Origin of the sequence: Enterobacter sp. RHBSTW-01064 (genome assembly GCF_014103035.1) — a bacterium.
Taxonomy (GTDB): Bacteria; Pseudomonadota; Gammaproteobacteria; order Enterobacterales; family Enterobacteriaceae; genus Enterobacter; species Enterobacter mori.
On the sequence record NZ_JABXOU010000001.1, the window covers coordinates 1 to 57,671 of the forward strand.

Consider the following 57,671-nt stretch of genomic DNA (forward strand, 5'->3'; position numbering starts at 1 on the left):
GAATATTATGGTCACATACCCACTCTGCATAATCGAGCCTGGCGCAAGCTAATCATCCAGACTCGTGAAGCTCACACACCTCGCTAACCATTTCCCCTAAAAACCCCGCCATAAACTGGCGGGATTTATACTCATTATCCCAGGCGCGATATCCTTGACCTCGCCTCGTCAAGATGTGCGCGTAACGCCGTCAAACAAGGTGCAAAGCTGGCAGAGAAACGGTCGCAATCGCGGGCTAAAGCATAAAATCGCTCCGCCAGTTCCAGCGCTTCACGCCAGGTTTCCCCACCGATCGCATCAAGTAGCGTTGCCGGACGAAGTGTATTCACTATTTCGCCACCTGACTTAGGCGCAAACCCCATAGGCAGAATGTCGTAGGCTGGCGCAAGATGATACGGACGACCATGAGCACTGATGAACGACAGATTGCCGTGATGCATGTCGGTATTGCCGATTAGCATCCCAAACGCCCAAAGTCGTGCCGTGCCGGTCGCCGCGTCAGGGTGAACACATCCCTGCTTCACCAGTTCATTAACCAGAACAGGCCAGGCTTCTCTCGCGCGGCCTACAAATTCCGCCTCCAGAGCCCGCAAAGAAAAAAGACCTTTACGGCCAAGTTGGCCAATACGGTCAAAGCGAGGGATCTCAAGGAAGCGCTGCCCTGCGAAATCAAACACCTCGGTTTCGACACCAAGCACGCTTAGCGCAAGATGTTCAGCCAGTAGCAAATCTCGCCAGCGTTCACTGATGGGGTTATCGTCTGCAGCCGTGAATTTCACGATGACGTGACCGCGTTCGGTATAGGTGCAAAATTTGGGTTGCTCACCTCCAGCGGACGAACCCGGTGCCTCTCCGGAACTCACGGCCAGAGCCAACGACGGGTAAGCCATCGCCCGATCCACCGCAACAGGCAGTGGCATCTCTACAAAATGATTCCTCGCCTGTTCACCGATTAATAGGTTCCCCACCGCATCGTGCCCATGAGCCAGCAAGGCCCTGATCACATCTGAGTCGGCCCAGTTTTCTGGATTTGCCGGCAGGCCAAGCTCGGATGAATACCGGGAAGCATACGCGCGTCCCAGATACCCCTGAGGTCGCATGTCAAATAACCACCAGGGAAGTCCATCGCTATGAAGGCACACATTGTCCGTTTGTTCCATCACAAATCCGTCTGGATAAACCGGAATGAGCCTACCCAGCGGTTTGACCTGTCCCTCTTCTGTTATGCGGTAAATGGGGGCCGAACTGAACCCCCGAAACGCATCGCGTAGCACATAGTGAATAGATGGACCGGTGCCAATTCGAACAACCTCATCACCAAGCGCTTTCATCGCTCGCGAGATGGTTGGCTGACTAATTCCCATAATATCAGTAAGTTGCCTTACTGATGTAGGGCCTTGCCTCAGCAGCTGTCGTATCGTTTCAGAACGGTCTGTCATTATTGTGAATCGCTGTGTGAATAGGTTATTGAATAGCTAATTTATCAGGTGTTGTGCTCCCTGTCATCTTCAGCAAATGCTGTCGCCGTTTTATGCCTGCGCAACCAGATCAGCTTGTACGCCGCAGGTATAATAAACAGCGATAGCAGCGGCGCCGTGATCATCCCGCCAATCATCGGTGCCGCTATCCGGCTCATGACCTCTGACCCGGCACCGGTACCCCACAGAATGGGCAGCAGACCGGCAATGATCACCGCAACGGTCATCGCCTTTGGCCGCACGCGCAGCACGGCGCCATGATAAAGGGCGTCATCAAGCCCTTGCTCGGTGAACGTTTCACGACGAGACAACTCCGGGTGCGCTTCAATGGCCTGACGCAGATACATCAGCATGACTACCCCAAACTCAGCCGCGACGCCAGCCAGCGCGATAAACCCGGTTCCGGTTGCGACAGACATATGGAAGCCCTGCCAGTACAGGAACCATATTCCTCCAACCAGTGCGAACGGCAGGCTCATCAGAATCAGCAAGGCTTCGTCCACGCGACGGAAGGCCAGATATAACAGAATGAAAATGATCATCACCGTCATCGGCACCATCAGCTTCAGTTTTTTATTGGCATGCTCGAGTAGCTCAAACTGTCCAGAGAATGACACGCTGGTTCCCGGCCTCAGTTTTACCTTCTGGCTGATGGCTGTCTTAATGTCGTTTACCACCGACACCATGTCCCTGCCCCGCGCATCAATGTAAATCCAGCTGGCGGGACGGGCATTTTCCGTTTTCAACATGGTTGGACCGGAAACGACGTTAATCTCTGCCACATCGCCAAGGGTGATTTGCTGCTTCATCGGCGTCAGGATCGGCATCTCCTTCAGCGCCTGCGGGCTGTTCCGGTAATCCTGCGGATAGCGGATATTGATCGGATACCGGGCCACGCCTTCTACCGTTTCCCCTACCGTCGCGCCGCCGATGGCTGAGGAGACGAACAGTTGCACATCGCCCACCGTCATGCCGTAGCGGGAGGCTTTTTCACGGTTGATATCCACATCAACGTAGCGTCCCCCTTCCAGACGTTCAGCCAGTGCCGAGACCACGCCCGGCACGGTTTTGGCTACCGCCTCAATGCTCTGCGCCGTTGCGTCGATATCCGACAAAACGGTACCCGACACCTTGATCCCTATCGGACTTTTGATCCCGGTTGAGAGCATATCAATGCGGTTACGGATGGGCGGCACCCAGAGATTGGCAAGCCCCGGCAAACGAACCGTCTGATCCAGTTCATCGATAATCTTGTCAATCGTCATGCCCGGCCGCCACTGGTCTTCCGGCTTGAGCTGAATGGTCGTTTCAACCATTTCAAGCGGCGCGGAATCTGTTGCGGTTTCAGCCTTACCCGTCTTACCAAACACGGAAGCCACTTCCGGGACGGTTTTGATTAACTTGTCCGTGGTCTGTAATAGCGCCGCCGCTTCTGCCGGAGAGACCCCCGGCAAGGTCGACGGCATATACAGCAGATCGCCCTCATTGATCTTCGGCAGAAACTCACCGCCCACCTGACTCAAAGGCCAGATAACCGTGAAGATGGATAACGCCGCAACCAGCAGGGTAGTTTTAGGCCAGTGGAGCACCCTGAGCAGTAACGGGTGATAGGCCTTGATCAGCAGCCGGTTAAGGGGATTGCGGGTTTCCGCAGGGATTTTCCCGCGGATCCAGAACCCCATCAGAATAGGAATAACAATGATGGCCAGCGCGGCTGCACCTGCCATGGAGTATGTTTTAGTAAAGGCCAGCGGGCCAAACAACCGCCCTTCCTGTCCTTCAAGGGTAAATATAGGAATGAAGGATAAGGTGATGATCAGCAGGCTGATAAACAGCGCGGGGCCAACCTCCACGGAGGCGTTGGTGATCACCTGCCAGCGGGTGGCGTTATCAATCTGCTCTCCGGGATGCTGATGATCCCACTCCTCGAGCCGTTTATGCGCATTTTCAATCATCACAATGGCGGCATCCACCATTGCGCCGACGGCGATGGCGATCCCACCCAGCGACATAATATTGGCGTTCAGCCCCTGGAAGTGCATGACGATAAAGGCAATGCACAGGCCGAGCGGCAAAGAAATGATGGCGACCAGCGCAGAGCGGACGTGCCAGAGGAACAGGGCGCAGACAATAGCCACCACGATAAACTCTTCAAGCAGCTTGGAACTCAGATTGTCGATTGCCCGGTCGATTAGCTGGCTGCGATCGTAGGTGGTCACAATCTCAACGCCTTCCGGCAGACTGGCTTTCAGCGTCTCCAGTTTATCTTTTACCGCAGTAATGACCTCACGCGCATTTTTGCCCGAACGCAGGATCACGACGCCCCCGGCGACTTCCCCCTGCCCGTTGAGTTCGGCAATACCGCGTCGCATTTCCGGCCCCGTCTGCACGCGAGCAACATCACGCAGATAAATGGGGACCCCGTTCTCCCCGGTTTTCAGGACGATATTATTGAAGTCATCAAGGGTCTGGAGATAACCGCTGGCGCGAACCATATACTCCGCTTCCGCGATTTCAATGGATGAGCCCCCTGCTTCCTGGTTGGACGATTCAAGGGCCTGCTTAACCTCAGGCAGGCTTACGCCGTACTGGGCCAGTTTTAACGGATCAACCTGAATCTGATACTGCTTCACCACGCCGCCGACAGACGCCACCTCGGCCACGTTTGGAATGGTTTTCAGTTCAAACTTGAGGAACCAGTCCTGAAGAGATCGCAGTTCCGCGAGATCGTGTTTTCCGCTGCGATCGACCAGCGCATACTCAAATATCCAGCCCACGCCCGTGGCATCAGGCCCGATTTCAGCGCTCACCCCGGCGGGCAGTCTACCCTGCACCTGATTCAGATACTCCAGCACGCGTGACCTGGCCCAGTAGAGATCTGTCCCATCTTCAAAAATGACATACACGTAGGAATCACCAAACTGGGAAAACCCGCGCACGGTCTTTGCGCCCGGCACCGACAGCATGGTGGTGGTGAGCGGATACGTCACCTGGTTTTCAACAATCTGCGGAGCCTGGCCGGGATAGCTGGTTTTAATAATGACCTGAACATCAGACAGATCGGGCAAGGCATCGACCGGCGTGTTGATGATGGTCCAGGTTCCCCAGACGCTGAGAAACAGCGCCCCCATCATCACCAGAAAACGATTGGCGACTGACCGCCGGATAATCCATTCAATCATCGTCGTCTCCTTAGTGGCCAGCATGCGCGTCGTCATGTTTTTCAGGATGCCGCATGCGTTCCAGCGCACCGGTAATATTGGCCTCAGAGTCAATCAGGAACAGGCCGCTGACCACCACCGACTCCCCTTCATTCAGGCCTGAACCAATACCTGACTGTTGCTGAGATTCGTGCAGCACGTGGATCGGTTTCGGCACAAAACGCCCCTCCGCATCGACCGTAATCACGCGCTGTTCTTTGCCGGTATCGATAACGGCCTGAGACGGGATCAGCAGCATGTCCTGGCTTTGGGTATTCAGCTTCAGATAGGCATTCATACCCGGTTTCAGACGTTCATCTTTATTGGAAACCTGCAGGCGCACCTGCAGCGTGCGAGTGGCCGGGTCCACGCTCGGCAGAAGGTTCCATTTTTCAACGGGGAAAGATGTGTCCGGATAAGCCGGTACGGAAACAGCAAACTGCGACGTGTCTTTCAGGAGATACGCGATGGACTCAGGGACGGCGGCGCTGATCCAGACGGGGTCCATCCCCTGAATCTGTGCCACCACTTTATCTTTTGAAATATTCATTCCGGTGCGCAGGTCAAACGCGGTGATCACCCCGTCGATGGGGGCTTTAATGGTAAATCGGGTCTGAATCGTTCGGCTGGCGCGCAGCCTTTGTATATCGTCGTCTGGCATGCCTGCCAGTCGCAGCCGCTCAAGCACCCCTTTAATCTGGGTAGGCGTTCCGCCGGTGCCGGATAACAGCAAAAACTCACTCTGCGCTTCGACCCAGTCCGGGATCGTGATATCAATCAGCGGCGTGCCTTTCTTCACATGGTCGCCCGTTGTCAGCGGGTACACCTTCTCAACGAAACCTTCAGCGCGTGCCTGCACAATGACAAACTGATAGTCGTTATAGCTGACGTTGGCTGGGATGGTCTGGGAATAATTCAGCTTCCCCCGCGTGACTTTTTGCGTTTTTAATCCCAGGTTCTGAACCTGTGTCGGATCAATACGAATACCGACGCTGCTTTTCTCGTCGTCTTCATCCGCATATTTTGGCACCAGGTCCATATCCATAAAGGGCGATTTACCGGGTTTATCAAATTTAACGTCTGGTTTCATCGGGTCATACCAGAAAAGTACCTTTCGCTCGGGTACGGTCTTTTCTGTTTTATCCACTGAATGCATCGCCTGCCAGGCCGTCACTGAAATCAGCCCGCCTGCTATAAGGCTGGAAATAATCATTGCAGCATATTTTATTTTAAAAGACGCCATGCCGTTTCTCGCTATTTAATGCTCTTCAGTAAAGAGATATTGCCCTGCTGCACAAACGAAAAATTAACCTGGCTACCCACTTTTAACGCCGTAATACTCTCGTCAGCCTGGGTAAAGGTGAAGCGCATGGTCATCGCGGGCCAACTCACCGCCGGGATAGCATCATGAGAAATGGTGATTTTCTTATTGGTGAGATCAATGTCCTTCACAATACCGGTTCCTTCAATCACCTGCTCTGAAGCGGCGTCGCTGGCAGCAGTCATTTCACCATGCTGATGAACTTCAGCCTGAAGGCCAGCAGAAAACATCACAGAGAGAGCACCAAATACAACGGCTTTAATGGAATTACGCATATTCATTGTCCTGTTAAATGATAAATAAGTTATTCAACCCAGCCGCCACCCAGTGCGGTGTAGAGATTAATTTCATTCACCTGTCTGGAATTGGTCAGGTCGAGTAGGGTTTGCTGTGTGGCGAAAAGAGAACGCTCTGCATCAAGCACTTCGATATAGCTCACCGCGCCGCTGGCATATAATCCTCTGGCGCGCTGAAGGGTAATTTGCAGTGAATCCAGATAACGCTGCTGCGCATCAATTTGATTGTTAATGCTGTCACGCAGAGCGAGCGCATCAGCAACGTCTTTAAATGCAGCCTGAATTTTTTGTTCGTAATTCACAACCGACTGCTGCTGGCGAATTTCAGCCAGCTTCAGGTTGGCGTTATTCCTTCCGGCATTGAAAATTGGAATGTCGATTTTAGGAATAAAATTCCACATTCCGCTCGCCGGTGTGAACAGGCTGGATAACGCCGTACTGCTTGTTGAAAGTCCACTTGTCAGCGAAATTGAAGGGAAAAAAGCGGCTCGCGCAGCGCCAATATTGGCATCAGCCGCTTTCAGCTGATACTCCGCCTCCATGATGTCCGGGCGCTGAAGCAGAATGTCTGATGACAGATTGGGCGGCAGCTTTACGGGTGTCAGAGCGCTATCGCTCGCACCGTTTTCTGATGGGAGCGCGCGATACGTGCCCAGCACGAGCTGCAGGGCATTATTGGCCTGCGCCAGCTCGCCCTCTCTTTTGGCAATCTCCGCGCGGGTGCTTTCGATTTGTCCACGGGCCTGTTCCAGCGCGAGGACGTTCGTGCTGCCCGTCACCAGCTGCTGCTCTACAAAAGCATAAGACTGTTGATAATTTTTCAGCGTCTCGCGCGCAATACGCAGCTGTTTGTAGGCCAGCTGCTGGCTGAAATAACTCTGCGACACGCTGGAGACAAGCAGAATATGTACCGCCCGGCGGGCTTCTTCGCTGGCAAAAAAGTTTTGTCTGTCTGCCTCACTCATGTTCCTGAGCTTGCCGAAAAAATCGAGTTCGTAGCTAAGCTCAAGGCCCGCGTCATACTCTTGTGATGTCGGCTTGTCACTTTTCAGCCCGCCGCTGTAGGTAATACCTGACGACGCATTCAACTGCGGATAGCGGTCTGCATCCGTGACGTTAAACTGCGCCCGGGCTTCTTCCACCTTCAGGGCCGCCTTGCGCAAATCGCGGTTATTGCTCAGGGCCTCGGCGATCAGCCTTGTCACCTGGGAATCGGCAAAAAAGTTGCGCCACCCACGGTCCTGATAATTCTGCGCTGCGGGCATCAGACCGTTGCGAGACAGTGAAAACTGCTGCGGGACCGGTGCCGCGGGGCGCTGGTATTCAGGTGCCAGGGAGACGCAGCCTGCAAGGAGGAAAATTGTGCTGATGCTAAGTCGTTTTAAGGTGAACATAACGCTTCTCGTCCAGGCAGACCTGGTAAATGATTCCAATGAAGTCCAGAGTGTTACCAGGGTTACTCTAACGAAATCATCCTGTTTGCCCGGTGACAGGATAATGACAATGTTGTCATTTTTAGGGTAAGCCGTTGATTACGGCCTTCGGCGCAATAGAATGTCGCTAGCAGCCAGTCAGGGGAGCAAGATGAAAATACTGATCGTTGAAGACGAGATTAAAACAGGCGAATACCTCAGCAAGGGGCTGACGGAGGCGGGCTTTGTGGTGGACTACGCTGACAATGGCCTGAACGGATATCATCTCGCCATGACCGCCGGGTATGATCTGCTGATTCTGGATATCATGCTGCCTGATGTGAACGGCTGGGATATCGTCCGCATGCTGCGTTCTGCCGGGAAAGGGATGCCGATACTGTTACTGACGGCCCTCGGCACGATTGAACACCGGGTTAAGGGGCTTGAGCTGGGCGCAGATGATTACCTGGTAAAACCTTTCGCGTTTGCTGAGCTTCTCGCTCGGGTGAGAACGCTGCTAAGGCGCGGTAATACGGCGATAGCCGAGAGCCAGTTCAACGTGGCGGACCTGACGATCGATCTCATCTCCCGGAAGGTCACCCGCGCCGGAAACCGTATTCTGTTAACCAGCAAAGAGTTCAGCCTGCTGGAGTTTTTCATCCGGCATCAGGGCGAAGTCCTGCCCCGCTCCCTGATTGCTTCGCAGGTGTGGGACATGAACTTTGACAGCGACACCAACGCCATCGACGTCGCGGTTAAGCGCCTGCGCGCCAAAATAGATAATGATTATGAGCCGAAACTGATCCAGACCGTCCGCGGCGTCGGCTATATGCTGGAGGCGCCGGATGCAAAATAAGCCCGCCAGGCGTCCATTCTCTCTTGCCCTGAGGCTGACGTTTTTTATCAGCCTCTCTACGATCCTCGCTTTTTTCGCTTTTACCTGGTTTATGCTGCATTCGGTTGAAAAGCATTTTGCCGAACAGGATATTAGCGATCTGCAGCAAATCAGTACCGCAATGCACCGCATACTGCAGTCACCGGCCGATCCCGATGAACGAAAGGTCAGTAAAATCAAAGAGTCGATTGCCAGTTACCGCAACGTCGCCGTGCTGCTTCTGGATCCTCAGGGGAAAGAACTGTTCAGTTCAGCGCAAGGCGCGGCATTACGCCCTGCGATAAATACGGCGGATTTTGGCACACACCGCCGCGCGCAGGATGTGTTTCTCTGGACGGTAGAAGACCCGTCCATGCCCGCGCACTCCGGTCCCGAAATGAAAATGGAAACCTACCGAATTATCGCCTCTTCTGGAACGGCTGCATTTCAGGGAAAAACGCAGAACTACGTCATGCTTATCGGGCTTTCCATCAATTTTCATCTTCACTACCTCGATGCGCTGAAAAAGAATCTGCTCGCGATTGCTGCTGTTATCAGCGTGCTGATTATTCTTGTCATCCGCATCGCGGTTCGCCAGGGACACCTGCCCCTGCGTAACGTTAGCACCGCTATCAAAAATATCACCTCTGAAAATCTGGATGTGCGGCTGGAGCCGTCCCGCGTGCCTGTTGAGCTGGAACAACTGGTGATCTCCTTCAACCATATGATTGAAAAAATTGAGGATGTCTTTACCCGTCAGGCCAATTTTTCTGCCGATATCGCGCACGAAATCAGAACCCCCATCACCAACCTGATGACGCAAAGCGAGATTGCCCTAAGCCAGAACCGGACGCAGAAAGAGCTTGAAGACGTGCTCTATTCCAGCCTTGAAGAGTACACCCGGATGACCCGCATGGTCAGCGACATGCTGTTTCTCGCCCAGGCGGATAATAACCAGCTGATCCCTGACCGGGTCATGTTTGATTTACGTGCAGAGGTGATGAAAGTTTTCGATTTCTTTGAAGCCTGGGCGGAAGAGCGCAACATCACGCTGAAATTCAACGGGATGCCCTGCCTGGTTGAAGGCGATCCCCAGATGTTCAGGCGAGCAATCAATAACCTGTTATCCAATGCCCTGCGCTATACGCCGGAAGGACAGGCTGTGACCGTCTCACTCACAGAACAAGATAGCTATTTTGTTCTGATGATGGAAAACCCCGGCACGCCCATCCCCGAAGCGCATTTGCCGAGACTGTTCGACCGCTTCTATCGTGTGGATCCGTCCAGGCAACGTAAAGGCGAAGGCAGCGGGATCGGGCTTGCCATCGTCAAATCCATTGTGGTTGCCCATCATGGAAAAGTGCGTGTGGAATCTGACGCTCGCTCGACGCGGTTTATCTTGTCTGTGCCAAAGGCGATATCGCGCTAAGGCTCACTGCGCATCCTGACAGACTTCGCGCACTTTCTCTCTCAACCAGCGGTGCCCCGGATCCTGCTCCATTCGCGGGTGCCACATCTGGGAAACCGTAATGGTCCGGGCTTTAAACGGCAGTTCGAAGACGTGCAAACTTTCCGTCATGGTTTGATTGCGCAGATACAGTGCGGGAACCATCGCAATGAGATCGGATGCCAGCGCCACGGATAACGCCGTCGGGAAGCCCGGCACCACGCTGGCCACTTTACGTTTCATACTCTGTTCCGCCAAAACATCATCGACAAAGCCGTGTAACGAACCGTCAGGCGAGGCGACCACATGGCCCCATGACACATAATCGTTGATGCTGATTGCCGACAGCGCGGCCAGCGGATGTCCTTTGCGTACCGCACCCACAAACCGGTCCTGAAATAACCGCTGCAAACGTATCTCCGGTCCCATGTTGCTCTGTACGCCAATTTCCAGGTCAACCAGCCCCTCACGCAGATACCGCGACGTTTTTTCAGGCTTCGGTGCGAAGCGTATACAGACCTCAGGGGCAGCCGCGGCAACGGCGGCAATCAGGGCAGGACCAAAGGCCACTACGAAGCCATCATTTGCCCGAATGGTGAAAAGTCGTGCCAGCGTTTGGACGTTAAGCGTCTCGGTGGAGGGCTGGAGCACCGCCCTCGCCTCGTGCACGGCGTTTCTGGCCCGGTCCCGGGTGGCTTCTGCCCAGGGCGTCAGCACCATGTGACGTCCGGCCCGAACCAGAATCGGATCGCCGGTCACTTCACGCAGCCTGCTCAGCGTTCGGCTCATGGCGGAGGTGCTCAGGTTTATACGCCGCGCCGCAGCGGCTACGCTGGCTTCAGCCAGCAAAACGTCGAGGGCAACCAGCAAATTGAAATCAGGGTCGGTCACGTTATCTCCTCATATAAGGCGTTATACGCAACGAATGAATGCACAGGCTGCGTCTTCCGCCTTGTATACCCCATGATTATAGTTTCGTCATCACTATTCTTTTCTGGAGTAAATATCATGACGCTGTTTTCAAACCAGCCCGGCGATGAGGGATTACCGGGACATGAACGTGCTCGGGTCATGGTCGCGCTGATGACCACCACGCTGATGGGCGTCTTTGATGGCACCATGATTAACGTAGCGCTGCCCTCCATGGCGAGCGCGATGCAGGTCTCTGCGAATGTCGCAGTATGGTTTGCCAACGGTTACCTGCTGTCGGCGGCGATGACGCTGGCTATCTTCGCGGCGCTGGCAGCGCGCATGGGCTATCGCCCGGTGTTTCTGGCGGGTCTTGCGACGTTCACGCTTACCTCCCTTGGCTGCGCGCTGGCGACGACGCCGGACATGCTGATCGGGATGCGTGTTTTGCAAGGCATAGGGGGTGCGGCCACGTTGAGTATCGCCCCGGCGATACTGCGCTCCGTTTTCCCTGGACGACTGCTTGGCCGCGTTCTGGGGCTGCACGCCCTGCTGATTGCCGCCAGCACGGCCATAGCGCCGGTGCTGGGCGGCACGATCCTGGAGGCGCTGCGCTGGGAATGGCTGTTTGCGATTAACATTATTCCGGGAAGTGTCGCACTGCTGCTGGCCTGGAAGGCGTTACCGCGCGGTTCGGCTTCCAGTAAAACGCCCTTTGACACCGCAGGTGCGGTGCTCTCGGCGATTCTGCTCGGTTCGACAATCATGACCGCGAACAGTTTCCAGCACGTCAGCCATGAGGCGGTGTTTTGGGCGGGTATTGCCCTGCTCAGCGCCACCGCCTTCATCTGGCATATTCGCCGCGTCCAAAGCCCCTTACTGCCCCCCGTTATCTTCCGCAACGGCCGCTTTACGCTCGCCGCACTCACCTCACTTGCGTCGTTTGTCAGCCAGGGCATCACCTTTATCGCGCTGCCGTTTATGTTTCAGAGCGTGTATGGCTACAGCCCGCTGGAATCGGCCCTTCTGTTCACGCCCTGGCCGATTGGCATCGTGTTGATTGCCCCTCACGCGGGCCGTTGGGCAGATACGATTTCCGCGCCGCTGATTTCCACCATCGGGCTGATGATTTTTGCCGTTGGGTTGATCCTGCTGGCGACGTTACCCGCAAGCCCTCCCACATGGGATATCTGCCTGCGCAGTCTGGTATGCGGTATTGGGTTTGGCTGCTTCCAGAGCCCTAATAATCGGGAAATGCTCGCTAACGTGGCGCGGGAGAATGCCAGCTATGCGTCCGGGGTATTGTCCATCGTCAGGACCTTCGGGCAGTGTCTGGGGGCGGCCGTGGTGGGTGTTTGGCTGGCTGCGACGACGGGCTCGGACCAGGCCGTTCACTTTGCGCTGTGGACTGCGGTGGTCGCCTCTGCCGGGTCGGTGTTGTTTAGCCTGAGCCGACTGCGCGCCGCCGTTCGGGCATCAGCCTGATTCGCCCGGCGGCGCTACGCTTACCTGGCCTACAATGTAGGCCAGGTAAGCGTAGCGCCACCCGGCAAAAAAGACGACGCGTTTATTTACTCCAGCGCCAGCAGCGCAAAGCTCGCCAGCCAGTGCCCGCCGCTGTAGTGGCTGCCCACCACGTGCTCGACGCTTGCCGTCAGGTGTTTCGCCACGGCATCACGCAGCGCCTGCTGTCCCGGATGGTTCTCCGGCAGCGCCTTTGCGATGTGCTTCATACACCAGGCGCGGCTGAGGTTTAACCCGTCCAGATGGGCAATTTTCGGGTCGGAACGGTCGCTCACCTCCGCCGGGTTCATCAGTGCCGCAACAGTCTCTACGTCAGGGAGGAATTTATCGAACCATGCCGGGAAGTTATCCGTTACCTTGCTCATCAGCAGCGCCTCGGTCAGCGCGCCGGAAATATACTCATCGCCGCCCGGTTCGTAGTGCGCCGGATAGCGCGTATCGGCGAAATAAAACCGCTCAGCCGCCGTCAGAATCGCCTGCTCCAGCCCGCTGTCCTGCACGGCACGGGCGTAATCCAGCCCCAGCGCGAGGGCAAACGCCGTGTTGTAGTGCGTTCCGACGCGGATCGGATAGGTAAGCTTGCTGAGATAATCCACCAGCCGGTTACGAATATCCTGGGTTAACGGCTCAAGCGTCTGGTACCAGACTGCGGCCTGCGGCAGCGACGACTGTTTCAGCTCCTGAGCCAGTGCCAGCAGCCAGCCGTAGCCATACGGACGTTCGAACGACGCGCGGAACGGCGCGGTGAAATAGGCCAGCTCTTTCGCCACGTTCTCGTCGGTCAGATGCTCGTCGATAAGCGCGACGATGTCATTCCGACACGGTAGCTCAGGATAGAGGCGCACGCAGCGCAGCAGCAGCCAGTAGCCGTGCACCGCCGAGTGCCAGTCAAAACAGCCGTAGAAAATGGGGTGCAGCTCGCGAGGCGGCAGAACATCGCCATCATCATTCAGCAGGTGCATGATGTGGTTCGGGTATTCCTGGCGCAAATAGGTCAAAGGCATGCGGGCAAACGCGTCTGCCTGATGTTGCGTTAATTCCATATCAGCTCCTTAGCGAAACACGAGGAAATACATTAAGAACACGTTCACCACCAGCAGGGTTAACGCGGTCGGGATCTGGATCTTGATCACCTGATATTTGTCTTTGAGTTCCAGCAGCGCGGCGGGAACGATATTGAAGTTCGCGGCCATCGGCGTCATCAGCGTGCCGCAGTAGCCCGCGTACATGCCAATCGCCAGCAGCGGTGCCGGGTTGCCGTGATGCACGTTAATCAGGAACGGTAAGGCGATACCGGCACTTAATACCGGGAAAGCGGCAAAGGCGTTACCCATGATCATGGTAAACAGCGCCATACCCACGCAGTAAATCACCACCAGCATGAAGCGGCTATCCGGGTTCACGAACAGGCTGACCACCTTCTGCACCGAATCGCCGGTATTGGCCGCCACGAACACGCCGCCGAGCATCGCCAGCATCTGCGGCAAGATCACCGCCCAGCCGATGGTGTCGACCAGACGACGAGACTGGCGGATAGCGTGCAGCGGTGTCCCCTTCGTTAGCCACCATCCGGTGAGGATCGCCGCGACGCAGGCCACGCACAGCGCCGCCAGGGTAAGCTGTTTCTGGTCGAGAAGATAAACGCCGCCAATCGACACGCCCTTCAGGAACAGCGTACCGATAACCGTCACCACCGGGATCATCAGCGCGGGCAGGAACAGCCAGTTTTTGAGCCGGTTCGATGAGGCAACGCGCTCCTCGTCGGAGGCCATTTTATAGTGCCCTTTCCCGACCAGACCAAAGCCCGCCAGCAGCGCGATAGCGATGACGCCGCCGCCAATGATCCGGTACGCCAGCGATTTCCCCAGCTCCTGTACCATCAGATCGCCAAACAGGAAGATCCCGCCGAATAAAAACCAGAACAGCGCGGTGGTAAAACGCTTCGGATTGGCGCGATCGCGCAGGGTCATAACGACCAGCAGCATCACGACAAAGCCGATGAGGTAGTACACGCGGTTAATGGTGATAAGCGTCATCATTGCGCCACCTCCTGTTTACCCTGCTCTGCACGCCAGGCCATGACGTCGCGACGAATGCTGGCATCCAGGCGCAGCAGGCGCGTCATATGAATAATTAATGCCGCAATGGCGGTGGGAATAGCCCACAGGCCGATATGCAGCGGTTCGATCCCCTGGATCCCGTTCTCTTTCAGGAAGGCGTCAATCAGCAGAACCGCACCGAAGGCGATAAAGATATCTTCGCCAAAAAAGACCGCGATATTGTCGCACGCGGCGGCATGGGCTTTGATTTTGTCGCGGATATGCTGCGGCAGTTCGCCATATTCGTTCAGCGCCGCCCCTTCGGCCATCGGGGCCAGCAGCGGGCGCACCGTCTGGGCATGGCCGCCAAGAGACATCAGACCCAGCGCCGCGGTTCCTTCACGCGCCACAAAATAGAGCATCAGAATACGCGCCGAGGTGGCGCTGGCGATCTTCGCCACCCAGGCCTGGGCGCGCTCTTTAAGCCCGTAGTATTCCAGAAGACCAATCACCGGCAGGATCAGGATGAAGGTGGCCAGCGATCGGCTATTCACAAACTTCTCGCCGAAGGTCTCCAGCAGCATCCCGAAATCCATCCCGACCAGCAGACCCGTCGCCAGCCCCGCCACCACGACCACCAGCAGCGGGTTGAAGCGCAGTGCAAAACCAATAACCACGATCGGTATCCCGATCAGCGGCAACAGCGTAGTACCGTCCATAAACGTTTACCCTATCCAAAGTGAGCGTTGCGCGCCGACGGCTATTTTTTTAATTTGCGGCGAGCGATGTTGTGTTTTGTTGGCAGGCTTCGCAAAACCTGCGCTAAAAAGCTATATCTGAACCTCAAAAACATGTAAACAATTTATCAATAAAATGTTCTTATTTTATCGATGAGTTTACATTTCTGGCTAAGGAACGTTATGACCTCAAAAAAGAGTGTTGCCTCAAACCACGACGATATTACGGATGGCCGCATCGTCTCCTCTCGCCACCTGGTGTCGGAACGCTGTGCGGAGCTATCGGAGCTGGAATACGCGCTGATCATGACCAGCAACGCGTTTAACAAATGGATGGTGCGCTGCATGACGGCTGCCGGCGAGCCGGATATGGGGGCATTTGACGTGTCGCTGCTGCATCATGTGAATCATCGCAACCGCAAGAAAAAATTGGCCGATATCTGCTTTGTCCTGAACGTGGAGGACACGCACGTGGTGACCTATGCGCTAAAGAAACTGGTGAAAGCGGGCTATGTGACGAGTGAGAAAGCGGGCAAGGAGCTCTTTTTCTCAACCACGGAGGAAGGCAAAGCCTTATGCATGAAGTACCGAGACGTGCGGGAAGCCTGCCTGATTAACATTCATGGAGAGAGCGGTATTTCAGGAGCGTCTATCGGGGAAACCGCGCAACTGCTGCGTACGATCTCCTCCCTGTATGATACCGCCGCACGGGCGGCGGCATCGCTGTGAGTTAAGGACGTCTGAAAAGCGAGATACTGCGTCCGGCCAGTTCGTAATCTACGGCCTGGGTGATAACCGTTCCGGCGGCAGTATCTTCAGCCGTAGACAGTTCAAGCACCCATCCACCTTCCCCAAACTGCGGGATCTGGAACGGAACCGGGCCTTCAAACGGGTTAAACAACATCAGCACATCGTGCCAGATGCCGTCCTCCTGTTTGAGATCCGGCCTGCTGATGGAGACCCCGAGCGTCGAGCCCTCATCCCACTGTTCGGCCTGCTGCGGCCCGCCTCCGGCATTAAACCAGCGGATCTCCAGCCCGTCGCGCCAGCTTTCACGGCGCAGTAACGGCTGTGAAGCGCGCAGGGCAATGAGACGGCGGGTAAAGTCGCGCAGCGCCTCGTCGTTTTCGGATAGCCCCTTCCAGTCTATCCACGAGATCTCGCTGTCCTGGCAGTAGCCGTTGTTATTGCCCTTCTGCGTGCGGCCAAACTCGTCGCCCGCCAGCAGCATCGGCGTGCCGTGGGAGAACAGCAGCGTGGTCAGGAAATTACGCTTCTGCCGCTCGCGCGTGACAATAATATCCGGGTTCTCCGTCGGCCCCTCTTCGCCATAGTTGTACGAGCGATTATCGTTATGCCCGTCGTTATTGTCCTCACCGTTGTCGGCGTTGTGCTTTTCGTTGTACGACACCAGGTCGTTCAGGGTAAAGCCGTCGTGAGCGGTGATGAAGTTAACGCTGGCCCACGGACGACGACCGCGCAGATCGTAGAGATCGCCGGAGCCCAGCAGACGCGCGGCAAAATCGGTTGAGACGTTATCGCCCTTCCAGTATTCGCGGACGGTGTCGCGGTATTTGTCGTTCCACTCGCCCCAGCCCGGCGGGAAACCGCCGACCTGATAGCCGCCGGGACCGATATCCCAGGGTTCGCCGATAAGCTTAAGCTTAGAGAGCACCGGATCCTGTGTGACCGCGTCAAAAAAACCGCCGCGCGGATCAAACCCTTCCGGCTCGCGGCCAAGGATGGTCCCTAAGTCAAAGCGAAAACCGTCAATATGCATCGATTCCGCCCAGTAGCGCAGGGAATCCATCACCATCTGCAGCACGCGCGGGTGCGAAGTGTTGACCGTGTTTCCCGTCCCGGTGTCGTTAATGTAATACCGGTGCTGGTCCGGCAGCGTGCGGTAATAGCTGTAGTTATCAATGCCCTTAAACGAGAGCGTTGGCCCAAGCTCGTTGCCTTCCGCCGTGTGGTTATACACCACGTCCAGAATGACCTCGATGCCCGCATCATGATACGCGCGTACCATGTCGCGGAAACCCTGGATCCCCGCTGGGCCGTAGTAGCGCGACGCCGGAGCGAAAAAGCCCAGCGTGTTATATCCCCAGAAGTTTTTCAGCCCGCGGTCAAGCAGATGCTGGTCGTCCGGGAACCAGTGAACCGGGAGCAGCTCAACCGAGGTGATGCCAAGACTCTTGATGTAATCGACCGAGGCTTTGTGTCCCATTCCCTCAAACGTCCCGCGCAGTTCGGGCGGAATGGCCGGGTTCATCTGGGTAAAGCCTTTCACGTGACTCTCGTAGACAACGGTATGCGGCCAGGGCACCTCCGGCCGGTTGTTGTCCTGCCAGTCGAAGGCGTCCGGATCGATAACCTTGCATTTGGGCGTGAACGGCGCGCTGTCGCGGGTATCAAAACTGAGATCCCGTTCATCATGCCCAAGCTCATAGCCAAAATGGGCGTCGTTCCAGTCGATATCGCCCACCAGTTCACGCGCGTACGGGTCGATAAGCAGCTTATGCGGGTTGAAGCGGTGGCCGTTTTCCGGGTCATAAGGACCATAGACGCGATAGCCGTACAGCGCGCCGGGCTTTAGATCGGGCACGTAGCCGTGCCAGACTTCATGGGTATATTCCGGGAGTTCCAGCCGGGCAATTTCCGTTTTGCCGGACGGGTCAAACAGACAGAGCTCCACCCGCTCTGCGTGCGCGGAGAAGAGCGCAAAGTTCACGCCTTTTCCGTCGTAGTTTGCGCCCAACTGCTGGCCGTGACCGGCCCGAATTTCAAACCTGTTATCCTTTGCCATTTTCGTTCTCCACGATTATTCGCAGGTAAGCAGAACCAATACACATCCCTTTTCTGACGTTAGATCCAGCGTCTCTTGCAGGACACGGCTTTCACCGCTGAACACATCGCGATAGCGCTTCCCGACCAGCTCTTCGGGTATGGCTACCGAGGTATTGACCCACAGTTTTTCGTTCCCGGTGACATTGAAAACCAGGCGCGGCACAGCAACAATCAGCGCCTCGTCGTCCTTCACGCGCGCATACACAATCAGATGCTCCTCACGCTCACCGGTCACTTTAAGCGGCAGCCAGTCGCCGTAGCGGAACAGCGACGGGTAGTGCGGACGCAGGCGCAGCAGCGTGGCAGTGACATACTGCTTCACGCGTCCGTCCCGCCAGCACTGTTCGTCGTTAAATACCCTGAGGTTCGCCGTACTGAGGTTTTGCACCAGCGCGGCGAAGTCCGGTTCGCGTCGGTTATCCGGGTCAACCAGGCTAAAGTTGAGCGCTTCGCTGCCCTGATAAATATCCGGTACGCCGGGCGCGGTAAGTTTAATCACAGTCTGACTCAGGCTGTTCATCAGGCCCGCGCGTACAAACGGCTGTAAGGTTTCACTGAAATCATGCAGGAACAGCGTGTTGTCGGGCGATAGCAGATGACGAACATAGTCCATCACCACGTTTTCGTAGCTCTCGTTACTGTCTATCCAGTCGGTTCGCTGCTTGGCCTCGCGCAGCGCTTTTTCAATAAAACCGAGGAAACGCGCTTCAAGGGTTTGCAGCCCGTCCCAGTCGTCGGGTGAGAGTGTGGCAGGCCAGACGCCAGCCAGCGCCTGATAAATCATCCAGGTATCAGCGGCGTTCGGCACGGTGCCGTCGTTAAGGAAGCGCACGTGCGTCTGGTTCATCTGCCGCCAGCGGACCAGATTTTCGCCCCACTGCTCGGGCGCTTCGGTCAGCGTGTAAAGGCGCGCCCGGGCATCCTCCCCGCGCTTGGTGTCGTGCGTCGAGGTGCCCAGCAGCGCGTCGGGCTGACGGGCAAGACGGATGCGCATCTCCTGATGGAAACGCGATAGCGAGAAGGCGCGCGGCGTCGGGTCGGCCCCCACTTCATTAAGCGCAAGCTCCAGGTTGTGGCGGAAGAATAGCGTGTCTTCCACGGACTTCGCCATCAGCGGCCCGGTCAACTGCTGGAAACGGGTCCTGAACAGGGTGGCCGCATCGCGGTCACGCTCCGGCAGATCGCCGGTCAGAATACGCACGATCAGGCTTAGCGCGGGTTCTGAAGCGTTCACACTGGCGACAACGCGGCTCAACAGCGTAACGTCAGAAGGCGTTAACCCCTCCGCGGTCCCGTAGGTGCGGTAAACCGGAAAGGCGATAAGCAGTTCGCGTAACGCATGGTGAATATCATCCGTCTGTATCTCAACGCCGTTGTGCTGAGCCAAATCGCGGGCGAGGTTGAGGAGCGTGGTGAATTCCCCTTCGAAGTTGCGGTCGGTCATCAGCCCTTTGGCATCCCGCAGCGCGTTTTGCCGATCGACCGTAACGCCCAGCGTCTCGTTATGGACTTTCTCCAGACGCGCCAGGCTATTGTCATCCACCAACACCTCCGCCAGCGACGCGATGAATTCATACCCCGTCGTGCCGGACACGGGCCACTCAGCCGGGAGCTGTTCTCCCTTCGCGAGGATTTTTTCCACCGTGATGTAACAGTCTGGCCCGGTGGCCTGGCGCAGGCGCTGCAGATACCCCAGCGGATCCGCAAGCCCGTCAATATGGTCAATGCGCAGGCCGTCAACGGTTCCGTCGCGAACCAGCTCGAGGATAAGGCGGTGCGTGTCGTGAAAAACCTGTTCGTCTTCAACCCGGACGCCGACCAGCCCGGTTATCTCAAAGAAGCGTCGCCACGAAAGCTGCTTCGGCGCTTCGCGCCATGACATCAGCCGCCAGCTCTGTGCCTCGTGCAGTTCGGCGATGCTTTTGTTCTCGTCCCAGGTACCCGGGTTAAGCGGATAGGCGGTGTCGTAATAGACCAGCGCGGCCTTATTCGTGACACTGTCACGATGAAGCCTGATTGCCCCCTTCTCCAGCTCCGCCTCAAAGGTATCGCCAAGAAACGGCAGCGTCAGCGGTCTCGACCAGTCGATATCGAAATAACGTGCGTAGCGGCTCTGTTTGCCGTGTTCGATAACGTCTCGCCACCAGCGGTTTTCCAGCGAGGTCGACATATGGTTAGGGACAATATCCAGTATCAGCCCCATGCCAGCCTGCCTGAGCGCCGCGGCCATACGGTTAAAACCGTCTCGCCCGCCTATTGCGGGGTCAATTTCGTTGGGATCGGTGACGTCATAGCCGTGGGTGGAGTCCGTTGTCGCGGTAAAAACAGGTGACGCATAGAGATGGCTAATGCCGAGATCGCGGAAATACGGGATCAGAGCAACCACCCGGTCAAACGTCATGCCATTGCGAAACTGTATGCGGTACGTGGCGGAAGGGATCATAACGCGGCTTCTCCATCAGCAAAGCGAACAACAATACTGTTCGGCGGCAAAACGTCTCCCGTCTCCGGCCAGCTAAAGAGAGTTTCTCCGGCCAGTTCGGGCATTGGGGCAGGTTTTTTGCCAATATTCAGCGCCAGCGACAGCGTCCCCTGCGGGAACTGCCAGCTCACCGCGACCCTGCCGTGCGCCGTATGCAGGATCTTGCCCTCAACGGTTCCGCCCTGGCGCAGCAGCGGGACGATATGGCGATGTCGCAGCGTGAGCAGGCTTCGGGTAAAGCGCAGCCATGATTTTCCCTCCTCCTGCGACGGCTTATCCCAGTCGAGCGTTGAGCGAACAAACGTGTTCAAATCGTTAGGATCGGGGACGGTTTCAGTTTCATCGTGCTCGGCATGGCCGGTAAACTCCTTCGCGCGCCCTTCCCGCACGGCTTTTGCCAACTCGCCATGGAAATCGGTGAAGAACAGAAACGGATGGGTTTCACCGAACTCCTCGCCCATAAACAGCAGCGGGATATGGGGTGAAAGAAGCAGCGTCACCAGCAGCACGCGGGTCTTTTCCGCACCCGCCAGCGTGATGAGCCGCTCCCCCTGGGCGCGATTCCCGGTCTGATCGTGGTTTTGAATAAAATCGACGAAGAACGGTGGCGGCTGGGTGTGGCACTCCACGCCGCGCGATTGACCGGTTTGCAGAGAAATCTCGCCCTGATAGACAAAGCCTTCCGCCAGCGCCCGGGCGAATTTTTTCTCCGGCTCAAAGGCAAAATCCTGGTAGTACGCGTGCGTCTCGCCGGTGGCGAACACGTGGGCGGCATTGTGGAAGTCATCGTTCCACTCAGCGGTGAACAGTGGCGTATTTCCCTGTTCATCGCGCGGATGCAGGAAAATCACGTTTCGGCTGTCTTCCGTGGTCAGGTGAACGTGACGGTGCGGGATCGCCTCGCGGATCTTTTCGGCTATCTCCTCAAGAATATGCGTATCCGAGGTGTCTTTGATCTGATCGATGGCATCAAACCGCAGGCCATCCAGACGATATTCCGTCAGCCAGTAAAGCGGTGCATCGGTGATGTACTGCCTCACCGGCTCGCGCTCGTAAGCGATGCCGTTGCCCCACGGCGTCATCCGATCCGCATCGAAAAATGCGGGCGACAGCAGGGGCAGATAATTCCCTTCCGGGCCGAAGTGGTTGAGCACAATATCCAGCACCACCGAAAGCCCCAGCCCGTGCGCGGCGTCGATAAACGCGTGAAAATCCTCCGGCGTACCGTAGGCGGCGTGCGGAGCGTACAGCAGCACGCCGTCATAGCCCCACCCGCGGGATCCGCCAAACTGAGAGACGGGCATCAGTTCAAGCTGGGTAATTCCGAGCTCTGCCAGATACGGCAGCTTGTCGATGGCCGCCCGGAAGGTTCCCTCCGGGGTAAAGGTGCCAACGTGCAGTTCGTAAATAACCGTCTCTTCCCACGGACGCCCGCTCCAGTCCCAGTTGACTGGCTGATAGCGTCGGGGATCGATCACCACGGAGGGGCCGTTAACGTCCCCCTTTTGCGCGCGCGACGCGGGATCGGGCACCGTCATGCCGTCCTGAAGAACAAACTGATACTCTGCGCCGTGCGCGACGCCGGGCACATCAGCCTGGAACCAGCCGTCGCCGGTTGCCGTCATCGGCACGTCGGTGGCGGCAAGTCGTAGCGTAAGTTCTTTCTGTCCTTCTGCCCAGACGCGAAAACGTACCACGTCATCGGAAATAAACTCAGCACCCCACTGCTTTTGAAATGTTCTGAATTCCATTCCTTGTCCTCGAATGACCGCATTTTACGCGAAACGAAGTACAAGCTTAGTTCAGGATGAAAAGTGTGTTAGCTCAGCGGATTTAACCGCTTCGTCTATTCTTTATGAAATAACTTACTACAGGGAATACTATGCAGATTCGAAAAGGATTAAATACTGACCTCGTACGTCTTGAATGCTGTGACTTTTCTTTCACCATTAGCCATATTGCGCGAGAGCCCTTTATCCACTGTGATTTGCATATTGAAGCCGTCGCCGAGCCCTGGACAAAAACCTATGAGCTCGACATTCAAACCCTTGAAAACCACTGCGTTAACCCGGACGCCATATTTCTTATCGCCGAAACGGATGACGGTGAAATAGCCGGATTTATTACTGCGTCAATCGGCTGGAATAAGTTTATTTCAGTGGATTATATTGCCGTTGAGCGAACAAAACGCAGAACCGGCGCTGCGCAAAAATTGATGGCCGCCGCCCACGTCTGGGCCCGCAGCGTAAACGCGCCGGGATTACGGCTTGAAACACAAAATGTGAACGTCTCTGCCTGTCTGTTTTACCGTCACTACGGGTTTACCCTGGGCGGATACGATCGTTTTCTCTACAACGCCTTACCGGAAAAAGACGAAGTCGCCCTGTTCTGGTATTACATGCTGGTGTAGCAACGCAGCCTTCATATTTCTGTCATTAGATTTCATTACGCTTTCGGGATTTTAACCACGGTGTTGAGGAAAGAAGTGTGAATTCAATGGCTAAGGCATTACTGCTGGCATTACCTGTTTTGAGTGCAACGGCAACGGCAACGGCCGCTGAGCGCGACCTGTGTGAACCCAAAGCGTACGAAATGGCGCTGCGCTATCAGCAGAAATCGGCAGAGATTATGGCTCTTCAGCTGCAGACGTATCGGTTTGCCACCGAGCGTTTCAACGAAAAGGTAAAAGACCTTAAAACGCCTGAAAATTACGCCGTGGTAATGGATCTGGATGAAACAGTACTGGATAACACCCCTCTGCTGGTGCGCGACACGGAGCAGTGTCACGACTATACAAAATGGGACACCTGGAGCGACTGGGAGAAACAGGGAAAACCCGGCTTAATTCCCGGCGCGAAGGCGTTTCTTGACCATGTGAATCAAAGCAATGTCCGTATCTATTATGTCTCGGACCGCATGCAGGAAAATAAAGCCGATACGCTCAGGACGTTAAAAGCCCTGGGACTTCCGCAGGTATCCGATGAAAGCGTGCTTCTGGATACGGTCAGCAAGGAAGAGCGTCGCCAGAGCATCCTCAAAAAGCAGCAGATCGTGATGCTGTTTGGCGACAGCCTGCCGGATTTCGCCGTGCAGTTTAAAAACGAAAAGCCGAGCGAGCAGCAGCGTCAGCTGGTTGAAGCCAGCAAAGCGCACTTCGGCGATGACTGGATTGTGCTACCTAACGCCGCTTATGGCGCTTGGTCGAAAGCCACGCTGGACAGCTGGAACGCCTCCCTGAAAAAATAATATTTTACTGGCCGGGAAAGGCATCGCCCGCCTTACCGGCCCTTCGGTTTACTATCCATCCCATTTATAGGTCCTATCATTATTAGGCAGGTTCTTATAATTTTACGGAGAAGTAAGATGAGCGCTTTCAAAGGAGACTCGTATGCTTACCGTGAAAAAACTTGCTCTGTCCACGCTGATTTCCAGTTCATTGCTTTTCTACCCTGCGCTGCAGGCGTCGGCACAGACGCCCCAGCACGTCGTTAAACAACCGGCGGGCGGATACAGCGTTCAGGTCGGCGATGTGCTTGTCACCTCGTTTACCGACGGGAGCGTCGCGCAGGATCTGCACAAGCTGCTGCGCCGGACAACGCCGCAAAACATTGATGCACTGCTGGCGAAAAATTTCCAGACTAACCCGGCTGAGGTGTCCATCAACGCCTTCCTGATTGCGATGCCCGGACATAAAATTCTGGTGGATACCGGCTCAGGCCAGCTTTTTGGCCCCGGCAACGGCGGACGTCTGATTGAGAGCCTCGCCACGCAGGGAATTAAGCCGCAGGACATTACTGAAGTCCTGCTGACTCACGCCCACTCCGACCATTCTGGCGGCCTGGTAAAAGACGGCAAGGTGGTGTTCAGCAACGCCCGCGTTTTCGTGGGCAAACCGGACATCGACTTTTTCTTTAACGACGACAACCAGAAAAAAACCGGCTACGGCAAGAACTACTTTACCGTCGCGCAGAAGACCTTAAAGCCCTATCTGGACGCCGGCAAGGTCGTGCCGTTTAGCGGCACCTCTGAACTGCTTCCGGGTATTACCGGCACGGTTCATCCAGGACATACGCCGGGTTCAGCGTTTTATACCCTGGAAAGCAAAGGCGAGAAGATCACCTTTGTGGGCGACATTATTCACGCCGCGGCGGTCCAGTTCCCGCAGCCTGACGTGACAATCACCTACGATGAAGATCAGAACAAAGCGACAGGCGTGCGCCAGCACGCGTTTGCGGACTTTGTGAAAAATAAAGATCTGGTGGCCGCGCCCCATCTGCCTTTCCCGGGTATCGGCTACGTGACCAAAGGCGAAAGCAGCGGCTATGCCTGGGTACCGGTAACCTATACCAACCGGGACGCCAGCGGCGCGAAATAAGATGACTCGGGTCACTGAGATGGACATAGACCTGCTCCTGACCCTGGACGCCCTGCTCCAGGACAGGAACATCACCCATGCGGCCATGCGGCTGGGCATCAGCCAGCCGGCGATGTCCGCCCGTCTCGCGCGCCTGCGTTTGCTCTTTGGCGAACCGCTGTTTATTCCCTCCCCGCATGGACGCGGGGTGTTACCCACGCCGAGAGCGGAGGCGCTCAGGCCGCAGGTGGAGAGCGTACTGCGCGGCATCAGCGCGATGTTTGCCCCCACCGCGTTCGAGGCGCAAACCAGCAGCCGGACCTTTGTTATCGCGCTGCATGAAAACCCGGCGCTGATGCTGGGCACCGGGCTGCTTAACCAGGCAGGCGCAGCAGCCCCCGGCGTTCGCCTGCGCTTTGCCCTGCCTCAGATGGCCGAACTGCCGCAGCAGCTGGAAAACGGCGATGTGGATATCTACATCGGCGTGAGCGCGGGAGCCCACGACGGCTGGGTAAGACGCAAACTCATCGACGACGCGTTTGCCACCGCACAGCGCAAAGGCCATCCGCGCGGGACAGGACCGTTAGATCTGGAAAGCTACTGCGCCCTTTCTCATCTGGTAGTGTCATCGGTGGGGGATCCGTTTACCGGCTTTGTCGATCAAACCCTCGCAGGGCTGGGCTACCAGCGGCACGTCGCCATGTCGACGCAGAGCTACGCCGTGGCGCCTGCGCTTGTGGCCGGTACCGACCTGGTGTGCACCCTGCCGGAGCGGATGCTGAAACAGTTTGCCAGCACGCTGGATCTCTTCGCGCCGCCGCTGCCGCTCCAGCCGATTACCATCAACATGTACTGGCACCCGAAAAACAGCCATGATTCAGCGAATATCTGGCTGCGCGAGCAGCTGCTGCTGGCCGCCGGACGTCAGGTGTGATCGAGGGTAAGCAGAAACTTTTTAAGCACCTCTGAGCGGATAATCCGGTGGCAAACCAGCGTCAGCTCGCTCTCCCGCAGCCGGTCGAGGATGTCCACGTAAACCACATTCTCGACGCTCACCGCCTTTGCCGACGCGGGCAGCAGCGCCAGCCCAAACCCCGCCGAGACCAGGCTTATCACGGTGGGCACGTCGGTCGCGTTTTGTACCACGTTCGGCTGAAAACCCGCTCCGCTGCAGGCGTCATAAAAGTACTGTTCCAGCCCCATCCCCTCCGGGTCGCGCAGGGAAATCCATTTTTCATCTTTGACTGATGAAAGCGTCAGCGCGGATGAGCCCGCCAGCGGATGCTGACGATACAGCGCCAGCACCGTTTTCTCGGCGGTGAACGGTCGGCTCTGCAGATCGTCAGGCAGCGTGGGCAAGGGAGCCCGTATGATGGCCACATCCAGCTGATTGCTCTGTACGGCCGCGTAGAGCGTCTGCACATTTCCCGTCACCAGCGACATGGTGATGTCCGGCCAGCGCGTATGCATCTGGCGCAGCGCGGCGGGCAGCCTGCCGTCGAACATCGCGCTCGACACGCACCCCAGGTTTAACACCCCCTGCTCGCCCCTTGCCGTTTGCCTGGCGTCCAGAACCGCCTGCTCGGTCAGGGAGATGGCGAGTCTGGCTTTCAGCAGAAACGCTTCACCAGCGGGAGTCAGGGTCAAGCGGCGGTTCGCCCGGCTAAAAAGCGTCACGCCCAAACGTTCCTCAAGCGCCTTTATCTGCTGACTCAGCGCCGGCTGCGCCATGTTCAGACGCTCAGCGGCCCGGTGCATGTGGAGCTCTTCGGCAACGACGATGAAATGGCGCATCTGACGAAACTGCACGGGACGCCTCCTTTTTTGATATGAATTTACTTATCAATTTAGCAGTAATGATGCAATTGATGCTATTGGTCATTGCCATAAGAATGGAGGTATTCAAACGAGGGAGGAAAATATGGAAAACCCGATCAACGATCTCCGCAGCGCCATCGCCCTGCTTCAGCGCCACGAAGGGCACTATATTGAAACCGATTATCCGGTCGATCCCAACGCGGAGCTGGCGGGGGTCTATCGTCATATCGGCGCGGGCGGTACGGTAAAACGTCCGACCCGTACAGGCCCGGCCATGATGTTCAACAGCGTGAAGGGCTATCCGGGCTCCCGCATTCTGGTGGGCATGCACGCCAGCCGCGATCGCGCGGCGCTCCTTCTGGGCTGCGAGCCTTCTGAACTGGCAAAACACGTCGGGCAGGCGGTGAAAAAACCGGTGGCACCCGTTGTCGTCCCGGCCTCGCAGGCACCCTGTCAGGAGCAGGTTTTCTACGCGGACGATCCTGATTTCGACCTGCGCAAGCTGCTTCCGGCACCGACAAACACGCCAATTGATGCGGGCCCGTTCTTCTGTCTGGGGCTGGTGTTGGCAAGCGATCCTGAAGATAGCTCGCTCACGGATGTCACCATCCACCGTCTCTGCGTCCAGGAGCGCGACGAGCTTTCCATGTTCCTTGCCGCTGGTCGGCATATCGAAGTCTTCCGCAAAAAGGCGGAAGAGGCCGGAAAACCGCTGCCGGTGACGATCAACATGGGGCTCGATCCCGCCATCTATATCGGCGCGTGCTTTGAGGCCCCCACCACGCCGTTTGGCTACAACGAACTGGGCGTCGCCGGGGCGCTGCGCCAGCAGCCGGTCGAACTGGTGCAAGGCGTGGCAGTGAAAGAGAAAGCCATTGCGCGGGCGGAAATCATCATCGAAGGCGAACTGCTTCCGGGCGTGCGCGTAAGAGAAGATCAGCACACCAATACCGGCCACGCGATGCCGGAGTTCCCAGGCTACTGCGGTGAGGCGAACCCCTCCCTGCCGGTGATCAAAGTGAAAGCGGTGACCATGCGTCATCACGCAATCCTGCAAACGCTGGTGGGACCCGGAGAAGAACATACTACGCTGGCCGGTTTGCCAACGGAGGCCAGCATCCGCAATGCCGTTGAGGAGGCGATTCCGGGCTTTCTGCAAAACGTCTATGCGCATACCGCGGGCGGCGGTAAGTTCCTCGGGATATTGCAGGTGAAAAAACGCCAGCCGTCAGACGAAGGACGACAGGGCCAGGCGGCGCTCATAGCCTTAGCCACCTATTCGGAACTGAAAAATATTATTCTTGTCGACGAAGACGTGGATATTTTCGACAGCGACGACATCCTGTGGGCGATGACCACCCGCATGCAGGGAGATGTCAGCATCACGAATATACCGGGGATCCGCGGCCACCAGCTGGATCCGTCGCAGTCGCCGGATTACAGCAACTCAATTCGCGGAAACGGCATTTCCTGCAAGACCATCTTCGACTGCACGGTACCGTGGGCGCTGAAGGACCGCTTCGAGCGCGCGCCGTTTATGGAGGTGGATCCGCGTCCGTGGGCGCCGGAGCTGTTTAAAGATAAAAAATAAACGCTTTTTCTTCACCCCTCAGGGGTGAAGAACCTCACGCTTAAATTGCCGCTTCCCCTGCTTTCTTGTACCCTTTCACCGGAAACCCTTCCCCCATAAACATTGAGATATCCGGACGCCTATGACTGCACACATTTCTAACGATCCTTTACATGGCGTAACGCTGGAGATGATGGTCAACGCCCTGGTGGCGAAATATGGCTGGAGCGAGTTGGGCGAACGAATCAAAATTAACTGTTTCAGAAAAGATCCCAGCGTTAAATCGAGCCTGAAATTTCTGCGCCGCACCCCGTGGGCGCGCGCGGAAGTCGAAGCCCTGTATCTGGACTCCCTCAACGATGAGGTAAGCACAGAACAGGCAGAGCCCGCCTTTAATCCCTGGGCTAACAGTCGGATTATCAAGAGCTAAAACGCAAATGACGCGACACGTAAAACGGATTGGTGCGCTGGCTGCCTGCGCACTTTTACTTGTAAGCTGCTCCTCAAAACCACCCAAATCACTGGTTACCCCTCTGCCGACCGTGAGCAAACCGACGCAGCAGGCAAACGCGCCGATGCGCGGGATCTGGCTGGCGACCGTCTCTCGTCTCGACTGGCCGCCGTTGGCCTCGGTGAATGGCCGCAGCGCGGACCAGCGTATCGCGATGCAGAAGCAGGCGCTGACGGACAAACTCGATAAGCTGAAAAGCCTCGGGATCAACACCGTATTTTTCCAGGTGAAGCCGGACAGCACGGCGCTGTGGTCATCTAAAATCCTGCCCTGGTCGGATACCCTGACGGGAACCATTGGAGAATATCCGGGCTACGATCCGCTCCAGTTTATGCTGGATGAGGCCCACAAGCGCGGCATGAAAGTCCACGCCTGGTTCAATCCATACCGCGTATCCACGAACACCAAACCTTCGACCATTGCCGCGTTAAACCGGACATCGTCACTGCACCCTTCCAGCGTTTACGTACAGCACCCGGAATGGATCCGTACCTCAGGCGATCGTTTCGTCCTCGATCCGGGCATTCCGGAGGTGCGTGACTGGATAACCCAGGTTGTAACAGAAGTAGTGAGGCAATATGCGATAGACGGCGTGCAGTTCGACGACTATTTCTACACAGAAACGCCCGGGTCGACACTGAATGATGCCTACACCTACAGGCGATATGGCGAGGGATTTGCCTCCAAAGCAGACTGGCGACGTCACAATACGCAAGAGTTGATCGTGCAGGTCTCCCGTGCAATTAAACAGGCAAAACCCAACGTTGAGTTTGGTGTGAGCCCGGCGGGTGTCTGGCGCAACCGCTCCTTTGATCCGGCAGGCTCTGACACGCGCGGTGCTGCCGCGTATGATGAATCCTACGCCGACACCCGTAAATGGGTTCAACAGGGGTTGCTGGATTATATCGCGCCGCAGATCTACTGGCCCTTCGCCCGTGACGCCGCGCGCTATGATGTTCTGACCAAATGGTGGGCTGACGTGGTGAAACCGACCCACACCCGCCTTTACATCGGCATCGCGTTTTACAAAGTGGGGGCACCCTCTAAAAATGAACCCGACTGGACGGTTAACGGCGGCGTGCCTGAGCTGAAGAAACAGCTCGATTTGAACGATTCACTGCCCAACGTGAATGGCACCATCCTGTTCCGTGAAGACTATCTCAACCAGCCGCAAACACAGGACGCGGTAAGCTATCTCCGCGGGCGCTGGGGTAGCTGAGAGGGTAAACGCGGGCAGGAACACGCCGTTTCTGCCCGCGCCGATCAGGGTTTCGGCCCGAACATCTCTACCAGCTGTTTCTCGTTCGGCAGTCCCATCACCTGCTGAAGTTCGTTTTCTTCATTCAGATAATAAATCGCCGGAGTGGCATTCCCCCCCAGACTGTCCATTAAGGCCTGATGCTTCTGCAGGATCTCGACGGTTTCACGCGTCGCCGCAGCGTCTGGTTTAGGCAATTTTTTCCCACCGGAAAGCTCGTACTCTTTCCAGGCCGAGACCGGATCTTTCGCATTCAGAATAGCTGAGGCATTACGCCCGCTGTTGGGGTTGAGAAACGCAACCAGCAGCGTGTTGAGCTGAACCTTGCCCGCCTTCACCCACGGCTGCGCTTCGGACCAGAAGGTTTTGCAGTACGGACAGAACGGATCGGCAAAGACAAAGACTTTACGCGGCGCAGCGTCAGCCCCCTCTTTCAGCGGATGTGCTGCATTGAGCTTTTTCCACATTTCACGCCCCATCGGCGCGTAGATCTCTTTCTGGAAATAGGCCTCACTGAGATTTTTCCCCTTTTCATCATACAGATACCCCGAAACCACGTGCTTTCCGTCAGGGGTTAAGAAAAGGGTGACGCCCATGTCCTGGTATTGTCCCAGCCAGGCAGGTGCGCCGCCTGGGGCATCAATCTTCTTGAGGATCTTGATATCCTGCTGCTCACTGAAGTTCTTCACGGCATCAGGCAGCGTCTCTTCCGCTTTGAGCCCCCCAGAAACCATCAGAGCAGCAAGTAACAGCACTTTTTTCTTTGCAGGCAGTTGAAGCATAACGATCCCTCTAACATATTGTTTTTCAGAGTGGTCGAACTTCAATCCCCTGTCAACGCTTCATAGATATCCTGCAGGCGACTACGCAGAAATCGCACGGCCTTGTGCTTGCGGGATAACAACGCCTGCACCGTGTCGCCCGTTTCATCCGCCAGCGCTTTCATGCTGTACCCCTGAAATTCCGTTTTTTCGAATACCTCCCGCTGCGACAGCGGCAGTTCCGACAGGGCTTGCTCGAGTTCTTCCCACAGCAACGATTTAAGATACTCCTCCTCCGGCGTTTGCGGCACGCCGAATAACGTTTCGGCCAACTCCTCTTCGGGGAAATCCTCGTCGTCGTCAGCGGTAAAGTAGCCAGCGAGCGAAACCTCACGCTTTTTCCGCGCCCGGTCGGTCATCTCATTGCGTGCCGCACGAAACAGCCAGGCGGCGACGTTCTCCACCGGCTGTTCCACTTTCATCAGCTGATACGTCACTTCCTGCAGGATATCGTCGGCATCGTCGCGAACCGCCGTTCGCCCGCGAATGAATGCCTTCAGGCGGGTGCGGCAGGCATTAAGCGCCGAGACCAGTAATGATTCACCTGCCTCACCGGCTTTCATATCGTTCACTCTGCTTCCGGTGTTTTCGGCGCATTGTCATCGCGCTTTTCATCACGATGGTCGCACCAGCCACAATGGCCGTGGCGTCCAAACCCAGCGCGACGCTGCTGAATAAAGGCTTCACGCTGTTCCGGCGTCATGTTCATCCAGCGCTCGTGCATCCGGCGGTGTGCGCCGAACATACCAGGCCTGAAGCCTAACCCACCGAACAGAATGCGGCTCAGCAGCAGAATGCCCAGCGCCTGCCAGAAGCCGATGGCTTTCACGCCGAGGATGGCGGGAAGTAATGCGTTCCACAGGGTCATCACCAGCAGGCCGAGCACGATGAAAATCACCGCGCCGATGACTAAACCCTTGCCCATACGGTGGCGACCGAATCCGCGTCCGTGACCTCTGCCGTGCATTTCAAAATCTCTCATGGTGTTTACCTCGTTTACAGTAACTGATTATGGCTTGTGATGAGGTAGACGGATGAGGGCGGGAAATATTGCTGGGGAAAATGAAATAAATACTCTGGCCGCATATTCGCGGTTATTGCCCGGCGGCGCTGACGCTTGCGCGGGCCTACAGGTTTGGTAGGCCGGGTAAGCGTCAGCGCCACCCGGCATATGTCAAAGGCTTACGCCTGCACCGGCAATCTAAAGCTCGAAATACTCCGTGAAAGCTGCTGCGCCTGCTCTTCCAGCGAGGCCGCTGCCGCCGCGGACTGCTGCACCAGCGCCGCGTTCTGCTGGGTCACGCCGTCCATCTCGGTCACCGCCTGGCCGACCTGCCCAATCCCCCGGCTCTGCTCTTCGGAAGCGACGGAAATCTGTTCCATCAGCGTATTCACTTTATTTACCGAAGAAATAATCGAATCAATAACGTCTCCCGAGCGGTTAACCAACTGCGCACCGTTTTTCACGCTGGAAACCGACTGCGCAATCAGGCTCTCGATGTCCTTGGCCGCCACCGCGCTTTTCTGCGCGAGTGTTCGCACTTCGCTGGCAACAACCGCAAAGCCGCGGCCCTGCGAGCCCGCGCGCGCGGCTTCAACCGCCGCGTTGAGCGCCAGAATATTGGTCTGGAAGGCGATGCTGTTAATGACGCTGGTAATATCCTCGATGCGCTTCGAGTTCGCCGCAATGGTGTTCATCGTTTCGATCACTTCGCGGGTCACCGCTTCGCCGGTGTGGGCATTTTTCACCGCATCCTGCACCAGCTTCCCGGCCTGGAATACATTATCGGTATTATTCGCCACCGTCGCGCTCAGCTCTTCCATACTGGCTGCGGTCTGGGTCAGTGCAGATGCCTGTTGTTCGGTGCGTGAAGCCAGGTCGATATTTCCGGAGGCGATCTCTTGCGCCGCGTGAGTGACGGTATGGCTCGCGTCGCGCACCTGGGCGATAGTGGCGAGCAGCGCCTGACGCATCTGTTCCATCGAACCCATCAGGTGATCGATTTCATTCCCGGCGCTGCCCTTCACGGGCACCGGTATGTCCAGCTTGCCCGCCGCAATCTGGCTGCAGTGTTCACGGGCCAGGTTAACCGGCGCGAAGACAAATCGCTTCATCAGCAGGCTGACGGCAATAATCACCAGCACAAACAGGCAGGCGATAACGGCAATCATCACCAGGCCAGAAACAAAGTTGCTGCTCGCATCCTCGTTAAGACTTTTGGCATATTTCTGATGAATGGAAAGGACCTGGTCGAGAACGATCTCGTACTGACGGTCAAGGCGGGAGACTTCCGGGATCAGCGCGTTAAATTTGGCGACATCGTGCGCCTCGGCGGCATCGATCAGCGGAGCCAGCCCCTGGTTGCGGTAGTTTTGCCAGGCATCCTGATAGGCAGCCACCTGCGGGGCTTCATCCGTCAGACGCGGCGAAGCCATAAAGGCCGCAAAGGCGTGGTCCGCTTTGGTCAGCGCCTCTTTCACCGCAGAAAGCTTGGTAGCCTCATCGGCAGTATTGCCCGCTTCCACCATCTTCACGTACTCCATCACCCTGACGCGCAGCGTACGGCTATGGTTGATAGGGTCAATAATGGAGAGCACAACCTGGATCTCTTTGTTCACGTTATCCAGGGAATTATTACTTTTAATGATGAGGCCAACGCTGGTAGCAGTGCTGACAACAAAGAAGAAAAGCAGTGAGAACAGGACAATCAGGGACGACTTCTTCAACGACATAAACCAATACCTCAAGGAAAATTATTCCTTATGGTTATCGGCTGTTCCAAAACTTAAATTAATTAAAGTTATTGATGTATTGGCCGGGGCTATACCGCTGACTTATAGCGCCGCTGAAGGGTAGCATCCAGCTTCCGCTGCACAGGTTGCGGTGCCTCACCGTCGATCAATTTACCAATCAGATCAAAGCAGTGCCACGCCAGCTGGCGGTTATCCTGGCGAATAGTATCAACCGGTATCGTCAGCGAATCATACAAATAATGATCGTCAAAACTGGCTAACCTGATATCACTTTGCAACAGATTATGTTGGCCCATATAGCGCAATACCCCTTCCAGCAGGCCACAAGCGGCGGTAAAGAGGGCTTTAGGCGGACGGCCTAAGCGCGCGCAAAGCTCAGCGAACATCTCGTAGCCGGAGCTCGGGTGATAGTTGCCGTGAATGATCCACTCCGAACGTAGCTCGACGTTGGCCTCACGTAAACCTTGCTTAAAGCCTTCCAGACGGTCCCGCGTCGGGGAAAGCCGTGGCTGCCCGCCGAGGAAATAAAACTCATCAGGATGCTGGCGGGCGATCTCGGCCACCAGTTCCGCCGTGGGGGTAATCGAATCGGTAATGACCAACGGCAGAGAGCTGTCGTTCATATGGCGGTCAAAGAGGACAACGGGCAGCTGCTCGCTCAGTTTCTGGTAGTCCGCATCATTCAGCATGCTGGAGGCCACAATCAGGCCGTCCACCTGGCGCGCCACCATGTTATTGACCACCACGGTCTCCTGCCCCGGATTCTCATCGCTACAGGAAATCAGCAGCTGAACACCCGCCTCGCGGCACAGTGTTTCCAGTTCGTGAGAAAAGACGGCAAAACCGTAGTTGGTGATCTCCGGGACCACCAGACCAATGGTGTGGCTGCGGTTATCACGCAGCGAACGGGCGTGAATGCTCGGCTGATAGTGATGCTCTTTGGCAATTGCCAGAACGCGATCGCGGGTCTCTTCCGCCACCCGAAGCTCTTTGCTGCGTCCGTTCAGTACCAGGCTGGCGGTGGCTTTTGAAACCCCCGCCAGCTCCGCGATGTCTTTAATTGTGACGCGTTTTGTTTTTCTCACAACGACTTAGATCCGGCTGCCAAAACCCCTATTCTATCATGCAGCGGCGCAGCGACCAGTAGCGTAATGTGATGTCGGACGCACCTTCGAAGCACACCTGAGCCGGATGAGCAGGAAAATAGCGGCTGCTCATCACCCCTTCGCCATGATTGATGAAAATCTCAACGCTGGAACGGTCGCACAGAACGCGTAAATGGTTAACGTCACCCAGCCAGTAGCGAGTCAAGGTTTCGCCATTTTTCAGACTGGCGCGTTCAAGACGCAGCCCCTTCTCATCCCAGCGAAGGCGCATCGCGCCGGCAAAATCCACATTCACACACGCCGTTTCCAGCTCAAACTCAAGACTCGTCGCATCCAGAACGGGCGCACCGCGGGCAGCACCCTGCCACTGACATTCGGTCTCGCGCAGCGTTTCCAGTTCACGAACGGGCGTTTGCCACAGCCTGCCGTCGCGATACCGCAGTTCACGCGGGCAGGTCATCTGGTGGATCCAGCCATGGGCCCGCGTCGGCTGGAGCATCTCTTCCCCGTCCGGCACACCCATCCAGCCAATGAGGATACGCCGTCCGTCTTCCGCCAGCGTGGTTTGCGGGGCGTAGAACTCGAACCCGGCGTCCAGTTCATGTAACTCGCCGTGATCAAACGTCGCGCGCTGATAGTCAAACGCCCCGCTCATCCAGGTTGCCGGATAGGTATTGAGGTAGCGATGCGGCTCGCGCGCCAGCCCCTGCGGACAGCAGATCAACACGTGCGTCTCGTCGAGGGCGAACAGGTCCGGGCACTCCCACATATAGCCCGCGTCCGATAGGCCGTTGACGCCGTGACCGGCAATCTCGCCGCAAGGCTGCCAGCGCTGTAAGTCACTGGATGTGAACAGCAGCACTTTGCCGTGCTTTTGCACGTCTTGCGCACCCAGCACCATGTACCACCCCCCGTCGTGTTGCCACACCTTCGGGTCGCGGACGTGTCCGGTATAACCGTCCGGCAGCGGCAGCACCGGGCCCCGTTTTTTAAAGCTTCCGTCCGGTTGTTCGACGGCCAGGCACTGCCAGGCGGTGCGGCTGCCGTCATCAAACTTCACGTTGCCGGTGTAGCACAGCGTCAGTTCGCCGCCGTTGTCCACGGCGCTGCCGGAGTAGCAGCCGTTGCGGTCATATTCTTCATCCGGCATCAGCGCCAGCGGCTCATGCTGCCAGTGCACCAGATCCGCTGAACTCCAGTGTCCCCAGCATTTGTAGCGATGATCGCACTCCAGCGGATTCCACTGATAAAACAGGTGGTAGCGCCCGGCGAACCAGATAAACCCGTTGGGATCGTTCATCAGCCCCGTCACCGGCGCGGCGTGCCACGCGGGGTAATGGCTGTCGGCCAGCGCGCGCGGCTGGCCCTTCATGACGGCCTGCAATATCGCAGGCCAGCGGGAAGCGAAGGTCATTATTCAGAGTCCGTTTTATATTTCAGCAGCAGCGAGACGGTAAACGCCACGCCGAACGCAATCACCATGCCGATAATATAGTTGAGCAGCGAGCTGGCCTGCACAATAGCCATTCCCGGAATAGCTGTCAGGCCAACGGCGGTCATATAGACATGGACCGACACCACCCAGGCACCGCCCACCGCGCCGCCAATCAGCGCGGCGATAAACGGTTTTACAAAGCGCAGGTTGATACCAAAAATGGCCGCTTCGGTGATGCCCAGCATCGCAGAAAACGCCGAGGGTAAGGTAATGGCTTTGATTTTGGCATCTTTGGTCTTGAACCACACCGCCAGACAGGCACCGCCCTGCGCCACGTTCGCCATGGCCCAGATAGGCAGCAGGAAGTTAACACCAATCGACGGGTTACCCAGCAGCCCGGCCTCGATGGCGTGGAAGCTGTGGTGAATACCGGTGATCACAATCACCGAATAAAGCCCACCAAACAGCAGCCCGGCCAGCCAGCCCGCGTGTTCAATGAGCGTGCTCAGGATAAAGGAGATGCCGTCTCCCAGCGCGCGCCCTGCCGGGCCGATAATCAACAGCGCAATAAAGCCGGAGATCACCACGGTCAGGAAAGGCGTCAAAATCAGATCCAGCGCGTCCGGGATCGCGCGGCGCAGATTTTTCTCGACGATGCTCATAAACCAGACGGCCAGCAGCACCGGGAACACCGTGCCCTGATAGCCAATCATGGCGATCTCAAGCCCGAAGAAGTTCATGGTGTGGAAGCCGGACGCCACGCCCCAGGCGTTGGTCAGCGCCGGGTGCGTCAGGATCCCGCCAAGCGTGGCCCCCAGGTAGGGGTTGCCGCCAAATTCGCGTGCGGCGGTGAAGCCAATCAGGATAGGCAGAATGATAAACGCCGCCGAGCTGCACATGTCCAGCATGATGTAGAGCGCGTTGTCCGCGTTAACCCAGCCGTAGGTTTTCACCATCCCGAGCAGCCCCATCAGCAGACCCGAGGCCACAATCGCCGGGATAATCGGCACAAAAATATTGGAGAGCAGACGCGCGATGCGCTGGAACGGGTTGAGCTTGCGCGCCGCGATATCCGCCGCTTCCGACTTGCTGGATTCACTGATACCCGCCGCCTGAATAAACGCCGCGTAAACCTTGTTGACCACGCCCGTGCCAAAAATGACCTGCATCTGCCCGGCGTTACGAAAACAGCCTTTTACACCCTCGACCTTGCCGATAGCCTGCTGATCGGCAAGCGCGTCATCGACCAGCACCAGACGAAGACGCGTTGCGCAGTGGGCGGCGCTGGCGATGTTTTCCTTGCCACCGAGCAGCGGAATAAGCTCGCGGGCGATTTGATTAAAATCCATAGATACCTCTGCCTGACTTCTTTTTTATGATGTGCGAAACGCTCCCGCCAGGCGGGAGCGTGATGGGTTAAAACCAGGTTTCCATCTGAACCCCAAAGTTCCATTCCCCGCCAGCGTTGAAGCCGCTGCTGCCAAAGGCATCATCGCTGGCGTAATTATCCAGTTTGCTGCTCCAGTCCATCCAGGTGGCAAACAGGCGCAGCTCCGGACGGCTGAAGAAATCACCAATCTTGCCCGCTTTTAACGTCGGGGCGAAGGTCAGCTTGTAGAAGCTACCGTTGACCGCATTGCGATCCTTATAGCCTTCCGGGTTTAAGTCCATATACTGATAGCTGCCCTCGAACGCGAGGGCGAAATTCTGCGTGACCTCTTTGATCAGGCGCGTATTCAGGGTGACCCACTCATAGCTGTCGCCTTTCACGTAGCGGTCCTTGCTGCTCTGCGCCAGCATGGCAGGCGCGATATGCCAGCCACCGCCGAGCGGCGTGACACCGTAACTTGCAAAGCGCCAGGTATCGGCTTCCGACAGCAACGCGCCATCCGAACCGATGCTTTTGACCTCGGCGCCCAGACCGTGGCCGTAGAGCAGCGCCGTTTTGGCGGAACCTTCACGCAGCCCGTAGAAACTCTCGTTATGCAGGCCGACCAGGGCGTGCACGCCGTTGTTCGCCGCATCGGTTTTAATCAGATCGCCGCTGCTGTCTTTACGGTCATCATTATCCTTCGCGCGTAAGCCGCTGACCATGACCTGGAGCGGACCGGCGAAGTGGTTCATGCTGAGGATGTAGTTCTGAACGTTATTGTCGATCTCCTCTTCGCTGCCAAAGTTGCGGCCATAAATCGAGAAGTTGCTGCGCAGGTTCTCGTTCCACTTCACGTCATACACGCCGCCGCCGGTCCCGGCGAGAAACACCACGTCGGAGTCCAGCCAGTGAATGTCAAAGTTATCGCGATCGAATCGTTTACCCGCCCAAAAGGTGCTGCCCTTTAGCGCGCCGGTAAAATCCGGCAGATTTCCCAGTTCGGCAAAGGCCTGACGTATATTGAGATCGCTGGTATCGGCGGACCAGTCGTTATAGGTCTTCTGACCGTCGGCAAGCATTGCCTTGAAGCGGGTGGTCGCCCCGCTGTCGAGCGTCTGTTTGTGCTCCACGTTCAGCTCAACGTAGGTGTCTGCTTCGTTACCCAGACGCCCTACCGCACCACCGGTTTCCCCGGCTGGCGTCAGGTATGGACCACTTTTACTGCTGGAGGCCGCGTCGTTCATCAGCAGCCCCGAACGGGCGTAGCCGTGGAACTCAAACCCGCTGCTCTGGTCGGCTTTTTTCTCCAGCACCGTCGTACGTTGCGCCACCGCCTGAGTGGTGGTTTGCGCCTGCTGCTGTGCCGCCACCAGCTGCTGCGTTTTTTGCTCCGCCGCCGTGGCGCGTTTCTCGGCAACCTGTGCGCGGGTTTCCGCAGCCTGGAGGCGCTGCTCCATCGCGGCAAGGCGCGCTTCAATGCTTGTCATATCCGTTTGGGCAAAAACAGAGGTACTGCCGGCCAGCATGCCTATCATCACGGCAAGTCTGCGTTTTTTATACATTTTGTCGCATCCCTAAAAGAATTTATTAAAAGTGCTAAATTGCTAAACCGGTTTAGGTTGCTGATACTAAACCTGTGAAATTTGGATCGGCAATGTTTTTTGCTAAACCGATTTAGTTTGTGTGATCGAGGCGACAATTCAGGCCGCCGACGGGCGGCCAAAGGGGGGAATTACAGTTCGTGACGGTAAGGCAGCGCGGTCATTGCGCCTTTCGCCGTCGTGGCTAACGCGCCGCAGCGCTGCGCGAGTCCGATGACCGGGACAAGTTCCTGACCGGCGGCCAGTCCGTACAGAAGACCGGCCACGAAGGCATCACCTGCTCCGGTCGTATCGACACACTCCACGGAGGTTGCCGGATAGTGTTTCACGGCGCCATCATGCCAGGCGATAACGCCCTCTTTGCCCAGCGTGACCAGCACCAGACGGGCCGGACAGCGGCGCATGAGTGACGCCAGCCCGGTTTTTACCTGAGCGTCGTGGGTTAAAAACGTCAGCTCCTCAACGGAGAGTTTGACCACGTCTGCGTGCTGCAAAGCCAGTTCGAGGCAGCGGCGAAGTTCGTTCTCATCAGCCCAGAGATCAGGGCGAATATTGGGGTCGAAACTGACGTAACCACCCGCTTCCCTGATGGAGGTCATCGCCTGAAACGCCGCTGAGCGGCTCGGTTCTGCGCTTAAGGCGATGGAGCAGACGTGCAGCCACTCACCGGCGCTGAAGGACGGCAGATCGGCGGGTTCCAGAAACAAATCGGCGCTCGGGCGCACCATGAAGGTAAACGAGCGTTCGCCATGGTCATCCAGATCGACAACCACTGTGGAGGTACGATGCGCAGGGTCAAGGCGCATCTGCCGCACCTCAACCTGCTCATCAGCTAATATCTGATACATAAAGCGCCCAAAAGGATCGTCGCCCACTCTGCCGATAAACGCGCTGTTTCCCCCCAGCCGCGCAACGCCAACCGCCACGTTTGCCGGTGCGCCGCCGGGGCATTGCAGTAACCTGCCTTCCCCATCTGGCAGGAGATCCACTACGGCATCACCAAGAACCCAGATCTTTTTCATGTCACCCTCTCTGCTAAACAATGTTAAACCGTTTTAGCTATTTAAGCATAGCCTGCCATGAGGGGGAAATAGTTGAGGAGGAATTGTATGGAATGCGTGGTCAACGCGTCATATGCGGCCAGTTAATATCAGACACGCCATTCAGCTGTGGGCGTGCAAACAAAAAGCCCTGGAAACGGCGTATTCCGGCAGACTCAAGCCAGAACCACTCTTCGAGCTTCTCGATGCCTTCGGCCACCAGGGTAATTTCCAGGTCGGTACAACAGCTGATGATTGAGCGCACAATCGCCTGCTTCGGACCGCTTAGGTGAATATTGCTGACAATCTCCCGGTCGATTTTAATTTTATCCGGCTGGAATCGGGTCAGCAGAGAAAGTCCGGCATAGCCAGAGCCAAAATCGTCAATGGCCAGACCAATCCCTTCTACACGCAGCTGTTTAATGGCGCTGTTAAACTGATTGAAACCGGAAATCATCTCGTTTTCGGTCACTTCGATGATGACCTGTTCAGGCTGTAAACCGTACCTGCCGATCTGTTCGACCAAAAACTCAACCGCGCCAGGCACATTCACCAGCGACATTGGCAGCAGGTTCACTGCAAGTTTGTGACTCCCGATCCCCAGTTTTTCGGCCAGCGCGAAGGCATAGGCTTTGGTTTGCAGATCGACCTCGTAAATCTTATCCGGGTCGAGAGCATTGAAGAAATGCTCCGGGCTTCCGCCGTCATTTCCGCGGATCAGCGCTTCAAAAGAGCTAATTTTGCCTTCCGAGGGCTCGACAATCGGCTGAAGGGCAAACTGGCAGGGCTGATCGGCAAACAGCCCCAGGCCGTGACGAAAAACCGTGCTCTCGCGGGAAAGCGTCCATTTCTCCGGTTCGTAATGCGAGCCAGACGATGTCGATTTACTGCCGGTAATAAACGACTGGATAAATTTAAACACCCGATCGTCAGATGTCAGATAACTCTCGAGCTTGCTGTAATGCAGAACTGATTCCAGAACCTCTTTCTGCGACTGGACCTGCAGATCGAACAGCAGCATGCCGACGTTGTCGAAACGTCGGCGCGGACCGTAATCCCGCATGAGTTCCACCACGTCTGCATGCCGTTTATCTTCGCGGATCTTATGGAAGAGCTTCACCACGCTCTCTTCCTTCCCTTCGAGAAGTTGCAGAATTTCGCTTCCGTTCGAGAGAAGAATACCGGTGATGTTCTCCCCCGTATTACGGATCCTGGCCTTTTCAACCAGCGCGCTGAGCTCTGCAGTGCTGCAGGATAAATTCCACTGGCTTCGATAAATGAGAGTAGTAAGCACAGAATCGGGGTCCGGATATAAGGTAAACGTCTGAACGTTACTGTTTAACATACTTCCCCCTTGCGGCCTAATCTATTCATTAAACCAATTAATTCCCCTCAATGCGCCCGTTAATCCGCGCCTGCATATAGTCGTAAAACGGATTCGACGTGACCCGCATGAGCGCATCCTTCCCGACGCTAAGAACCGAGGTCTCGCCCCACAGCGCAATGGTCCCCAGGCTAATGCCATAGCGGTTTTTGACCTCCGGATGACGGCCATACAGATCATCTTCAGGAGGGAACGGGATGGCCACATGCGAGAGCGAATAGACCTCTTGCGGATACGGAGTGGAGAGCGGAACTACCGTTTCACGCGTACTCTCCGCAGGCGTAATCTTAGCAACCGTGTCATCACTGTCTGCCCTGCGATTGGTCACCACCGTGACACTGTAACGCCTTTTTGCCGCAGGCAGGAGATCGGCAAGCGCTGTCCATGAAGAGGGTTTAAACAACGGACGGAAGCTCGCCGCCTGGTTAATATCAAATACCACCAGTTCACTGCCGTTTGCCGGAAGCTGGTCGAACAGCCCCGTCACCACCGCCCGGGTACTGACCGTAGAGTCCATGATGGACTGAAACGCTATCACCGGAGAGAGCTGGTCGAGGCGGTGGATCTGCGCATCATGGCTAAGCTGCTGCTGCAACGCCTGCGTCAGTAACCACGACTGTCGCGCCGCGTTCACCGGAAACGAATTATATTTGTAAGGGTTATATTCTGGAGCAATGTTGAGCCACGCGGCTTTGGCAAATGCCGGTAACATCGCGGGTAGTCCGGCGAATCCGGCAAAACGGGCGAACGCCGTAACGCCAATCATGGGTGACAGCAGAACCAGCTGCTGAGGTTTGCGCAGCGTCGGGGCGTCGAGCGCATCAAGGGCATACTTCATGGCCAGCGCCCCGCCGTTGGAATACCCCACCAGATGCAGCGGCACCGCATCTCCCGCCAGACGCGTCGCTTCACGTACGGCAAGCCGCGTCGCCGCCATCCACATCTCCCAGTCGACATCCGTTAACGCACCGGGCGCGGTGCCATGACCGGGCAGGCGCGGAACAACGGCGACAAAGCCGTGCTGCTGATAGTTAACCGCAAGGTGTTTTACGCTGTAAGGCGAATCCGTCAGTCCGTGAAGCAGCACCACCGCTCCGCGTGGTTTGCCTTTTGGCATCAGCACAAATGAACGGTTGGCATCGGGTGAAAACTGTCCTGGCCATACCAGGCTCTGGCGGTTGTAGCGGTTAAGGGGGGTCTGCTCTTCTGCTTCCGTTTTCGCCGTCACCTCGTTTTCCAGCGCGCTGAAAATGGCGTTTTCGCGGGTCAGGTACTGGGCGAAATTTGCCTTGTCCATCTCCTGGACGGACATTTCATCCGCGCGCCAGGTATGCCAGCGGTGCAGTTCCGGCCCCTGCTGCGAGAGATAAACCCGCACGGCGAGCAGTACAAACAGGATAATCCCCAACACCAGGATACTTTTCTTTGCGAACGCGATCAGCCGCACGCTGACACGCCAGGGCCAATTCGCCATGCCGATTTTCCTTTCCAGCTCAGTGTCCTTCAATCTTAACAAAAATGTGAAGGCACTGACGTATTCACCAAAATCATTCTCCTCCGCTTCGACCAATGCACCAAAAGTGAACTACGCTGCACAAATGTTGATCATTGGTTAAACAAATATTGCATTAACTTTGCTGCATAGCGGGTTTTACCCGCTCTGTGAACATGGCACGCGTCCTGCATTGTTAATCAGATAACAAAAAATCGGCAATTGACAGCCAGTTAACAGCGAGGCGGTATGACGACACAACCTGAAGTGCTGAGCCGTATCGAAGCGACCTTCAGTCAGCTCACGCCAAGCGAAAAGCGGGTGGCAAGCTGGATGCTGGCGCACGCCGCGCAGATCCCCTTTGAAACGGCAGAAAGCGTGGCGCTGATTACCGGGACCAGCGGGATCACCGTCGGGCGCTTCCTGCGCAAGCTGGGCTACCGCAATCTGGACGATGCCAAAAAAAGCCTGCGCGACCCTTATCAGCCCTGGGGCATGAACGAGCGTCTTGACTCGTGGCAGCAGCAGCAACCGCTGTCGGACCGCGTTCAGCACTCGCTTTCCCTGGAAATTGACGCGATTACGCACGTGTACCAGCTGGCGCAAAGCGAGGCCTTCAGGCAGGTGGTCCATCAGCTTGCCCGTGCAGACGCGGTTTTTGTGCTGGGTATTCAGTCGACGCGCGGGATCGCTAATGCGTTCTTCAGCCATCTGGAATATCTGCGCCCGCGCGTGAGCTACTCAGAAGGGTTATCCGGCAGTTGGGTGGAGTCCCTGAACTCCGGATTTGCGAACCCCTACGTGGTGCTGACCGATACCCGTGCCTACTCCGCTATCGCCCGTCAGTACTGTCGCGTCGCGAGTGAAAAAGGCATTCCGATGGCGATCATTACCGATATCTGGTGTCCGTGGGCGCGGGATTACCCTATCGATTTACTGCAGGTGAAAACCGATACCGGACACTTCTGGGATTCACTTGCCCCCGTCAGTTGCCTGTTCAACCTGCTGCTCTCGGGCGTGGTGGAAGCACTGGGTGAAGCGCTGCCGGAACGCCTCGCGGTAAACCGACAGCTACAACAAGAGTTTGGTCAATTCGAACGCTAAAGGAGTGGATCAATGTCCGACGAGTATCAACTGGTTGATGTGGCGAAGACGTTTCCCGCGCTGCATATCGATCTTAAATACGCCACCGATGACAACATCACCGGCAGGCCGATTTATCAGGAAGCGCGATGCTTGCTGCATACCGATGCGGCTACCGCGTTAGCGAAATCGATCGGCATTGCTACCCTGGCCGGACTGAAACTGGTGGTCTACGACGCCTACCGTCCGCAGGAGGCCCAGGCGCAGCTGTGGGATGCCTGCCCAAACCCGGAATACGTGGTTGATGTGGCCATTGGCTCGAACCACAGCCGGGGGACCGCCATCGACGTCACCTTGATGGATGAACGGGGTCACGTGCTGGATATGGGCGCCGGGTTTGACGAAATGCACGACCGCTCGCATCCGTATCACCCTTCCGTACCGCCGCAGGCACAGCGCAACCGCCTGCTGCTCAACGCCATTATGTTTGGCGGCGGATTCGTGGGCATCAGCAGCGAATGGTGGCATTTCGAGCTGCCAAACGCCGCAGGCTACCCGCTGTTAGACGATCAATTTCCCTGTTTTTCGACCACACACGCTGCACGTTAATACTGGAGCCCGGCCATGAAAAAAACGCTTCTGACCACGCTGATCGCCGCTACGCTGGCGTTAACTTCTACCGCTGCACTGGCAGCCGTCCCCAAAGATATGCTGGTGATTGGCAAGGCGGCCGATCCGCAAACCCTCGACCCGGCGGTGACAATTGATAACAACGACTGGACGGTCACCTACCCGTCCTATCAACGTCTGGTGAAATACAAGCCGGGCACGACCGAGGTGGAAGGCGATCTGTCGACGGGCTGGAAAGCGTCCGACGACCAGAAAGAGTGGACATTTACCCTGACGGACAACGCCAGATTCTCGGACGGTACGCCGGTCACCGCCGAGGCGGTCAAGCTATCCTTCGAACGTCTGCTGAAAATCGCTCAGGGCCCGTCGGAAGCCTTCCCGAAAGATCTCAAGATTGATGCGGTTGATGAGCACACGGTGAAATTTACCCTCAGCCAGCCGTTTGCCCCGTTCCTCTATACGCTGGCGAACGACGGGGCCTCCATCATTAACCCGGCGGCGCTGAAAGCCAATTCCGCCGATGATGCACGCGATTTTCTGGCACAGAACACGGCGGGATCTGGCCCGTTTATGCTGAAAAGCTGGCAGAAAGGCCAGCAGCTGGTGCTGGTACCGAACCCACACTGGCCGGGCGACAAGCCGCACTTTAAGCGCGTGTCGGTGAAGATCATTGGCGAGAGCGCATCGCGCCGCCTGCAGCTTTCCCGAGGCGATCTGGACATCGCCGACTCTCTGCCGGTGGATCAGCTTTCCGCCCTCAAGCAGGAAGGCAAAGTGACCGTCGCGGAATACCCGTCCCTGCGCGTGACCTATCTCTATCTGAACAACAGCAAAGCGCCGATGAACCAGGCTGATTTACGCCGGGCAGTCTCCTGGGCGACGGACTATCAGGGGATGGTGAAAGGTATTCTGAGCGGCAACGGCAAGCAGATGCGCGGGCCGATCCCGGACGGCATGTGGGGCTATGACGCCACCGCCCTGCAGTACAGCTTTGACGAGGCCAAAGCCAAAGCGGCGCTGGAAAAAGTGAAGGATAAACCCGCCAGCCTGACGTTCCTCTATTCCGACAACGATCCGAACTGGGAGCCGATCGCCCTCTCCACTCAGGCGAGCCTCGGCAAGCTCGGGATTAACGTCAAGCTGGAGAAACTGGCCAACGCCACCATGCGCGACCGCGTGGGCAAAGGCGATTACGACATCGCCATCGGCAACTGGAGCCCGGACTTTGCCGACCCGTATATGTTCATGAACTACTGGTTCGAATCGGACAAAAAAGGGCTGCCGGGCAACCGCTCGTTCTATGAGAACAAAGAGGTCGATGCCCTGCTTCAGGCGGCGCTGAAAACCACTGACCAGGCCGAGCGCACCAAAGACTACCAGCAGGCGCAAAAAGTGGTGATTGACGAGGCGGCCTACGTTTATCTGTTCCAGAAAAACTACCAGCTGGCGATGAACAAAGAGGTCAAAGGCTTCACCTTTAATCCGATGCTCGAGCAGGTGTTCAACATCGCCACCATGAGCAAGTAGCGGCTCTCGCCGGGGGAAAATGTATGACGTTCTGGAGCATTCTGCGCCAGCGCTGCTGGGGGTTACTCCTGGTGGTGGCCGGTGTCTGTATTATCACCTTTGTTATTTCACACATGATCCCCGGCGATCCGGCCCGCCTGCTGGCCGGTGACCGCGCCAGCGACGAAATGGTCCAGAGCATCCGCCAGCAGCTGGGGCTGGACCAGCCGCTCTGGGTCCAGTTTGGTCGCTACGTGGACGCGCTGGCGCACGGTGATTTAGGCACCTCCATCCGCACGGGGCGGCCGGTGGCGGAAGATTTGAAGGCCTTTTTTCCCGCCACGCTGGAACTGGCCTTTTGCTCCCTGCTGCTGGCGCTGGTGATTGGCGTGCCGCTGGGCATTTTATCCGCGGTCTACCGTAACCGCTGGCTGGACCACCTGGTGCGGCTGATGGCGATGACCGGCATCTCCACGCCCGCGTTTTGGCTGGGGCTGGGGGTGATTGTGCTGTTCTACGGACAACTGCAAATTCTCCCGGGCGGCGGCAGGCTGGATGACTGGCTCGATCCGCCCACGCACGTGACCGGGTTTTATCTGCTGGATGCGCTGCTGGAAGGCAACGGCGAGGTGTTTTTCAACGCGCTGCAGCACCTGATTCTCCCCTCGCTCACCCTGGCGTTTGTTCACCTGGGGATTGTAGCGCGACAGGTTCGCTCGGCGATGCTGGAGCAGCTTAGCGAGGATTATATCCGCACCGCCCGCGCCAGCGGCCTGCCGGGCTGGTACATCGTCCTGCGCTATGCTCTGCCCAATGCGATGATCCCGTCGATTACGGTGCTCGGGCTGGCGCTGGGCGATCTGCTTTACGGTGCGGTGCTGACCGAAACCGTCTTTGCCTGGCCGGGAATGGGTGCCTGGGTGGTGACCTCTATTCAGGCGCTGGATTTCCCGGCAGTAATGGGCTTCGCGGTGGTGGTGTCGCTGGCATATGTCTTCGTCAATCTGGTGGTGGATCTGCTCTATCTGTGGATTGACCCACGAATCGGGCGCGGAGGTGCCGAATGATGTTAACTCAGGAAACGTCCGTCCCCGTAAAACCCGCAAAGCAGCGCATCAACTGGGCAAAGCTGTTCTGGATGCTGCGCCAAAGCCCGCTCACGCTGATTGGCGGCGTAATAATGCTGCTGATGCTGGCGCTGATGGTGACATCACCGTGGATCGTACCGCACGACCCGAACGCGCTCGACCTGACCGCCCGCCTGCAGGCACCGTCTGCGCAACACTGGTTTGGCACCGATGAAGTGGGCCGCGATCTGTTCAGCCGGGTGCTGATTGGCAGCCAGCAGTCCATTACCGCAGGGTTAGCCGTGGTGGCGATCGCGGGCGGTATTGGCTCGCTGCTCGGCTGTCTGTCCGGCGTGCTGGGCGGGCGCGGTGACGCCATTATCATGCGGATCATGGACATTATGCTCTCCATCCCTTCGCTGGTGCTGACGATGGCGCTGGCCGCCGCGCTCGGCCCGAGCCTGTTTAACGCCATGCTGGCGATTGCGATTGTGCGCATTCCGTTTTATGTCCGCCTGGCGCGCGGGCAAACGCTGGTGGTGCGCCAGTTTACCTACGTGCAGGCCGCACGTACCTTTGGCGCTTCGCGATGGCACTTGATCAGCTGGCACATCCTGCGCAACGCCCTGCCGCCGCTGATTGTGCAGGCCTCACTGGATATCGGCAGCGCGATCCTGATGGCCGCCACGCTGGGCTTCATTGGTTTAGGCGCGCAGCAGCCCACCGCCGAATGGGGTGCGATGGTCGCCGTTGGCCGCAACTACGTGCTTGACCAGTGGTGGTACTGCGCCTTTCCGGGCGCGGCGATTCTGATCACCGCTGTCGGTTTTAACCTGTTTGGCGATGGGATCCGCGACCTGCTGGATCCGAAATCGGGAGGAAAGCAGTGATGAGTGATGCCGTTTTAGCGATAGAAGATGTACACCTGAGCTTCCCGGTTTTTCGCGGGGACGTTCATGCGCTTAACCACGTTTCGCTGGAGATCAAACGCGGGGAAATCGTCGGCGTGGTGGGCGAATCCGGCTCGGGCAAATCGGTGACGGCGATGCTGGCGATGCGCCTGCTGCCGGAAGGCAGCTACCGTGTTCATCACGGAAAGGTCACTCTGCTGGGTGAAGACGTGCTGAACGCCACGGAAAAACAGCTTCGCCAGTGGCGCGGCGCGAAGGTGGCGATGATTTTTCAGGAGCCGATGACGGCCCTCAATCCCACCCGGCGCATCGGCAAACAGATGGTGGAGGTGATCCGCCAGCATCAGCCGCTTTCCCGACGGGAGGCACAGCAAAAAGCCATCAGCCTGCTGGAGGAGATGCAAATCCCCGACGCGGCCAGAGTGATGGAGCGCTACCCGTTTGAGCTTTCCGGCGGCATGCGTCAGCGGGTGATGATTGCCCTTGCCTTCTCCTGCGAGCCGGAGCTTATCGTTGCGGATGAGCCCACCACCGCGCTGGATGTGACCGTCCAGCTGCAGGTGCTGCGGTTACTGAAGCATAAAGCGCGCGCCAGCGGTACCTCGGTGCTGTTTATCAGCCACGACATGGCGGTGGTATCGCAGCTTTGTGACCGGATGTACGTGATGTATGCAGGGAGCGTGATAGAGAGCGGTGCCACGCAGACGTTAATTCATCATCCCGTTCATCCCTATTCCATCGGCCTGCTGCAGTGCGCACCGGAAAACGGCCAACCTCGCGATGTTCTACCCGCCATTCCCGGCACGGTACCCAACCTCAGCCAGCTTCCGCGCGGGTGTGCATTTCGCGAGCGCTGCTTTGCCGCTGGCGCGAAATGCGGCGAAACGCCCCGCCTTATGCCACATGGCGCTGAAGGTCAACAGGCGGCATGCTGGTACCCGCAACAGGGGGCACACCATGTCTGACATTCTGCTGGAACTGAACAGCGTGCACGTGAACTTTACCGCGCGCAAAAACTGGCTTGGGCGCGTTACTGAGCAGGTTCACGCCCTCAACGGGCTGGATCTCCAGCTCCATCGGGGCGAAACGCTGGGCATTGTCGGAGAGTCCGGCTGCGGCAAAAGCACGCTGGCGCAGCTGCTGATGGGGATGCTCAAACCCAGTACCGGCGTTTGCCAGCGGACACACCATGCTGGCGATATGCAGATGGTGTTTCAGGATCCGCTCTCGTCGCTCGATCCGCGCTTGCCGGTCTGGCGGATTATCACCGAGCCGGTGTGGGTGCAAAAACGCAGCAGCGTACGTGAACGTCGCCAGCTTGCTGAGGATCTGGCGCTGCAGGTCGGGATTCGTCCGGAATACCTCGACAGGCTTCCCCACGCGTTTTCGGGCGGCCAGCGCCAGCGCATCGCCATCGCCCGTGCGCTCTCGTCCGATCCTGACGTCATCGTGCTGGATGAACCCACCAGCGCGCTGGATATCTCCGTGCAGGCGCAGATCCTCAATCTGCTGATCAAGCTACAGCAGCAGCGCAATCTCACCTATGTGCTGATCTCGCATAACGTCTCGGTGGTCCGGCACATGAGCGACCGCGTGGCGGTGATGTATCTGGGTCAAATCGTTGAGCTGGGAAGCGCCGCGCAGGTTCTGGGGGATCCTCAGCACCCGTATACCCGGCTGCTGCTGGACTCCGTCCCGAAAACCGGCGTGCCGCTGGATGAAGCGCTGGCGCTGCGTAAAACGGACCTTCCGGGTAACCGTCATCTGCCAGAAGGGTGTTATTTTCGCGACCGCTGCCCGATGGCAACGCAGGGGTGTGAACGTCCTCAGCCGTTACAGCCCTCGCGTGAGGGCCGGAACGTGCGCTGCTGGCGAAATGCGGGTTAGATTTGCGCCATTCCGCCGTCGACAAACAGCTCGACGGCGTTAATAAAGCTGGCCGCGTCGGAGGCCAGAAACGCCACCGCTTTACCGACCTCTCCCGGTGCCCCTAAGCGGCCCAGCGGAACCTGAGCGGCCAGCGCGTCGTAAAGCCCCTGGCGCTGGGATTCTGGCACCAGGTCACCCAGTCCTGGGGTTTTGACTGGACCAGGGCTGACGACGTTGACGCGAATGCCCCGCCCCTGCAAATCCAGTGCCCAGGAGCGGGCAAAGTTACGCACGGCGGCCTTACTGGCGCTGTACACGCTGAAGTTGGCGGTCCCTTTCACCGACACGGTCGACCCCGTAAGGATGATGGATGAGCCGGTGACCAACAGCGGCAGCGCTTTTTGTACCGTAAACAGTACGCCGCGCACGTTAATGCCGAAGATCCGGTCAAACTGCTCTTCGGTGATGGCCCCGAGCGGCAGCATGTCCCCGCCGCCTGCGTTAGCAAACAGGATATCCAGGTGACCTGCTTCTTGTGCAATTTGGGCGTAGATCCGGTCGAGATCGGCAAGCGAAGAGACGTCTGCACGGATACCCACGGCAGCGGCACCGATGCTGGTGACAGCGGCATCCAGCTCAGCCTGGCGGCGACCGGTAATATAGACCTTAGCACCCTGTGCCGCCAGCTCCTGCGCGGTTGCCAGACCAATACCTGTGCTGCCGCCGGTGACCAGTGCGATTTTTCCTGCGAGCGTTGTGTTCATTGTATTCACCTTTAATGAGGGGGTTGGGTTGAACACACTTTAGCGCTGGCGTTATTGGTGAAAAATGGGCAAAAATGAAAATAACTATTCACACAGAGAAATAATCCGGGGGATCGCATGGATCAATTACTGGCGATGCGGGCGTTTACGCGAGTCGTCGAATCCGGCAGCTTCACGCGTGCGGCAGATTCTCTGAACATGCCGATCGCCACGCTGAGCAAGCTGGTTAAATCGCTGGAAACGCATCTGGAAACGAGGCTGCTGCACCGGACGACCCGCCGCGTCGTGACGACGCTGGAGGGGACGGAATACTATGAAAAAGCCATGCGGGTGCTGATTGATATTGAGGATATCGACACCTCGTTTCGCGCCTCCTGCTGTACGCCCAAAGGGCATTTGCGTATTGACGTCGGCGGCTCCACCGCGCGTGACGTGCTGATCCCCCTGCTGCCGGACTTTATGCAGCGGTATCCGGATATTCGCATCGATCTGGGCGTGGCTGACCGCCCGGTAGATTTGATAGGCGGCAATGTGGACTGCGTGATCCGCGGTGGCCCGCTTGATGATTCAACGCTGATCGCCCGCCGCATCGGGGAGGCGGAAAGGGTGACCTGTGCGTCACCCGACTATTTGAAGCGTCACGGCATTCCCGCGTACCCGCAAGAGCTGCGCAATGGACACAAGCTGGTGAGCTATCTCTCACCCGTAACCGGACGGGCGTTTCCTTTTCGCTTCAGAGAAAACGGCGAGGCGCTGGAAATCAGCGTGCCGCACTATCTTGGGGTAAACGAAAGCAATGCGCACCTGGCGGCGGCGGTCGCGGGGCTGGGAATTATTCAGACGTTTGGCTACGCGGCCCGTTCCTCTTTGAGAACCGGAGCGTTAGTTGAAATCCTTCATGAATGGCGTCCTACGGATTATCCTTTTCATGTGGTTTATCCGCAGAACCGGCATCTGACGCATCGCCTGCGGGCATTTATTACGTGGCTGGGTGACGTGTTCCCGACAGCGTTGAAGGGCTAGCCGGGCGGGCGCCCGGCTTTAGACTTAGTTGAGCTTATAGTCCAGCGTGATTTCCGCTTTTAATACCTGCGATACCGGGCATCCAGCTTTGGCCTTCTGGATGATGCCGTCGAATTTCTGCGGGTCGATACCCGGTACGGTGACCTTACTGTTCAGCGCAATTTTTGTGATCGCAAAACCACCGTCGGTTTTATCCAGTGAGACATCCGCCGTGGTGTCAATGGAATCCGCGGTGAAGCCCGCTTCACCAATCATCAGCGACAGCGCCATTGAGAAACAGGCGGCGTGCGCTGCGCCAATCAACTCTTCCGGGTTCGTGCCCTTAGCGCCTTCAAAACGGGTGTTAAAGCCGTAAGGTTGTTGATTCAGGACGCCACTTTCCGTTGAAACCGTCCCTTTTCCTGATTTGATGTCACCAGACCAGTGTGCCGAACCGTGCTTATGAATCGTCATTCTTGCTCTCCTTTTGGCTTACAAAGGGTTAAGTATAGGACGCTAAGCGTATTCTGCATGAAAGACAGACGAGTCTTAACCCTCCATGAGCGACTTAGCCAGTGCATCAAGGAACACCCGCTGAGCCGCAGGCTGGTAATCCCGAGATTGGTAGATGCCAAAAATGCCGATCGGCTTGGGCGTTAATGCCTCGAGCACCTGCACCAGCTTACCCTGTGATAGGGCTTCCTTAACCTCGCGCTCCGGTAGCATCGCGATGCCGCCGTGGTGAATGGCGGCGTCCATCAAGAGAGACGAAATGCTGGCACTGAAGTTTCCGCTCACCGCAATTGAAACGGCTTCCCCCTCCGGCGTCAAAAACGACCAGGACTGACCCGCGAAGAAGCTGTAGTGCAGGCAGTTGTGGTTGGCCAGGTCGGCTGCGGTCGTCGGTGCCCCATAAAGCGCAAGGTAGTCGGGCGAAGCACAAAGCACCGAGCGGCACTCACCCAGCCTGCGGGCAATCATTCCCGGTTCCGGGTTATCCGTGATGCGAATCGCCACGTCAATCCGTTCTCCGACAAGGCTCACCGGATGGTTGTTCACGTCCAGCTCAACGCGCAGCTGCGGAAACCGGGACAGCAGATCGGGCAGCACCGGCGCGATAATGTGCATAGCGGTAAAATGCGCGCAGGCCACCCGCAGCGTGCCTGAAGGCAAATCTCTTGCCGACTGATCTTCAATTTCCTGCGACAGCTGCGAAAGGGTGCGCGTTTTTTGCAGCACCTTTTCCCCTGCCGCCGTCAGCGTTAGCTTGCGCGTCGAGCGGTTTACCAGCCGCGTTCCCGCCCACTTTTCCATCTGTTCCAGATAGCGGCTGACCATTGGGCGAGAAATACCCAGCGCGCGGGCTGCCGCGCTCAGGCTCCCCAGCTCGCATATTCGGTTATAGACCTGAGCAGCAATAACGCGATCCATACAACACTCCATTTGCTCGATTTATGAAACAAAGCATGTCTTGTTTCAGGAATTCTGGCAAATGCGAATATCCGTACAATAGCGATATTCCTGAACAACAGAGACAACAGCATGAAATTCACTCACCTTGCCCTGCTTTCCACCCTTTTCACTCCGGCTGTGTTTGCCGCGCCGTTGACCATTGATACCTATAACCCGCAGGAAAAAGGCATTTTTGCGGTCTCCTCCACGCTGGTCTCCGGCCCGAAAGAGGCGGTGCTGTTTGACGCGCAGTTCAGCGTGAAAGATGGCGAAGCGCTGGTAGAAAAAATCCGCAAAAGCGGGAAAACACTGAACAAGATTGTGATCACCTCCGGCGATCCGGATTTCTATTTTGGCCTTCAGCCGCTGGTGAAAGCCTTCCCGAATGCCAAAGTGGTGGCCACGCAGCATGTGGTTGACCATATCAAAGCCACCAAAGACGCCAAGCTCGCCTTCTGGGGTCCGCAGATGAAAGACGGCGCGCCAACGGAGCTGGTTGTCCCGCAGGTGCTCGCGTCCACCACGTTTATGGTTGACGGAGAAAAGATCGATATTGAGGAGCCAGACAGCTACGCGGCCTATGTGTGGATCCCATCAGCGAAGACTATCCTCGGCGGCACCGGCGTCTCCTGGGGCATTCACGTCTGGACAGCGGATACCCAAACGTCGGCTCGCCGTCAGCAGTGGCAGGAAACCCTGGATAATATGGCCGCGCACAAGCCAGAGCGCGTGATCCCGGGCCACTACCTCGGTACGCCGCCAGCCGGAACCGGCACTATCGACTTTACCCGCACGTATCTGCAGCAGTTTGAACAGGCATTGGCCAAGCATAAGGATTCTGCTGGCGTGATTGCCGCGATGAAAAAACAGCAGCCGGACCTGGCCGAAGTCAGCTCTCTTGAGTTAAGCGCAAAGGTGAATACCGGCGAAATGAAGTGGTAAGTTAAAATCTGCTCCTGCTATATTTCCGTGATAGCAGGAGCAACCCGCAAATATCTACCCACTCTCCCATTGATTCCCCCTCCTTTTTAAAAGCACATAAAAGCATGCACTTATGACTTTTTTAATTCTAAGATGAATCTTACACACAGCGCCGGAAATATTTGCCATTCTGAATGTGAATTATATTTTTGCACGCCGTAACATTAAACAGACAACGACACGGAGGCAGCATGTTTACTTATTACCCGGCAAATACTACAGCAGCACAACCGGAACTTGTTAACGCCATTGCGCAGGGTCTTCACGCCGAGCACGGTGCTGTGACTGAAGACGACACTTTGATGGAACTGACCAAGTGGGTGGAATCCACAGACAATGACATCCTCAGTGACATCTACCAGCAGACCATTAACTATGTTGTTAGCGGGCGAAACGCACCTTTGTAAAAACCTGCTAAGCTGGATCTGCAACCTAAGGGGTTACATTTCGTTTGCGTAAGCAAGCTTGTCCTTAAAACTATCAACAGGATTGAGGAGTTAACATGAAATCGAACCGTCAGGCACGCCATATTCTGGGACTGAACTACAAGCTTTCAAACCAACGTAAAGTGGTGATTGAGGGCGACAGTGAAACGCAGGTCACCCACGCCACGGGCAGAAAGCGCCACGCAGGCAAGTAAGTTCCAGTAAGAAATTTACGACACCATCGGTAATCCCGATGGTGTTTTTGTTTATGTGTTGCGGTAATTAATATTTAGCTCCTTTATAATACCGCCCGACCGCACCCCGTAGCACAGGCCAGAAAGATGACAAACAGCAGTGTCAGGGACGGATCTTCATAAAAAGAGTGAGTGACATGGACAACAAACTGAAAAAACATCGTTCCTTATATATCCCATACGCCGGACCCGTTTTACTCGAATTTCCCCTGCTCAACAAAGGCAGCGCCTTCAGCATGGAAGAGCGCGGCAGCTTTAACCTGCTTGGCCTCTTGCCTGAAGTGGTTGAAACCATTGAAGAACAGGCAGAGCGCGCCTGGATCCAGTATCAGGGCTTCAAGACGGAAATCGACAAACACATCTACCTGCGCAACATCCAGGACACCAACGAAACCCTCTTCTATCGCCTGGTGCAAAACCATCTCGAAGAGATGATGCCGGTGATCTACACCCCGACGGTGGGTGCCGCCTGTGAACGTTTCTCTGAGATCTATCGTCGTTCGCGTGGGGTATTTATCTCTTATCAGAACCGTCACAACATGGACGATATTCTGCAGAACGTGCCAAACCACAATATTAAAGTCATCGTGGTGACCGACGGCGAACGTATTCTGGGTCTTGGTGACCAGGGCATTGGCGGGATGGGGATCCCAATCGGTAAGCTCTCCTTGTATACCGCCTGCGGCGGCATCAGCCCGGCGTATACCCTGCCGGTGGTGCTGGATGTCGGAACCAATAACCAGCAGCTGTTGAACGATCCGCTTTACATGGGCTGGCGTCATCCGCGTATTACCGACGATGAGTACTATCAGTTTGTCGACGACTTCATCCAGGCCGTGAAACAGCGCTGGCCGGACGTACTCTTGCAGTTCGAAGACTTTGCGCAGAAGAACGCGATGCCGCTGCTGAACCGTTATCGGGATGAGATCTGCTCGTTCAACGACGATATCCAGGGCACCGCTTCGGTAACCGTAGGCACGCTGATCGCAGCCAGCCGCGCAGCCGGTAGCCAGCTGAGCTACCAGAAAATTGTCTTCCTTGGCGCAGGCTCTGCGGGCTGTGGTATTGCCGAGCAGATTATCGCCCAGACGCAGCGTGAAGGGTTAAGCGAAGAGCTGGCCCGCTCCCGCGTCTTTATGGTTGACCGTTTCGGCCTGCTGACCGACGGTATGCCGAACCTGCTGCCGTTCCAGACCAAGCTGGTGCAGAAGCGCGAAAACCTGAAAAACTGGGATACCGACAACGAAGTCCTTTCCCTGCTGGACGTGGTGCGCAACGTGAAGCCGGATATCCTCATCGGCGTTTCCGGACAAACCGGTCTCTTTACCGAAGAGATCATCCGCGAGATGCACAAGCACTGCGAGCGCCCTATCGTGATGCCGCTGTCTAACCCGACCTCGCGCGTGGAAGCGACGCCGCAGGACATCATCGCCTGGACAGAAGGTAATGCGCTGGTCGCGACCGGCAGTCCGTTCGATCCGGTGGTGTGGAAGGATAAAACCTATCCGATTGCCCAGTGCAACAACTCCTACATCTTCCCGGGCATTGGTTTGGGCGTGATCGCCTCCGGCGCATCCCGCATTACCGACGAAATGCTGATGTCGGCAAGCGAAACCCTGGCGGGCCACTCTCCGCTGGTCAATGACGGCGAAGGTCTGGTGCTGCCAGAGCTGAAAGACATTCACAAGGTGTCGCGCGCTATCGCATTCGCGGTAGGAAAAATGGCGCAGCAGCAGGGCGTGGCGGTGAAAACCTCTGCCGACGCGCTGCAGCAGGCCATCGACGACAACTTCTGGAAGCCTGAATACCGCAGCTATCGCCGTACCTCGATTTAAAATGTGAGTGGGCCACTGGCCCACTTATTTTTTGCTAGGTTGCCAGCTTTTATCTATCCGCGGTTCACCGTAATGCTCCTGCCGATGACAGTTAGGGCAAAGGGCAATAGCATTGTCTACGTTGTCTTCCCCATTTTCTGATAGCGGAATAATGTGATGAACTTCTAAATAATATCTCCCATCCTTCGTGCGCTGAAATGGCGCCGGGGCATCACAACATTCACAATTATTTTGAGCTCTGAGGAGTACTTCGGCCACAACATCGGGATTACGATCGTAACGCCAGACGGAAACCTGTTTTTTCGCCGGATGCACAGACGCATTTTGCAGCCGCTTTCGTCTTTCCTCAGATTGTAGTTTTAACGCCTTGCTGACTTTGTCGTAAAAGTCGTTTTCATCGCGGCCAGGAATATCTTCGCTGTCCACTCGCTGTTGGTTAAGTTGTTCCTTGAGGATGGCAATAACCGTCGCGTCCAGAGGCTTCTGGAATGTCCTTCCTGTTTGAGCGAAGTGATTCATGAAGCGATCCCAACGGGATTCTTTGCCCGCTGGAGGCAGAACTTTGCTTAATTTGTGGCAATCAAGCGTAATAAAATCATCTAGCTTAGACACATCGCTCAACTGCACGCGATGGGGGTAAACGTTTCCCTCCTCGAAATCGATCCCTTCAATACGGTAAAGTCCGCAAAGCTGGTATCCCAAAGATTTATGAACATTTTGGATGACAAAGACAAAGTCACCTGTTTTTACATTACTCAGCTTTTTCTCACTACTTGCACTAACACCATATCCCTTGATGTAATCAAAATT

Annotated in this window: 51 protein-coding genes (1 of these 51 running past the window's edge); 23 read left to right on the plus strand and 28 right to left on the minus strand. The window is 56.7% G+C overall.

The features are described 5' to 3' along the window. Positions 1-134: 134 nt before the first annotated feature. Genes yjjJ through HV355_RS00025 form a run of 5 tightly spaced genes read right to left on the minus strand, consistent with a single transcriptional unit; the run spans position 135 to position 7,689 of the window. Complete coding sequence (gene yjjJ / locus HV355_RS00005) at positions 135-1,439, minus strand: type II toxin-antitoxin system HipA family toxin YjjJ (protein ID WP_126816518.1); 1,305 nt, start codon at positions 1,437-1,439, stop codon at positions 135-137. A gap of 44 nt (positions 1,440-1,483) precedes the next feature. Then, the gene (silA, locus tag HV355_RS00010) at positions 1,484-4,660 is read right to left on the minus strand and encodes a Cu(+)/Ag(+) efflux RND transporter permease subunit SilA (RefSeq protein ID WP_182400607.1); all 3,177 of its coding nucleotides are present in this window, start codon (positions 4,658-4,660) and stop codon (positions 1,484-1,486) included. A 10-nt stretch (positions 4,661-4,670) separates the two neighbouring features. After that, positions 4,671-5,921, minus strand: coding sequence for an efflux RND transporter periplasmic adaptor subunit (locus HV355_RS00015; protein WP_182400608.1), 1,251 nt, complete (start codon positions 5,919-5,921; stop codon positions 4,671-4,673). Between the two features lie 11 nt (positions 5,922-5,932). Next, a complete protein-coding gene (cusF, locus tag HV355_RS00020) occupies positions 5,933-6,274 on the minus strand; it encodes a cation efflux system protein CusF (protein WP_182400609.1) in 342 nt (113 codons plus the stop codon). 29 nt (positions 6,275-6,303) lie between these two features. After that, on the minus strand, positions 6,304-7,689 hold the full coding sequence (locus tag HV355_RS00025; protein ID WP_182400610.1) for an efflux transporter outer membrane subunit: 1,386 nt from the start codon (positions 7,687-7,689) through the stop codon (positions 6,304-6,306). A 190-nt stretch (positions 7,690-7,879) separates the two neighbouring features. Between HV355_RS00025 and HV355_RS00030 the strand changes: the two genes are divergently transcribed. Both HV355_RS00030 and HV355_RS00035 read left to right on the plus strand, forming a co-directional pair. Then, positions 7,880-8,563 (plus strand): copper/silver response regulator transcription factor, encoded by a 684-nt coding sequence (locus HV355_RS00030; protein WP_100166640.1) that lies wholly within the window; start codon positions 7,880-7,882, stop codon positions 8,561-8,563. After that, the gene (locus tag HV355_RS00035; protein ID WP_182400611.1) at positions 8,553-10,010 is read left to right on the plus strand and encodes a Cu(+)/Ag(+) sensor histidine kinase; all 1,458 of its coding nucleotides are present in this window, start codon (positions 8,553-8,555) and stop codon (positions 10,008-10,010) included. The genes HV355_RS00030 and HV355_RS00035 overlap by 11 nt, the downstream gene beginning before the upstream one ends. 3 nt (positions 10,011-10,013) lie before the next feature. Here HV355_RS00035 and HV355_RS00040 read toward each other — a convergent pair whose 3' ends face one another. After that, positions 10,014-10,919, minus strand: a complete 906-nt coding sequence (locus HV355_RS00040) for a LysR family transcriptional regulator (RefSeq protein WP_182400612.1) — start codon at positions 10,917-10,919, stop codon at positions 10,014-10,016. A 117-nt stretch (positions 10,920-11,036) separates the two neighbouring features. Between HV355_RS00040 and HV355_RS00045 the strand changes: the two genes are divergently transcribed. Continuing rightward, complete coding sequence (locus tag HV355_RS00045; RefSeq protein ID WP_182400613.1) at positions 11,037-12,422, plus strand: MFS transporter; 1,386 nt, start codon at positions 11,037-11,039, stop codon at positions 12,420-12,422. A gap of 86 nt (positions 12,423-12,508) precedes the next feature. Here the strand turns inward: HV355_RS00045 and HV355_RS00050 are convergent, their stop codons facing one another. Genes HV355_RS00050 through HV355_RS00060 form a run of 3 tightly spaced genes read right to left on the minus strand, consistent with a single transcriptional unit; the run spans position 12,509 to position 15,219 of the window. After that, entirely contained in the window at positions 12,509-13,504 is a 996-nt protein-coding gene (locus HV355_RS00050) for a DUF2891 domain-containing protein (protein ID WP_148400709.1), read from the minus strand. Positions 13,505-13,513: 9 nt separating this feature from the next. Next, positions 13,514-14,500, minus strand: a complete 987-nt coding sequence (locus HV355_RS00055) for a DUF979 domain-containing protein (protein ID WP_100166635.1) — start codon at positions 14,498-14,500, stop codon at positions 13,514-13,516. Then, positions 14,497-15,219: a DUF969 domain-containing protein gene (locus HV355_RS00060; protein WP_010431244.1), complete on the minus strand. Its 723-nt coding sequence runs from the start codon at positions 15,217-15,219 to the stop codon at positions 14,497-14,499. Before HV355_RS00060 ends, HV355_RS00055 begins: the two co-directional genes overlap by 4 nt. Positions 15,220-15,420: 201 nt before the next feature. Between HV355_RS00060 and HV355_RS00065 the strand changes: the two genes are divergently transcribed. Further along, positions 15,421-15,966 carry a winged helix DNA-binding protein gene (locus HV355_RS00065; RefSeq protein WP_108417443.1) on the plus strand — a complete coding sequence of 182 codons (546 nt, stop codon included), beginning with the start codon at positions 15,421-15,423 and terminating at the stop codon, positions 15,964-15,966. A gap of 1 nt (position 15,967) precedes the next feature. On the opposite strand, the gene glgX is transcribed toward HV355_RS00065, so the two are convergent. From glgX to treZ, 3 genes are read right to left on the minus strand one after another with little or no spacing between them, the layout of a single operon-like run. Next, complete coding sequence (gene glgX, locus HV355_RS00070; RefSeq protein ID WP_182400614.1) at positions 15,968-18,043, minus strand: glycogen debranching protein GlgX; 2,076 nt, start codon at positions 18,041-18,043, stop codon at positions 15,968-15,970. Between the two features lie 15 nt (positions 18,044-18,058). Further along, a complete protein-coding gene (treY, locus tag HV355_RS00075) occupies positions 18,059-20,527 on the minus strand; it encodes a malto-oligosyltrehalose synthase (RefSeq protein ID WP_182400615.1) in 2,469 nt (822 codons plus the stop codon). After that, on the minus strand, positions 20,524-22,317 hold the full coding sequence (gene treZ, locus HV355_RS00080) for a malto-oligosyltrehalose trehalohydrolase (RefSeq protein ID WP_182400616.1): 1,794 nt from the start codon (positions 22,315-22,317) through the stop codon (positions 20,524-20,526). Before treZ ends, treY begins: the two co-directional genes overlap by 4 nt. A 131-nt stretch (positions 22,318-22,448) precedes the next feature. Here treZ and HV355_RS00085 point away from each other — a divergent pair, with 131 nt between their 5' ends. The 4 genes from HV355_RS00085 (at position 22,449) to HV355_RS00100 (ending at position 25,854) form a co-directional block, all read left to right on the plus strand. Further along, positions 22,449-22,976, plus strand: a complete 528-nt coding sequence (locus HV355_RS00085; protein WP_108417439.1) for a GNAT family N-acetyltransferase — start codon at positions 22,449-22,451, stop codon at positions 22,974-22,976. A gap of 77 nt (positions 22,977-23,053) precedes the next feature. Next, positions 23,054-23,812: a 5'-nucleotidase, lipoprotein e(P4) family gene (locus HV355_RS00090; protein WP_182400617.1), complete on the plus strand. Its 759-nt coding sequence runs from the start codon at positions 23,054-23,056 to the stop codon at positions 23,810-23,812. Positions 23,813-23,954: 142 nt separating this feature from the next. Beyond that, positions 23,955-24,941, plus strand: coding sequence for an MBL fold metallo-hydrolase (locus HV355_RS00095; protein WP_182400618.1), 987 nt, complete (start codon positions 23,955-23,957; stop codon positions 24,939-24,941). Position 24,942: 1 nt separating this feature from the next. Then, positions 24,943-25,854, plus strand: a complete 912-nt coding sequence (locus HV355_RS00100; protein WP_182400619.1) for a LysR family transcriptional regulator — start codon at positions 24,943-24,945, stop codon at positions 25,852-25,854. Here the strand turns inward: HV355_RS00100 and HV355_RS00105 are convergent. After that, positions 25,845-26,729 (minus strand): LysR substrate-binding domain-containing protein, encoded by an 885-nt coding sequence (locus HV355_RS00105; RefSeq protein ID WP_126817068.1) that lies wholly within the window; start codon positions 26,727-26,729, stop codon positions 25,845-25,847. The two genes, HV355_RS00100 and HV355_RS00105, sit on opposite strands and share 10 nt — an antisense overlap. 112 nt (positions 26,730-26,841) lie before the next feature. Between HV355_RS00105 and HV355_RS00110 the strand changes: the two genes are divergently transcribed. The 3 genes from HV355_RS00110 to HV355_RS00120 all read left to right on the plus strand — a co-directional run bounded on the left by HV355_RS00110 (position 26,842) and on the right by HV355_RS00120 (position 30,038). Next, positions 26,842-28,329 (plus strand): UbiD family decarboxylase, encoded by a 1,488-nt coding sequence (locus HV355_RS00110; protein WP_120158175.1) that lies wholly within the window; start codon positions 26,842-26,844, stop codon positions 28,327-28,329. Positions 28,330-28,450: 121 nt separating this feature from the next. Continuing rightward, positions 28,451-28,738: a VF530 family protein gene (locus HV355_RS00115; protein ID WP_182400620.1), complete on the plus strand. Its 288-nt coding sequence runs from the start codon at positions 28,451-28,453 to the stop codon at positions 28,736-28,738. A gap of 7 nt (positions 28,739-28,745) precedes the next feature. Beyond that, positions 28,746-30,038, plus strand: coding sequence for a glycoside hydrolase family 10 protein (locus HV355_RS00120; protein WP_182400621.1), 1,293 nt, complete (start codon positions 28,746-28,748; stop codon positions 30,036-30,038). A gap of 44 nt (positions 30,039-30,082) precedes the next feature. Here the strand turns inward: HV355_RS00120 and dsbG are convergent, their stop codons facing one another. From dsbG to HV355_RS00175, 11 genes are all read right to left on the minus strand, one after another. Next, positions 30,083-30,859 carry a thiol:disulfide interchange protein DsbG gene (gene dsbG, locus HV355_RS00125; protein ID WP_182400622.1) on the minus strand — a complete coding sequence of 259 codons (777 nt, stop codon included), beginning with the start codon at positions 30,857-30,859 and terminating at the stop codon, positions 30,083-30,085. Between the two features lie 41 nt (positions 30,860-30,900). After that, entirely contained in the window at positions 30,901-31,461 is a 561-nt protein-coding gene (locus HV355_RS00130; protein WP_182401203.1) for a sigma-70 family RNA polymerase sigma factor, read from the minus strand. A gap of 5 nt (positions 31,462-31,466) precedes the next feature. Then, on the minus strand, positions 31,467-31,880 hold the full coding sequence (locus HV355_RS00135; protein WP_182400623.1) for a hypothetical protein: 414 nt from the start codon (positions 31,878-31,880) through the stop codon (positions 31,467-31,469). A 200-nt stretch (positions 31,881-32,080) separates the two neighbouring features. Further along, a complete protein-coding gene (locus HV355_RS00140; RefSeq protein ID WP_182400624.1) occupies positions 32,081-33,631 on the minus strand; it encodes a methyl-accepting chemotaxis protein in 1,551 nt (516 codons plus the stop codon). An 89-nt stretch (positions 33,632-33,720) separates the two neighbouring features. Beyond that, positions 33,721-34,737, minus strand: coding sequence for a LacI family DNA-binding transcriptional regulator (locus HV355_RS00145; RefSeq protein WP_120158179.1), 1,017 nt, complete (start codon positions 34,735-34,737; stop codon positions 33,721-33,723). Positions 34,738-34,765: 28 nt separating this feature from the next. Then, complete coding sequence (locus HV355_RS00150) at positions 34,766-36,172, minus strand: sucrose-6-phosphate hydrolase (protein WP_182400625.1); 1,407 nt, start codon at positions 36,170-36,172, stop codon at positions 34,766-34,768. Beyond that, a complete protein-coding gene (locus HV355_RS00155) occupies positions 36,172-37,542 on the minus strand; it encodes a sucrose-specific PTS transporter subunit IIBC (RefSeq protein WP_010431297.1) in 1,371 nt (456 codons plus the stop codon). The genes HV355_RS00150 and HV355_RS00155 overlap by 1 nt, the downstream gene beginning before the upstream one ends. Before the next feature lie 67 nt (positions 37,543-37,609). Then, positions 37,610-39,127 (minus strand): carbohydrate porin, encoded by a 1,518-nt coding sequence (locus tag HV355_RS00160; RefSeq protein WP_182400626.1) that lies wholly within the window; start codon positions 39,125-39,127, stop codon positions 37,610-37,612. Between the two features lie 170 nt (positions 39,128-39,297). After that, a complete protein-coding gene (locus HV355_RS00165; RefSeq protein WP_182400627.1) occupies positions 39,298-40,188 on the minus strand; it encodes an aminoimidazole riboside kinase in 891 nt (296 codons plus the stop codon). Positions 40,189-40,288: 100 nt separating this feature from the next. Next, the gene (locus HV355_RS00170) at positions 40,289-41,500 is read right to left on the minus strand and encodes a diguanylate phosphodiesterase (protein WP_182400628.1); all 1,212 of its coding nucleotides are present in this window, start codon (positions 41,498-41,500) and stop codon (positions 40,289-40,291) included. Between the two features lie 88 nt (positions 41,501-41,588). After that, entirely contained in the window at positions 41,589-43,064 is a 1,476-nt protein-coding gene (locus tag HV355_RS00175) for an alpha/beta hydrolase (RefSeq protein WP_174339582.1), read from the minus strand. Positions 43,065-43,331: 267 nt separating this feature from the next. Here HV355_RS00175 and HV355_RS00180 point away from each other — a divergent pair, with 267 nt between their 5' ends. From HV355_RS00180 to HV355_RS00210, 7 genes are read left to right on the plus strand one after another with little or no spacing between them, the layout of a single operon-like run. After that, positions 43,332-44,186 (plus strand): MurR/RpiR family transcriptional regulator, encoded by an 855-nt coding sequence (locus HV355_RS00180; protein ID WP_182400629.1) that lies wholly within the window; start codon positions 43,332-43,334, stop codon positions 44,184-44,186. 12 nt (positions 44,187-44,198) lie between these two features. Further along, entirely contained in the window at positions 44,199-44,774 is a 576-nt protein-coding gene (gene ddpX, locus HV355_RS00185; protein WP_010431314.1) for a D-alanyl-D-alanine dipeptidase, read from the plus strand. A gap of 15 nt (positions 44,775-44,789) precedes the next feature. Further along, positions 44,790-46,322, plus strand: coding sequence for an ABC transporter substrate-binding protein (locus tag HV355_RS00190; RefSeq protein ID WP_182400630.1), 1,533 nt, complete (start codon positions 44,790-44,792; stop codon positions 46,320-46,322). A 23-nt stretch (positions 46,323-46,345) separates the two neighbouring features. Continuing rightward, positions 46,346-47,368 (plus strand): ABC transporter permease, encoded by a 1,023-nt coding sequence (locus HV355_RS00195; RefSeq protein ID WP_126817046.1) that lies wholly within the window; start codon positions 46,346-46,348, stop codon positions 47,366-47,368. Further along, positions 47,365-48,258: a D,D-dipeptide ABC transporter permease gene (gene ddpC / locus HV355_RS00200; RefSeq protein WP_108417419.1), complete on the plus strand. Its 894-nt coding sequence runs from the start codon at positions 47,365-47,367 to the stop codon at positions 48,256-48,258. Before HV355_RS00195 ends, ddpC begins: the two co-directional genes overlap by 4 nt. Beyond that, the gene (locus HV355_RS00205; RefSeq protein WP_182400631.1) at positions 48,258-49,244 is read left to right on the plus strand and encodes an ABC transporter ATP-binding protein; all 987 of its coding nucleotides are present in this window, start codon (positions 48,258-48,260) and stop codon (positions 49,242-49,244) included. The genes ddpC and HV355_RS00205 overlap by 1 nt, the downstream gene beginning before the upstream one ends. Next, entirely contained in the window at positions 49,237-50,166 is a 930-nt protein-coding gene (locus tag HV355_RS00210) for an ABC transporter ATP-binding protein (protein WP_100166613.1), read from the plus strand. The genes HV355_RS00205 and HV355_RS00210 overlap by 8 nt, the downstream gene beginning before the upstream one ends. Here the strand turns inward: HV355_RS00210 and HV355_RS00215 are convergent. Then, entirely contained in the window at positions 50,163-50,912 is a 750-nt protein-coding gene (locus HV355_RS00215) for an SDR family oxidoreductase (RefSeq protein ID WP_108417417.1), read from the minus strand. The genes HV355_RS00210 and HV355_RS00215 overlap by 4 nt on opposite strands. A gap of 117 nt (positions 50,913-51,029) precedes the next feature. Here HV355_RS00215 and HV355_RS00220 point away from each other — a divergent pair, with 117 nt between their 5' ends. Next, the gene (locus HV355_RS00220; protein ID WP_010431331.1) at positions 51,030-51,935 is read left to right on the plus strand and encodes a LysR family transcriptional regulator; all 906 of its coding nucleotides are present in this window, start codon (positions 51,030-51,032) and stop codon (positions 51,933-51,935) included. 24 nt (positions 51,936-51,959) lie between these two features. Here HV355_RS00220 and HV355_RS00225 read toward each other — a convergent pair whose 3' ends face one another. Further along, positions 51,960-52,388, minus strand: a complete 429-nt coding sequence (locus HV355_RS00225) for an OsmC family protein (RefSeq protein WP_182400632.1) — start codon at positions 52,386-52,388, stop codon at positions 51,960-51,962. A 75-nt stretch (positions 52,389-52,463) separates the two neighbouring features. Next, complete coding sequence (locus HV355_RS00230) at positions 52,464-53,345, minus strand: LysR family transcriptional regulator (RefSeq protein ID WP_249420806.1); 882 nt, start codon at positions 53,343-53,345, stop codon at positions 52,464-52,466. 111 nt (positions 53,346-53,456) lie between these two features. Between HV355_RS00230 and HV355_RS00235 the strand changes: the two genes are divergently transcribed. The 4 genes from HV355_RS00235 (at position 53,457) to HV355_RS00250 (ending at position 56,861) form a co-directional block, all read left to right on the plus strand. Beyond that, positions 53,457-54,308, plus strand: a complete 852-nt coding sequence (locus HV355_RS00235; protein WP_182400634.1) for a Vmh family MBL fold metallo-hydrolase — start codon at positions 53,457-53,459, stop codon at positions 54,306-54,308. A 230-nt stretch (positions 54,309-54,538) separates the two neighbouring features. Beyond that, positions 54,539-54,754: a biofilm-dependent modulation protein gene (bdm, locus tag HV355_RS00240; protein WP_182400635.1), complete on the plus strand. Its 216-nt coding sequence runs from the start codon at positions 54,539-54,541 to the stop codon at positions 54,752-54,754. A gap of 95 nt (positions 54,755-54,849) precedes the next feature. Then, on the plus strand, positions 54,850-54,987 hold the full coding sequence (gene sra, locus HV355_RS00245) for a stationary-phase-induced ribosome-associated protein (protein WP_013096533.1): 138 nt from the start codon (positions 54,850-54,852) through the stop codon (positions 54,985-54,987). A 176-nt stretch (positions 54,988-55,163) separates the two neighbouring features. After that, positions 55,164-56,861, plus strand: a complete 1,698-nt coding sequence (locus tag HV355_RS00250) for an NAD-dependent malic enzyme (protein ID WP_089598514.1) — start codon at positions 55,164-55,166, stop codon at positions 56,859-56,861. A gap of 24 nt (positions 56,862-56,885) precedes the next feature. On the opposite strand, the gene HV355_RS24060 is transcribed toward HV355_RS00250, so the two are convergent. Beyond that, on the minus strand, positions 56,886-57,671 hold the 3' portion of the coding sequence (locus tag HV355_RS24060; protein WP_148400733.1) for an HNH endonuclease signature motif containing protein. 42 nt of this gene lie beyond the right edge of the window; the window shows 786 of its 828 coding nt (coding positions 43-828); its start codon lies off the right edge, out of view — the gene reads right to left on this strand; the stop codon is at positions 56,886-56,888.

Coding starts and splice junctions, on each gene's coding strand:
- HV355_RS00015 (WP_182400608.1), bottom strand. CDS start 5,921: ATGGCGTCTTTTAAAATAAAATATGCTGCAATGATTATTTCCAGCCTT.
- HV355_RS00060 (WP_010431244.1), bottom strand. CDS start 15,219: ATGGACGGTACTACGCTGTTGCCGCTGATCGGGATACCGATCGTGGTT.
- HV355_RS00195 (WP_126817046.1), top strand. CDS start 46,346: ATGACGTTCTGGAGCATTCTGCGCCAGCGCTGCTGGGGGTTACTCCTG.
- cusF (WP_182400609.1), bottom strand. CDS start 6,274: ATGCGTAATTCCATTAAAGCCGTTGTATTTGGTGCTCTCTCTGTGATG.
- HV355_RS00180 (WP_182400629.1), top strand. CDS start 43,332: ATGACGACACAACCTGAAGTGCTGAGCCGTATCGAAGCGACCTTCAGT.
- ddpC (WP_108417419.1), top strand. CDS start 47,365: ATGATGTTAACTCAGGAAACGTCCGTCCCCGTAAAACCCGCAAAGCAG.
- HV355_RS00130 (WP_182401203.1), bottom strand. CDS start 31,461: ATGAAAGCCGGTGAGGCAGGTGAATCATTACTGGTCTCGGCGCTTAAT.
- HV355_RS00235 (WP_182400634.1), top strand. CDS start 53,457: ATGAAATTCACTCACCTTGCCCTGCTTTCCACCCTTTTCACTCCGGCT.
- HV355_RS00220 (WP_010431331.1), top strand. CDS start 51,030: ATGGATCAATTACTGGCGATGCGGGCGTTTACGCGAGTCGTCGAATCC.
- HV355_RS00205 (WP_182400631.1), top strand. CDS start 48,258: ATGAGTGATGCCGTTTTAGCGATAGAAGATGTACACCTGAGCTTCCCG.
- glgX (WP_182400614.1), bottom strand. CDS start 18,043: ATGGCAAAGGATAACAGGTTTGAAATTCGGGCCGGTCACGGCCAGCAG.
- HV355_RS00165 (WP_182400627.1), bottom strand. CDS start 40,188: ATGAAAAAGATCTGGGTTCTTGGTGATGCCGTAGTGGATCTCCTGCCA.
- HV355_RS00065 (WP_108417443.1), top strand. CDS start 15,421: ATGACCTCAAAAAAGAGTGTTGCCTCAAACCACGACGATATTACGGAT.
- HV355_RS00030 (WP_100166640.1), top strand. CDS start 7,880: ATGAAAATACTGATCGTTGAAGACGAGATTAAAACAGGCGAATACCTC.
- HV355_RS00095 (WP_182400618.1), top strand. CDS start 23,955: ATGCTTACCGTGAAAAAACTTGCTCTGTCCACGCTGATTTCCAGTTCA.
- HV355_RS00045 (WP_182400613.1), top strand. CDS start 11,037: ATGACGCTGTTTTCAAACCAGCCCGGCGATGAGGGATTACCGGGACAT.
- HV355_RS00135 (WP_182400623.1), bottom strand. CDS start 31,880: ATGAGAGATTTTGAAATGCACGGCAGAGGTCACGGACGCGGATTCGGT.
- sra (WP_013096533.1), top strand. CDS start 54,850: ATGAAATCGAACCGTCAGGCACGCCATATTCTGGGACTGAACTACAAG.
- bdm (WP_182400635.1), top strand. CDS start 54,539: ATGTTTACTTATTACCCGGCAAATACTACAGCAGCACAACCGGAACTT.
- HV355_RS00085 (WP_108417439.1), top strand. CDS start 22,449: ATGCAGATTCGAAAAGGATTAAATACTGACCTCGTACGTCTTGAATGC.
- HV355_RS00055 (WP_100166635.1), bottom strand. CDS start 14,500: ATGATGACGCTTATCACCATTAACCGCGTGTACTACCTCATCGGCTTT.
- HV355_RS00175 (WP_174339582.1), bottom strand. CDS start 43,064: ATGGCGAATTGGCCCTGGCGTGTCAGCGTGCGGCTGATCGCGTTCGCA.
- HV355_RS00120 (WP_182400621.1), top strand. CDS start 28,746: ATGACGCGACACGTAAAACGGATTGGTGCGCTGGCTGCCTGCGCACTT.
- HV355_RS00215 (WP_108417417.1), bottom strand. CDS start 50,912: ATGAACACAACGCTCGCAGGAAAAATCGCACTGGTCACCGGCGGCAGC.
- HV355_RS00110 (WP_120158175.1), top strand. CDS start 26,842: ATGGAAAACCCGATCAACGATCTCCGCAGCGCCATCGCCCTGCTTCAG.
- ddpX (WP_010431314.1), top strand. CDS start 44,199: ATGTCCGACGAGTATCAACTGGTTGATGTGGCGAAGACGTTTCCCGCG.
- HV355_RS00230 (WP_249420806.1), bottom strand. CDS start 53,345: ATGGATCGCGTTATTGCTGCTCAGGTCTATAACCGAATATGCGAGCTG.
- HV355_RS00225 (WP_182400632.1), bottom strand. CDS start 52,388: ATGACGATTCATAAGCACGGTTCGGCACACTGGTCTGGTGACATCAAA.
- HV355_RS00160 (WP_182400626.1), bottom strand. CDS start 39,127: ATGTATAAAAAACGCAGACTTGCCGTGATGATAGGCATGCTGGCCGGC.
- HV355_RS00155 (WP_010431297.1), bottom strand. CDS start 37,542: ATGGATTTTAATCAAATCGCCCGCGAGCTTATTCCGCTGCTCGGTGGC.
- HV355_RS00100 (WP_182400619.1), top strand. CDS start 24,943: ATGACTCGGGTCACTGAGATGGACATAGACCTGCTCCTGACCCTGGAC.
- HV355_RS00210 (WP_100166613.1), top strand. CDS start 49,237: ATGTCTGACATTCTGCTGGAACTGAACAGCGTGCACGTGAACTTTACC.
- silA (WP_182400607.1), bottom strand. CDS start 4,660: ATGATTGAATGGATTATCCGGCGGTCAGTCGCCAATCGTTTTCTGGTG.
- treZ (WP_182400616.1), bottom strand. CDS start 22,317: ATGGAATTCAGAACATTTCAAAAGCAGTGGGGTGCTGAGTTTATTTCC.
- treY (WP_182400615.1), bottom strand. CDS start 20,527: ATGATCCCTTCCGCCACGTACCGCATACAGTTTCGCAATGGCATGACG.
- HV355_RS00150 (WP_182400625.1), bottom strand. CDS start 36,172: ATGACCTTCGCTTCCCGCTGGCCTGCGATATTGCAGGCCGTCATGAAG.
- HV355_RS00025 (WP_182400610.1), bottom strand. CDS start 7,689: ATGTTCACCTTAAAACGACTTAGCATCAGCACAATTTTCCTCCTTGCA.
- dsbG (WP_182400622.1), bottom strand. CDS start 30,859: ATGCTTCAACTGCCTGCAAAGAAAAAAGTGCTGTTACTTGCTGCTCTG.
- HV355_RS00140 (WP_182400624.1), bottom strand. CDS start 33,631: ATGTCGTTGAAGAAGTCGTCCCTGATTGTCCTGTTCTCACTGCTTTTC.
- HV355_RS00190 (WP_182400630.1), top strand. CDS start 44,790: ATGAAAAAAACGCTTCTGACCACGCTGATCGCCGCTACGCTGGCGTTA.
- HV355_RS00050 (WP_148400709.1), bottom strand. CDS start 13,504: ATGGAATTAACGCAACATCAGGCAGACGCGTTTGCCCGCATGCCTTTG.
- HV355_RS00035 (WP_182400611.1), top strand. CDS start 8,553: ATGCAAAATAAGCCCGCCAGGCGTCCATTCTCTCTTGCCCTGAGGCTG.
- HV355_RS00115 (WP_182400620.1), top strand. CDS start 28,451: ATGACTGCACACATTTCTAACGATCCTTTACATGGCGTAACGCTGGAG.
- HV355_RS00250 (WP_089598514.1), top strand. CDS start 55,164: ATGGACAACAAACTGAAAAAACATCGTTCCTTATATATCCCATACGCC.
- yjjJ (WP_126816518.1), bottom strand. CDS start 1,439: ATGACAGACCGTTCTGAAACGATACGACAGCTGCTGAGGCAAGGCCCT.